The sequence below is a fragment of the Stenotrophomonas pavanii genome, from assembly GCF_900101175.1.
Lineage (GTDB): Bacteria > Pseudomonadota > Gammaproteobacteria > Xanthomonadales > Xanthomonadaceae > Stenotrophomonas > Stenotrophomonas pavanii.
This window is the reverse complement of record NZ_FNFQ01000005.1, coordinates 227,884-276,529: the sequence shown is the minus strand read 5'-3', so window position 1 is coordinate 276,529 and position 48,646 is coordinate 227,884. Positions and strand designations below refer to the sequence as shown.

General features: G+C 68.8%; 37 protein-coding genes and 1 pseudogene (1 of these 38 cut by a window edge). 20 read left to right on the top strand and 18 right to left on the bottom strand.

The genetic code is table 11. The annotated features are described in order from the left end of the window. Positions 1–70 precede the first annotated feature (70 nt). From BLS66_RS11175 to folE, 4 genes are all read right to left on the bottom strand, one after another. Positions 71–3,451: an ATP-binding protein gene (locus BLS66_RS11175; protein WP_074725877.1), complete on the bottom strand. Its 3,381-nt coding sequence runs from the start codon at positions 3,449–3,451 to the stop codon at positions 71–73. Positions 3,452–3,467: 16 nt separating this feature from the next. Then, positions 3,468–4,169, bottom strand: a complete 702-nt coding sequence (locus tag BLS66_RS11170; RefSeq protein WP_057495293.1) for a DUF4194 domain-containing protein — start codon at positions 4,167–4,169, stop codon at positions 3,468–3,470. Further along, positions 4,156–5,625 (bottom strand): DUF3375 domain-containing protein, encoded by a 1,470-nt coding sequence (locus BLS66_RS11165; RefSeq protein WP_049466319.1) that lies wholly within the window; start codon positions 5,623–5,625, stop codon positions 4,156–4,158. Before BLS66_RS11165 ends, BLS66_RS11170 begins: the two co-directional genes overlap by 14 nt. A 112-nt stretch (positions 5,626–5,737) precedes the next feature. Beyond that, positions 5,738–6,349: a GTP cyclohydrolase I FolE gene (gene folE / locus BLS66_RS11160; protein ID WP_004141296.1), complete on the bottom strand. Its 612-nt coding sequence runs from the start codon at positions 6,347–6,349 to the stop codon at positions 5,738–5,740. Positions 6,350–7,006: 657 nt separating this feature from the next. Between folE and BLS66_RS11155 the strand changes: the two genes are divergently transcribed. The 6 genes from BLS66_RS11155 to BLS66_RS11130 all read left to right on the top strand — a co-directional run bounded on the left by BLS66_RS11155 (position 7,007) and on the right by BLS66_RS11130 (position 12,686). After that, entirely contained in the window at positions 7,007–7,462 is a 456-nt protein-coding gene (locus BLS66_RS11155; RefSeq protein WP_005421298.1) for a MarR family winged helix-turn-helix transcriptional regulator, read from the top strand. A gap of 107 nt (positions 7,463–7,569) precedes the next feature. Next, positions 7,570–7,779, top strand: a complete 210-nt coding sequence (locus BLS66_RS11150) for a DUF1656 domain-containing protein (RefSeq protein ID WP_010487502.1) — start codon at positions 7,570–7,572, stop codon at positions 7,777–7,779. Beyond that, entirely contained in the window at positions 7,776–8,693 is a 918-nt protein-coding gene (locus tag BLS66_RS11145; protein WP_074725876.1) for an efflux RND transporter periplasmic adaptor subunit, read from the top strand. Before BLS66_RS11150 ends, BLS66_RS11145 begins: the two co-directional genes overlap by 4 nt. Next, complete coding sequence (locus BLS66_RS11140; RefSeq protein WP_074725875.1) at positions 8,690–10,150, top strand: efflux transporter outer membrane subunit; 1,461 nt, start codon at positions 8,690–8,692, stop codon at positions 10,148–10,150. The genes BLS66_RS11145 and BLS66_RS11140 overlap by 4 nt, the downstream gene beginning before the upstream one ends. Before the next feature lie 3 nt (positions 10,151–10,153). Continuing rightward, the gene (locus tag BLS66_RS11135; RefSeq protein WP_074725874.1) at positions 10,154–12,193 is read left to right on the top strand and encodes an FUSC family protein; all 2,040 of its coding nucleotides are present in this window, start codon (positions 10,154–10,156) and stop codon (positions 12,191–12,193) included. Positions 12,194–12,287: 94 nt separating this feature from the next. Then, positions 12,288–12,686, top strand: a complete 399-nt coding sequence (locus BLS66_RS11130) for a hypothetical protein (RefSeq protein ID WP_074725873.1) — start codon at positions 12,288–12,290, stop codon at positions 12,684–12,686. Between the two features lie 105 nt (positions 12,687–12,791). On the opposite strand, the gene recD is transcribed toward BLS66_RS11130, so the two are convergent. The 3 genes from recD to recC are packed head-to-tail and all read right to left on the bottom strand — an operon-like array spanning position 12,792 to position 21,690. Beyond that, positions 12,792–14,672: an exodeoxyribonuclease V subunit alpha gene (gene recD, locus BLS66_RS11125; protein WP_074725872.1), complete on the bottom strand. Its 1,881-nt coding sequence runs from the start codon at positions 14,670–14,672 to the stop codon at positions 12,792–12,794. Beyond that, the gene (gene recB, locus BLS66_RS11120; protein WP_074725871.1) at positions 14,669–18,349 is read right to left on the bottom strand and encodes an exodeoxyribonuclease V subunit beta; all 3,681 of its coding nucleotides are present in this window, start codon (positions 18,347–18,349) and stop codon (positions 14,669–14,671) included. The genes recD and recB overlap by 4 nt, the downstream gene beginning before the upstream one ends. Further along, positions 18,346–21,690 carry an exodeoxyribonuclease V subunit gamma gene (gene recC, locus BLS66_RS11115; RefSeq protein ID WP_074725870.1) on the bottom strand — a complete coding sequence of 1,115 codons (3,345 nt, stop codon included), beginning with the start codon at positions 21,688–21,690 and terminating at the stop codon, positions 18,346–18,348. Before recC ends, recB begins: the two co-directional genes overlap by 4 nt. A 189-nt stretch (positions 21,691–21,879) precedes the next feature. Between recC and BLS66_RS11110 the strand changes: the two genes are divergently transcribed. The 6 genes from BLS66_RS11110 to BLS66_RS11085 are packed head-to-tail and all read left to right on the top strand — an operon-like array spanning position 21,880 to position 25,979. Then, positions 21,880–22,668, top strand: a complete 789-nt coding sequence (locus BLS66_RS11110) for an ABC transporter ATP-binding protein (protein WP_074725869.1) — start codon at positions 21,880–21,882, stop codon at positions 22,666–22,668. Further along, positions 22,668–23,417 (top strand): MlaE family lipid ABC transporter permease subunit, encoded by a 750-nt coding sequence (locus BLS66_RS11105; protein WP_005414955.1) that lies wholly within the window; start codon positions 22,668–22,670, stop codon positions 23,415–23,417. Before BLS66_RS11110 ends, BLS66_RS11105 begins: the two co-directional genes overlap by 1 nt. A gap of 59 nt (positions 23,418–23,476) precedes the next feature. After that, a complete protein-coding gene (mlaD, locus tag BLS66_RS11100) occupies positions 23,477–24,001 on the top strand; it encodes an outer membrane lipid asymmetry maintenance protein MlaD (protein WP_049468358.1) in 525 nt (174 codons plus the stop codon). After that, positions 23,998–24,660, top strand: coding sequence for an MlaC/ttg2D family ABC transporter substrate-binding protein (locus BLS66_RS11095; RefSeq protein WP_049468359.1), 663 nt, complete (start codon positions 23,998–24,000; stop codon positions 24,658–24,660). Before mlaD ends, BLS66_RS11095 begins: the two co-directional genes overlap by 4 nt. Further along, positions 24,650–24,961 carry an STAS domain-containing protein gene (locus BLS66_RS11090; protein WP_049468361.1) on the top strand — a complete coding sequence of 104 codons (312 nt, stop codon included), beginning with the start codon at positions 24,650–24,652 and terminating at the stop codon, positions 24,959–24,961. Before BLS66_RS11095 ends, BLS66_RS11090 begins: the two co-directional genes overlap by 11 nt. A 1-nt stretch (position 24,962) precedes the next feature. Next, complete coding sequence (locus BLS66_RS11085) at positions 24,963–25,979, top strand: MlaA family lipoprotein (protein ID WP_074725868.1); 1,017 nt, start codon at positions 24,963–24,965, stop codon at positions 25,977–25,979. An 84-nt stretch (positions 25,980–26,063) separates the two neighbouring features. On the opposite strand, the gene BLS66_RS11080 is transcribed toward BLS66_RS11085, so the two are convergent. The 3 genes from BLS66_RS11080 to BLS66_RS11070 all read right to left on the bottom strand — a co-directional run bounded on the left by BLS66_RS11080 (position 26,064) and on the right by BLS66_RS11070 (position 28,763). Beyond that, on the bottom strand, positions 26,064–26,609 hold the full coding sequence (locus BLS66_RS11080) for a glutathione peroxidase (protein WP_053461715.1): 546 nt from the start codon (positions 26,607–26,609) through the stop codon (positions 26,064–26,066). Between the two features lie 137 nt (positions 26,610–26,746). Then, positions 26,747–27,142, bottom strand: coding sequence for a hypothetical protein (locus BLS66_RS11075; RefSeq protein WP_074725867.1), 396 nt, complete (start codon positions 27,140–27,142; stop codon positions 26,747–26,749). Between the two features lie 70 nt (positions 27,143–27,212). Beyond that, positions 27,213–28,763 carry a DNA recombination protein RmuC gene (locus BLS66_RS11070; protein WP_074725866.1) on the bottom strand — a complete coding sequence of 517 codons (1,551 nt, stop codon included), beginning with the start codon at positions 28,761–28,763 and terminating at the stop codon, positions 27,213–27,215. Between the two features lie 45 nt (positions 28,764–28,808). Here BLS66_RS11070 and BLS66_RS11065 point away from each other — a divergent pair, with 45 nt between their 5' ends. Continuing rightward, entirely contained in the window at positions 28,809–29,411 is a 603-nt protein-coding gene (locus tag BLS66_RS11065) for a glutathione S-transferase family protein (RefSeq protein ID WP_074725865.1), read from the top strand. A gap of 67 nt (positions 29,412–29,478) precedes the next feature. Here the strand turns inward: BLS66_RS11065 and BLS66_RS11060 are convergent, their stop codons facing one another. Then, positions 29,479–30,486 (bottom strand): zinc-binding alcohol dehydrogenase family protein, encoded by a 1,008-nt coding sequence (locus BLS66_RS11060; protein ID WP_049468374.1) that lies wholly within the window; start codon positions 30,484–30,486, stop codon positions 29,479–29,481. 91 nt (positions 30,487–30,577) lie between these two features. Between BLS66_RS11060 and BLS66_RS11055 the strand changes: the two genes are divergently transcribed. Together BLS66_RS11055 and leuE are read left to right on the top strand one after the other, a co-directional pair. Further along, complete coding sequence (locus tag BLS66_RS11055; RefSeq protein ID WP_057494903.1) at positions 30,578–31,549, top strand: LysR family transcriptional regulator; 972 nt, start codon at positions 30,578–30,580, stop codon at positions 31,547–31,549. Between the two features lie 15 nt (positions 31,550–31,564). Continuing rightward, complete coding sequence (gene leuE / locus BLS66_RS11050) at positions 31,565–32,194, top strand: leucine efflux protein LeuE (protein ID WP_049468378.1); 630 nt, start codon at positions 31,565–31,567, stop codon at positions 32,192–32,194. Between the two features lie 30 nt (positions 32,195–32,224). Here the strand turns inward: leuE and BLS66_RS11045 are convergent, their stop codons facing one another. Beyond that, entirely contained in the window at positions 32,225–33,139 is a 915-nt protein-coding gene (locus BLS66_RS11045; RefSeq protein WP_049417160.1) for a LysR family transcriptional regulator, read from the bottom strand. Between the two features lie 109 nt (positions 33,140–33,248). Here BLS66_RS11045 and BLS66_RS11040 point away from each other — a divergent pair, with 109 nt between their 5' ends. The 3 genes from BLS66_RS11040 to BLS66_RS11030 all read left to right on the top strand — a co-directional run bounded on the left by BLS66_RS11040 (position 33,249) and on the right by BLS66_RS11030 (position 36,382). After that, entirely contained in the window at positions 33,249–34,319 is a 1,071-nt protein-coding gene (locus BLS66_RS11040; RefSeq protein WP_074725864.1) for an aldo/keto reductase, read from the top strand. 57 nt (positions 34,320–34,376) lie between these two features. Continuing rightward, positions 34,377–34,790, top strand: coding sequence for a hypothetical protein (locus BLS66_RS11035; protein ID WP_049468382.1), 414 nt, complete (start codon positions 34,377–34,379; stop codon positions 34,788–34,790). A gap of 164 nt (positions 34,791–34,954) precedes the next feature. Beyond that, the gene (locus BLS66_RS11030; protein ID WP_049417155.1) at positions 34,955–36,382 is read left to right on the top strand and encodes an amino acid permease; all 1,428 of its coding nucleotides are present in this window, start codon (positions 34,955–34,957) and stop codon (positions 36,380–36,382) included. A gap of 20 nt (positions 36,383–36,402) precedes the next feature. Here the strand turns inward: BLS66_RS11030 and BLS66_RS11025 are convergent, their stop codons facing one another. Both BLS66_RS11025 and BLS66_RS11020 read right to left on the bottom strand, forming a co-directional pair. Beyond that, positions 36,403–37,644 (bottom strand): dipeptidase, encoded by a 1,242-nt coding sequence (locus BLS66_RS11025; RefSeq protein WP_049468384.1) that lies wholly within the window; start codon positions 37,642–37,644, stop codon positions 36,403–36,405. 94 nt (positions 37,645–37,738) lie between these two features. Next, complete coding sequence (locus BLS66_RS11020) at positions 37,739–38,908, bottom strand: class I SAM-dependent rRNA methyltransferase (RefSeq protein WP_049468387.1); 1,170 nt, start codon at positions 38,906–38,908, stop codon at positions 37,739–37,741. A gap of 349 nt (positions 38,909–39,257) precedes the next feature. Here BLS66_RS11020 and BLS66_RS11015 point away from each other — a divergent pair, with 349 nt between their 5' ends. Both BLS66_RS11015 and BLS66_RS11010 read left to right on the top strand, forming a co-directional pair. Beyond that, entirely contained in the window at positions 39,258–40,220 is a 963-nt protein-coding gene (locus BLS66_RS11015) for a TerC family protein (RefSeq protein ID WP_049468389.1), read from the top strand. 106 nt (positions 40,221–40,326) lie between these two features. Then, the gene (locus BLS66_RS11010) at positions 40,327–41,097 is read left to right on the top strand and encodes a rhomboid family intramembrane serine protease (RefSeq protein WP_049468391.1); all 771 of its coding nucleotides are present in this window, start codon (positions 40,327–40,329) and stop codon (positions 41,095–41,097) included. 432 nt (positions 41,098–41,529) lie between these two features. Here the strand turns inward: BLS66_RS11010 and BLS66_RS11005 are convergent. The 4 genes and pseudogenes from BLS66_RS11005 to yidC form a co-directional block, all read right to left on the bottom strand. After that, positions 41,530–42,630: pseudogene (locus BLS66_RS11005) on the bottom strand (glycerophosphodiester phosphodiesterase); the annotation flags it as partial. Positions 42,631–42,789: 159 nt separating this feature from the next. Continuing rightward, positions 42,790–44,139 carry a tRNA uridine-5-carboxymethylaminomethyl(34) synthesis GTPase MnmE gene (gene mnmE / locus BLS66_RS11000; protein ID WP_074725863.1) on the bottom strand — a complete coding sequence of 450 codons (1,350 nt, stop codon included), beginning with the start codon at positions 44,137–44,139 and terminating at the stop codon, positions 42,790–42,792. A gap of 3 nt (positions 44,140–44,142) precedes the next feature. Next, a complete protein-coding gene (locus BLS66_RS10995; RefSeq protein WP_074725862.1) occupies positions 44,143–46,815 on the bottom strand; it encodes a polysaccharide deacetylase family protein in 2,673 nt (890 codons plus the stop codon). 177 nt (positions 46,816–46,992) lie between these two features. Next, on the bottom strand, positions 46,993–48,646 hold the 3' portion of the coding sequence (yidC, locus tag BLS66_RS10990; RefSeq protein ID WP_049468400.1) for a membrane protein insertase YidC. 62 nt of this gene lie beyond the right edge of the window; only the last 1,654 of its 1,716 coding nucleotides appear in the window; the start codon falls outside the window, past its right edge; the stop codon is at positions 46,993–46,995.

Genomic DNA, 48,646 nt, shown 5'->3' with positions numbered 1-48,646 from the left:
GATCGGGTCATGAACCCCGCCCATGGGTGGTGCCGGCCGCTGGCCGGCATTCCCCCTTCGATCGGCCGGGTCAGGCCTCGGCTTCTTCCGGTTCGTTGGCCTGCTGGCGGCTGCGTTCGGGCAGCTTCAGGCGCTTGCCTTCTTCGTCGTACTCGATCAACAGCACGCCGGAGTCGTGGCGGCCGCTGATCTCGACAAAGCAGGCGCCGCCGATGAACGGTTCCAGCGTCATCACCGACTTCAGCGGGGTCGCGACCACCATCTGGAAGCCGAAGTTGTCGAAGATGTTCATCGCCAGTGCGGTGAACTCGTTGTCGGCCTTGTCGAAGGCTTCGTCGAGTACCACGGCGGCATAGCTGGGCAGCTGGCTGTCGGCACCGCCGAGCTGGTAGCGCAGCGCCGCGGCCAGGCAGGTGGTGGCCAGCTTCTGGCGCTGGCCACCGGACTTGCCCGCGCCGCTGCGGTAGATCTCGACCTGCTGGCGCGTTTCCGCATCCAGCTCGACGCCAATGAATTCCACGTGCATGCGCACGTCCAGCACCAGTTCGCGCCAGCGCTTGTCCTCGCCTTCCTGCGAGCCCAGGCGGTTGACCAGCTGGCGCAGCACGGTGAACTGCGATTCGGCCAGCTCGCGCTGCTCGGTCTGCTGCTGCGACAGCACCTCGCGCAGCTGCTGATGGAACTCGGCCACTTCCGGCAGGCGGCGGTCGCTCAGTTCGATGGTCAGCAGCGTGCCGCGGTTGAACGGTACCTGTTCCAGGCTGGCGTTCACTTCATCCAGGCGCTGGCCGATCGACTTGCGTGCCTCTGCGCTGTGGCGCTGCAGGGCCAGCAGGTTGTTCTTGCTCTGGTTCTGCAGCAGATCGAAGAAGCGCTCCTCGTGCTGCGGCAGGCCATCGCGCTCCAGCCGCTCGAGGCGGGCGAGGAAGTCGTCGGCCGAGGCCACCGATGCGGTGAAGTCGCCCGATTCCTCCGGCCACTGCTGGATGAAGCGGCGGAAGCAGCCGATCAGCTGGTTCTCGATGCGGTTGAGGTCCTGCTGCGAGGACGACAGCTGCTCGTTCAGCGCGTTGCTGACCTGGCGCATGTGCGCTTCGAGCGTTTCCAGGCTGAGCGGGCCCTGCTCCTGCAGGCGCTCGGCGAGGCCGGCCTCCTGCTCCTGGGCCAGGGTCGGCAGCACCAGCGCACGGCTCTGCTGGCGTGCGCGGTCGAGGCGATCGCGCTCCCTGACCAGCTGGCCACGCTCGACGCGGACGTCTTCGTACGTGCGGCGGGCCTGCTCGATGTCGGCGCGCACGGCGTCGATCTGCTTGGCCAGCCTGGCAAGATCGGCGTTGCCTTCGCGCAGGTCGCGCAGGGTGGCCTCGATATCGGTCAGGCGCTGTTGCGGCGCGGCGACATCGATCTCGTTCCAGCTGATGCTGACCAGCTCGTGGCAGGCCAAGCGGCGTTCGTTGTCGCGGTCACGCTGGCCGCGCAGGCGCGCGATATCGGTCTCGCAGCTGGCGATACGCTTGGCCAGTTCCTGGGCTTCGCGCTCGAAGGCGCCGACCTTGTCGTGGTTGTTGAAGCCGAGGATCCAGCGCCGGCGGTCGCCCACCGCGCTGCGGTCGTCCTTTTCGAAGCGGTCACCCGGATGCTTGACCTGGCCTTCGCGGGTAATGCCGCGGTCGACGTTGCGCAGCTGCTTGGCATCCACGCACTCGTAGTCAAACCGCTTGCCCAGCTCGCGGCGCAGCCAGCTTTCGAACACGTGCTCGCGCAGCTCCAGCTTGTGCAGCAGCGACTTCGCCGACGGCTCGCGCGCGAACGCTTCATCGTTGCGGCGGACACGGTAGTACGTGAAGCGCATGCCGAGGTGGGTCCGGTTCACCCACTCGGCAACCTCGTTGTAGTGCTTGTCATCGACCAGCAACGACAGCGCGAAGCCTCCCAGCACGCGCTCGATCGCACCCTGCCAGCCCTGCTCTTCCGAGCGGACCTGGATCAGCTCGCCGACGAACGGCAGCGCCGCCTCGGCGATGCCGGTTTCCTCGGCCAGGCGCGCGCGCAGCTTCTGCATCGGTGCCGGGATGTTGGAGGGCGTGCGCTGCATCGCTTCGAGTTCCGCACGGACTTCGCCGAAACGGCGCTCGTCATCGCGCTTGCCGCCGAGGCGCTCGCTGATCGCATCGTCCAGCGCCGAAGAGGCACGCTGGCGGTCCTGCAGTTCGTTCTGCGCACGCTCGACAAGCTCGGCGAAGCCGTGTGCGTCGTCCGGCAGTTCAGCCCCCAGCTGCTGCGCGGCCAGGCTTGCCTGTTCGCGCTTGGCCTGGCGGCGATCGCGCTCCGCTTCCGCACGGCCCTGCTCGCGTTCCAGTTCCTCGATGCGTTCGCCGCCCTGCTGGCGGCGCTGCAGTTCAAGTTCGGCCAGCCGTTCGGTGTGGTTGTCGAGCGCCGCGCGGCGCTGGGCTTCTTCGCCAAGCAGGCCGCGATCACGTACATCCATCTCGCGCAGGCGCGCTTCGATCAGCGCCTGGCGGCGGCTTTCGCGGAAGCTGTCGACACCCAGCTTCAGCGCTTCGTCGTCACCGCGACGGCGGTGCATTTCCTTCAGGTCGTTGTAGTAGGCACGCGCCGGCAGCAGGGTTTCCACCTGGCGGCGGGCGGTGACCACCGCCTGGTGCGCGCCATCGAGCTCGGCGAAGTCGCTGACCAGGCGCTCGGCGGCGTCGAAGGTCTTCGGCGTGTCGAGCATGAAGTCGCGCAGGAAGACGTTCAGGTCGCCCAGGTTCTTCGCCGACTGCGTCTTGTGCAGCAGGCGCAGCGCCATCTCGTTGTCGATGCCGAGCAGGTCGCGGAAGCGCTCGGCGTAACCGGAGAAGGTGTCGAAGTGGTGCAGGTCGGGCAGCTTCTGCTTGAGCTTGCGCAGGTCCAGGTCGAAGCCACCGAGATCCTTGGCGATGTCGAACGGACGTTCGGCGATCATGTAGTGCTTGCGCACATCGCCGGCCGAGGTGCCGTTGCCGGAGATCCACAGCAGGCGCACCAGGCTGACCACGCGGCCATCGCCGGCGCGGTATTCCAGCACCAGTGCGGTCCAGGTGGCACCCTTGCGCAGGTACTGGGTGGCGATCTCGCCGGTGCCGCTGTCCTGCTGGTCGGCCCAGGCGCCACGCACGTAGGACACCAGGTTGCGGTCGCGGCCACTGCGCTCGGCTTCACGCGCAGCGGCGTTGAAGTCGACGATGGCCGGCGGCGTCAGCAGCGCGGACATGGCATCGAGCAGGGTCGACTTGCCCGAGCCGGAGCGGCCGACGAACAGGAAGCCGCGCTCGGCGATCGGCACTTCGGTCAGGCCGTTGAAGGTGCCCCAGTTGTGCACCTGCAGGCGGCGCATGCGGAACTGCTGCAGGCGCGGGTCCGGCAGGCCTTCGTTGAACAGGGCGGGAGTGTGCTTGGAGATAGCCATGCGATGGTCGGGTCTCTCAGGCCTCGGCGGCCGGGGTTTCGCGCAGCTGGCGGTAGACCGCCGAAAGCTGGGACACGTCTTCGGCGGAGAACAGCAGCTTCAGCGCCGGCGAGACTTCGTGGCGGTCGTCCTGGCCGCTGAGGCGGGTCAGGATGTGGTTGTCCTTCATCTTCTGCACCGCCGATGCAACGCGGCGGTTGAAACCGGCGCGGTCGGTGGACAGGTTCTTCTCGTAGATGGCCAGCGCTTCGGCCATCTCGGCGTCGGCCACCACCGCGCGGTTGCCGCGCGCATCGGCCTCGGCCAGCTGCTGGCGCAGGTACAGCAGCAGCACCGAGTCGATGAAGGTCAGCGGCGAGGTGCGCAGCAGCACCGGCGCATCAACGTCTTCGGTATCGGCCTGGCGGGTGAACGCCACGCCGCTGTCGCGGTCGAGCACCAGTTCCAGGAACAGGTCCGCCAGCGATGAGCGGATGGCCGCTTCGCTGCGGATCAGCGCGGGCCACAGCTTGGGGTGGCGCAGCTGGTCGATGCTGGGGCCGATCAGCAGCTGGCACAGCGCGCGGCGCGCATCCAGCGGCAGGCGCCCGGTGTCGCCCAGGTAGTACACGTCGTTGCCACGGCGGGGCTGCGCCACGGTCGCCACCGGTTCGGCGTCGTAGGCGTCTTCCGCCCCCTCGGCCTGCGGTGCTTCGATGGGATCTTCATGCCAGCTCATGGCGTCTCTCCTGGGTGAACCAAACCAGCGGGATGCGGGCGCGACGGATCTGGCCGTCGCCGCCTCGCCATTGCGCAAGCTCCTGCTCGCCGGCAACCACGTTGCCAAAACGCGTGCCCAGCGACAGGTAGCCGATGACGCTGCCGAGGCCCTGCGGCGCTTCGCGCTGCGACAGGGCCTGGGCGATGCTGAGCCGCGGCTGTGCGTCGAGCAGGTCGTGCAGGTCGCGGCGCAGGGTACGGAAGTCGATTTCGGACGAAGCGACCAGATCGCCGACGCTTTCCAGGCTGATCGCAGCGGCATCGTTGTACTCGACGTTGCCATCGACCTGGGCGCTGCGCGGATCGTGCAGCTTCCATTGCGACCACGAGCGCAGGCGGCTGGTGGTCAGCTGCAGGTCACGGCCGATGCCGCGTTGTGCGGGGAACTCGTCACGCAGTGCCAGCGCCTCGGACTGCGCCTGCTTCAGCAGCTGGTTGAGGCGGCGCTGTTCCAGATAGCCACGGCTCTGCACGAAACCGCGCAGGCTGCGCGCGAAGTTCTGCAGCACATCGTGTACCTGGCCGCCACGCTCAAGCATGGTGCTGGTGAAGCCGCGCAGGAAGTTGCGTTCGTTGCGGTCCAGGCGGCGGGCGAAGCCACGCGCCAGCACTGCTTCCAGGGCGGCATCGAGCTGGGCGCTCTGCTCGGCATCGTTGAGCAGGCGCCAGAAGGCCTGGAAACTGCGCCCGGCATCGCTTTCGCCGATCACATCCACGCCTTCGAACAGCTGTGACAGCACGTCGCCGCGCTCGCCTTCGTCGTCGATGATGCGTTCGCGGAACTCGCGGTTGAGCTGCTCGAAGTCGTCGCGCACGCGACGGAAATCCTCGGTCAGCTCGTCGGCCAGGCCGATGATCTGGCGCGCACGTTCCAGCGCGCGCTTGCCGTCCAGCGCGGTGACGCGGCCGGCGCCGACGCGGGCGATCTCGGCATCGATGCGGTCGCGCTCGTCGCGCAGCGCCGACAGGCGGGCGTCGGGGTCGGACTCGGTCTGCGCGGCCAGCTGCGAGAGCTGCTCGATGACCAGTGCCAGGCGGCTCTCGGTGGCGGCCACGCGGGCCTGCTCGAGGCCGTCGGCGAAGCGGATCGCCTGCAGCGCTGCGGTCGACAGCTCGTACTGTTCCTGGTCGGCGCCTTCGGGCAGGCGGCGCTCCAGCCAGCCCTGCGCCAGCCAGTGCGCGATGTAGGCCTGCGCGGTACGTGGCAGCTCGCGCGACAGTTCATCGCCATTGAGCTGGTCCAGCGCCCGTTGCAGGCGCTCGTTGAGCACCGAGGAGGGCAGCGTGCGCTCGCCATCCATCAACAGGCCCTGCAGCAGGCCGATGATTTCCGGAGCGTGGTCGGCGGCAAGCAGCTTCCACTGAGGCTGTTCGCGCAGATGGCGGTAACGGGAGATGCGTTCGCGATGCTTCATGCAGCGAAAAGGGTCATGAGGGCTGGCGGGGACGAACAGCCACCCGCGGCGGCCGCGCGGACAGCCGTGGGCATGCCGGCCACACGGGGCCGGCGGGGTGCAGGCAAGCGGCTCAGCGCTTGCCGCCCACTTCGATGAAACGCAGGAACTCGGCGCGGGTACGCGCGTCGTCGCGGAAGCTGCCCAGCATCTTGGAGGTGACCATGCTGACGCCACGCTTGTGGATGCCGCGGGTGGTCATGCATTCGTGGGCGCCTTCGACGACCACGCCGACACCGATCGGCTGCAGCACATCCTGGATGCACTGGGCGATCTGCGCGGTCATCTTCTCCTGCACCTGGAAACGGCGGGCGTAGGCTTCGACGACGCGGGCCAGCTTGCTGATGCCCACCACCTTGCCGGCCGGCAGGTAACCGACGTGCACGCGGCCGATGATCGGCGCCATGTGGTGTTCGCAGTGGCTTTCGTACTCGATGTCGCGCAGGACGATCAGTTCGTCATAGCCAGCCACTTCCTCGAAGGTCCGCTCCATGTAGGCGCGCGGGTCATCGCGATAACCGCTGAACCAGTCGCCATAGGCCTCGGCGACACGGCGGGGGGTATCCAGCAGGCCTTCGCGGGACGGGTCCTCACCGGCCCAGCGCAGCAGGGTGCGCACGGCATCCTCGGCCTGGTCCTGGGTCACGTCGCCCTGCGGGGCGGCCTTCTCGTTGTTCTTGCTCATTGCGTACAGCGTCCCGAACGGGGGGCGAGCATCGTACCCGACCGGGGGGTGGGTCGTCCTGTGGGGACGGTTCATCGGGGGGCGTTGTTGGCGCGTCGTTGCTATCGGTTTGGAGTGGGAGAGGGGGGTGCGCAGGACACGCCGTAAACCCCCCTCCGGGGTCCGGCCCAGCCGCTGGCGGCTGTGCGTTCGGGCGCTTGCGAGGCATGCCTCGCAAGCAAAGCGCCCTCACCCTTGGGGGCTCGATGGCGCCATCCATGGCGCCAACGGTCCTGCGCAGCCCCCTCTCCCACTCTCTGGCGGTGTCCCGCGGGCGCGGCCTGCCCCCCGAAAGCGGGGTCAAAAGCGGGGTTCATGGCTTCGGAAGCGGCGCGCCGCTGCTTTGGCCACTCCCCTGGTGGGTGCGGACCGTTGGTCCGCACTGCTTCTGCTCTTGCTTCTAAGAGCCAACCCACTGCGCTCGCGGGGGATGGGAAGGCAGCGGGGGCCGGGCGGGGCAGGACCCCGGAGGGGGGGTTCACGGCGTGTCCTGCACCCTCCGGCGCCCGCTGCCCCACCGACACCAGGCGGGCGCAACGCTTTCCTCACTACTACACCCCACCCATTCAGAAAAACCTATTGATAGGAATGAAATTAGTAGTATCCTATCTATCTCTTATGGACCGACCCCTCGACGAGCGCACCGTGCTGCAGATGCAGCTCAGCTCCGGCCTGCTTTATGCAGGGCGGCAGTGGCAGCGCTTGGCCGACAGCCGGCTCGGCAGCTACGGCATCTCCACCGCCTGCACCATGCCCCTGCTGATGATCGGCCGCTCCGGCGGTGGCATCCGTCAGGTGGCGCTGGCCCAGCAGCTGGGCATGGAAGGGCCTTCGCTGGTACGCCTGCTGGACAAGCTGTGCGCCAGCGGCCTGGTCCGTCGCGAGAGCGACGCCAGCGACCGCCGCGCCAACCTGTTGTGGCTGACCGACGAGGGCCATGCGCTGGTCAGCGAATTGGAAGACCAGTTGATCGGCCTGCGCCAGGACGTGTTCGGCGAACTTTCCATGGATGAACTGCACGCCGTGCTGAAGGCATGGCGCCTGCTGGCCGAGGCCGCCGACCGCATCACGTAAGACCGCTGCTGCCGGACGCTGCCGCTGCCGTGCACACGCCAGCGGCGTTTGCCCGTTGTCGTTGTTCTGTTGTCCCTCCCCCTCCCTCCTCGCCCCCGCCCCTACCGATGCCCGGTGAATTCAGTCTCCACGGAGTGTTCGTCCCGACCCTGCTCGGGTTGATGCTGTTGGCCTATCTGGTCAACAGCGGCCTGCACGCGCTGCTGCAGCGTGCCGGCGCCTACCGCCATGTCTGGCACCCGGCGCTGTTCAACCTGGCGCTGTACGGGATCGTGCTTGGCCTGCTGTTCCACCTCCTGCGTTGGATGCAATCGTGAACAAGATCGTGAAGAAGACCCTGCCGGTGCTGCTCACCAGCGCAGCCGTGATCGTCGCCCTGCTGGTGCTGCGCCAGCTGTGGGTCTATTACATGGATGAGCCGTGGACCCGCGACGCCCATGTCGGCGCCGACGTGGTGCAGGTGGCGCCGGATGTCTCCGGGCTGGTTGAAACGGTGCAGGTGGCCGACAACCAGGCGGTGAACAAGGGCGACCTGCTGTTCGTGATCGACCGCGCGCGCTATCGCATCGCGCTGGAACAGGCCAAGGCCAGCCTGGCCGAGCGCCAGGCCTCGGTGGCCCAGCTGCGCCGCGAGATCGGCCGTGACCGCAGCCTGCAGGACCTGGTTGCCGCCGAGGACGCCGAAGTGCGCCGCGCCAAGCTACAGGCCGCACAGGCCGCGCTGGCCACGGCACAGGCCGCCGTGGACCTGGCCGAGCTCAACCTGGGCCGCACCGAGGTGCGCGCGCCGGCCGACGGCCGGGTCAACGACCGCACGATGCGCGTGGGCGACTACGTGGTGGCCGGCAAGCCGGTGCTGGCGCTGCTGGACACCGGTTCGTTCCGCATCGATGGCTACTTCGAGGAAACCCGGCTGCGCGGCGTGGCGCCGGGGCAGCGCGTGGACATCCGCCTGATGGGCGAGTCGACCCCGCTGCGTGGCCATGTGGAGAGCATTGCTGCCGGCATCGAGGATCGCTACCGCAGCAATGGCAGCTCCCTGCTGCCGAACGTGACCCCGGCCTTCGACTGGGTGCGCCTGGCCCAGCGCATTCCGGTGCGCATCGCCATCGACGAGGTGCCCAAGGGCGTGGAACTGATTGCCGGCCGCACCGCGACGGTGACCGTGGACACCGGCCGTCACCCGCACAACGACAAGGCCGGCACCGCGCCGGCACAGGCGGGCCTGTGAACGCCGCCCTGCCCCGTCTCGGCCTGATCGTCGCGCTGGCCAGCCTGGCCGCGTGCAAGACCGTTGGCCCCGACTATGCACTGCCGGAAGGCTCGGCCTTCAAGCGCCCGGAGGCCAATGCGGCGTTCATCGATACCCAGAACCCGCAGATTGCCGCCAACCAGGCGCTGCCCGACCGCTGGTGGTCGCTGTACAACGACCCGGTGCTGGATGGCCTGATCACCCAGGCGCTGCGAGACAACGTCGAACTGAAGGCCGCCGATGCGCACCTGCGCCGTGCGGCGGCGGTATACGAACAGGCGCTGGACGCCGGTGGCTTCGAGTACGAAGCCGAGGCCGGGGTCAGCCGCGCGCAGCTGTCGGCCGAATCGTTCCTGCAGGAGCACGAACTGCCGGTGATCAACCTGGCCGATGGCAAGTTCGCGGTCAGCTACCAGTTCGACCTGTTCGGCAAGCTCAAGCGCGGCGCCGAGGCGGCGCGTGCCGACGAGCAGTCCGTTGCTGCGGCGCGCGACCTGGCCCAGGTCAGCGTGGTCGCGCAGGTCGCCGACAGCTACCTGGAAATCTGCCACGCCAACCACGAACTGCACGTGGCCGAGCATTCGCTGCAGCTGCAGCAGCGCAGCCGCAGCGTCACCGAGCGCCTGATCGCGGCCGGCCGCGGCACGCCGCCGGAGCTGGCCCGCGCCAATGCGCAGGTGGCACTGCTGGAAGCCGCGCTGCCGCCGCTGCGCGCGCAGCGTTCGGCGGCCGCCTATTCGCTGGCCGCGCTGCTTGGGAAAACCCCGGGCCAGCTGCCAGCCGGCGTGATCGACTGTGCGCACGCACCCGGCCTGGCGCAGCCGCTGCCGGTCGGTGACGGCCGGGCACTGCTGCAACGCCGCCCGGACGTGCGCCAGGCCGAGCGCAAGCTGGCCTCGGCCACCGCACGGATCGGCGTCGCCACCGCTGAGCTGTATCCGGACATCCGCCTGGGCGCCTCGCTCGGTGCCGCCGGCCTGCTGGAAGACTTCGGCACGCCGATGACCCAGCAGTGGTCGATCGGTCCACTGATCTCGTGGACGTTGCCGTCGTCCGGTACCCACGCGCGCATCCACGCCGCCGAAGCCGGTGCCGACGCGGCACTGGCCGAGTTCGACCACACCGTGCTGCAGGCGCTGCGTGAGACCCAGACCGCGCTGGACCGCTACGCCCAGGACCTCCGTCGGCTGCAGTCGCTGCGCACCGCGCAGGAACAGGCCGCCTTGGCCGCCGAGCAGAACCGCCGGCTGTACCAGGGGGGCCGCACGCCGTACCTGTCCAGCCTGGATGCCGACCGCAGCCTGGCCAGCAGCGATGCCACCCTGGCCGCTGCCGAAGCACAGGTCTCGCGCGACCAGATCCACCTGTTCCTGGTGCTGGGCGGTGGCTGGCAGGCCAGCGCCGCCGCGCCCGATGCCGCAACCGCAGCGAAGTAGGCCATGAACGCGCTGACCGACCGCCAGGCGTGGCTGTTCTCGATCAAGACCTACCTGGCCGCGGTGGCCGCGCTGTACATCGCCATGGCCGGCAACCTGTCGCGCCCGTACTGGGCGATGGGCACCGTGTACATCGTCAGCCAGCCGCTGCTGGGGCCGACCCGCGCCAAGGGCGTGTACCGCATCGTCGGCACGCTGGTGGCCGGCCTGGCCACCCTGCTGGTGCTGCCGGCGCTGGTGGAAACGCCGCTGGTACTGAGCGCGGCGATGTCGATCTGGCTGGCCGGGTGCCTGTTCATGGCCCTGCTCAACCGCGGCCCGCGCGGTTACGCGTTCCTGCTGGCCGGCTACACCACCGCCTTCATCGGCTTCCCGGCAGTGACCTCGCCGGAGACCATCTTCGACACCGTGGTGGCGCGCAGCGAGGAGATCATCCTCGGCACCGTGGTGGCGGTGCTGTTTGCTTCGCTGCTGTTCCCGGCCTCGGTACGCCCGATGCTGCGCGCCCGCATCGGCAACTGGATGGAGGACGCCGCGCAGTGGTGCCGGCAGATCCTCGAGCGCGGCCGCGCGCATGCGCCGCGCAACCGGCTGGCCGCGGACCTGGTGCAGTTCGAGGCGCTGATCGAATTCCTGCGCCGCGATGATCCACGCCATGCCGGTTCGGCAGTGTCGATGGAGCGCCTGCGCGAGCGCATGCTGCTGCTGTTGCCGGTGCTGTCCTCGATTGCCGATCGCCTGAGCGCGCTGCGCAGCGATGGCCAGGCCCTGCCGGACGGGCTGCCGGCGCTGGTCGACGACATCCGCGATTGGCTGGATGGCCCGACCAACGCCAGTGAGTACGCGCGGCTGCGCGCGCGCATCAGCGCGCTGAAGCCGCAGGTGGACCGCGACCTGCAGCACCTGCAGCTGGCCAGCCTGCTGCTGCGCCTGGAGGAGCTGGTGGACCTGTGGCAGGACTGCCGCACCCTGCAGCACGCGATCGACCAGGGCACGGCGCCGCTGGACCGCGCGCACTACCGCATCCGCACCGAACGGGTGGCCGCCGACAGGCACATCGACTACGGCATGGCGCTGTTCTCCGCGCTCAGTGCCGGCGTGGCGCTGATGAGCTACTGCGTGCTGTGGATCGCGCTCGGTTGGGAGGGCGGTGGCAACGGCGCGATGATGGCGGCGGTGACCGCCGCATTCTTCGCCGCACAGGACGATCCGGCCCCCAGCATGGTGCAGTTCCTGGTGTGGGCGATGGTCGCCTCGGTGGTGGCCGGCGTGTACCTGTTCGGCGTGTTCCCGGCCGTGCACGACTTCGGCCTGCTGGCGCTGGTGCTGGCGGTGGCGTTCCTGCCGTTGGGGCTGCTGTTGCATCACCCCAAGAGCGCGCTGTTCGCGCTGCCGCTGACGGTCAACCTGGCCGCACTGCTGAGCCTGCAGAACACCTACAGCGCCAACATCCAGACCTTCCTCAATTCGTCGATCGCGATGTTCATCGGCATCGGCTTTGCGGTGGTGATGACCCGCCTGTTCCGCTCGGTGGGTGCCGAGTGGACCGCGCGCCGCCTGGTGCGGCAGGGCTGGACCACGCTGGCCGAGGCCGCCGAAGGGCGTGGCCAGCAGGACCGGCAGCGCTTCGCCGCGCGCATGCTCGACCTGCTGGGCCTGCTCGCGCCGCGCCTGGCGGCGACGCCGGAGGGCAGCGACATCGCCTCGGTGGACATGCTCAACGAAGCACGCATCGGCCTGAACATCCTGCAGCTGCGCCGCGCCCGGCTGGAACTGCCCGAGCGCAGCCGTGAGGCGGTCGAGCACATTCTGGAAGAGGTGGCCGTGCACTACCGCCGGCAGATCGCCGCGCGCAGGCCGATGGTGGCAGCCGACGCATTGCGCGAGCGGCTGGATACCTCGCTGGCACGGGTCGGCAGCGTGGCCGCCTGCAAGGCGCGCGACGAGGCGCTGATGGGCCTGATCGGCCTGCGCTTCGCGCTGTTCCCGGAGGCGAAGGCGTTGGCGCCGGGCTTGGCCATGAGTGCGGCCGAACAGCCCTAGCGCGATACCCTGTGCGTCCACAGCCCCCGTTGCCGGGGTCGGATCCTTCGCCGCAGGCGAAGGCGCTGACCCCTGCTCTGCACAGGAAGCTCCCATGAGTTACGACATGATGGTGTTCGAGGCCAGCGCCGCGCCACGCGAGGCGGCAGCCTTCATTGCCTGGTTCGAGAAGCAGACGCAGTGGAACGAGCGCCACGAGTATGACGACCCGGCGGTCAGCAGCCCGGCGCTGCAGGCGTGGTTCGCGGAGATGGCGCAGGACTTCCCGCCGCTGGACGGACCACTCAGCAACGACGATGACGATCGTGACGAAGTGACGGAGTACAGCATCGGCCGCCAGGTGATCTACGGCGCGTTCGCCTACTCGGTGGCTGAGCGCGCGCACGGCCGCGTGCAGGACCTGGCCGAGAAGCACGGCGTGGGCTTCTTCGACGTGAGTGCGGATGAAGCGGCGATCGTGTTCCCGGATGGGTTGGTGTTGATCGCTGAATGACGCCGGGTCGGATCCCTCCTGAAGGGAGGGCTCCGACCCGGAGCATGCGTGCCTCGGGGATGGGGTCAGGGCCCGTTCCCGGTGGAAACGGGATCCGACCCCGATTCAGAACAAGGTCCCCTGTACTGTGGGCTGTTCGATGCGCGCGGGTTGTTCGGCCACCGCTTCCGCACCCAGCCGCCAGGCCAGGCCACCCAACCGGCTGGCGTGGCGTTTCAATGCGGCCTGCAGCACCTCTGCGCTGCCCGCCACATGCAGCTCCTGGCGAGCACGGGTCAGGCCGGTGTAGACCAGTTCGCGCGACAGCACGCGGCTGTCCTGGCGTGGCAGCTGCAACCACACTTCATCGAACTCCGAGCCCTGTGCCTTGTGCACGGTCATCGCAAAGGCGCTTTCGTGCGCGGGCAGTGCTGCGGGGTGGAAGGCGCGCGGCTGCTCGACGGTGTCGCCGGGGAACCAGGCGACCATCGCGCCGCTGCTGTCGCGCAGGCAGATGCCGATATCGCCGTTGAACAGGCGGTGCCGGTAGCTGTTCTCGGTCACCAGCAGCAGGCGGCCCTGGAAGTAGCCCGGGGTGTTGCCCGCCAGCAGCTGCTCGATGCGGCTGTTGAGGCCACGCGCGCCCTGCGGGCCTTCGCGCAGCGCGGTCAGCACGCGCAGTCGCCCGGCCTGCTGCAGGGCATGCACCGGATCGGCGGCGTCGGCCAACGCACGCCAATGGCCCAGCAGGTGCTCGCGCTGGCCGCGCAGCGGGTCGGCCTCACCTTCGTGGAAATGCACGCCGGCCAGTTCACCGCCGCGCAGCAGCTGCAAGGCGGCGCCGGCCTCACCCTCGCGCACGGCGTCTGCCAACGGGGCCAGCACCAGTGCATCGCTCTGCCGGTACCCACGTTGCAGCTGCACGCGGCGGCCGGCGAAGGCGCGCGGCTCGGCCTGGGGCTGCAGCGTGGACGGCGCCAGCAATCCACGCAGCGCCTGCGCGTCATCGGCGCGGGTGCCGATGCCATCACCGCTGGCACGCAGGATCGCACTGAGCACGTCGCCGGCTTCCACCGACGGCAGCTGGTCGGGATCGCCGAGCAGGATCAGCCGCGTGCCGCTGGCGACCGCGTCAACCAGCTTGGCCATCATCGGCAGATCGATCATCGACGCTTCGTCCACCACCACCACGTCCACCGGCAGCGGATTGTCGGCGTGGTGGCGGAAGCGCGGCGAATCCGGGATCACGCCAAGCAGGCGATGCAGGGTGGTGCCGGTACTGGGCAGTGCCGCGCACAGCGCCGGGTCCACGCCGTGCTCCTGCAGGCGCTGCACGGCCAGCCGCAGGCTCTCGGCCATGCGTTCGGCGGCGCGCCCGGTCGGCGCGGCCAACGCCACCTCGGGCAGCGGTTGGCCGGCATGCCGGGCCTGCGCCGCCAGCAGCAGCAACAGGCGTGCGATGGTGGTGGTCTTGCCGGTGCCGGGGCCGCCGGTGACCAGCGCCAGCGGATGGCGCAGGGTCACGCCGGCGGCGCGTGCCTGGTGGTCCTCGCCGCCCAATGCCTGCGGGAACAGCTGCGCGAACAGCGGTGCCAGCGCGGCCATGTCCGGCGGCGGCAGCGGATGCCGGCCGATGCGCTGCAGCCCGGCCGCCAGCTGCCGCTCGTACTCGCGGTAGCGGCGCAGGTAGAGCAGGCCGTTCTCCAGCACCAGCGGCGCGTCCTCGGCGATGGCATCGGCCTGCTGCGGCGTCGCTACCCACGGTGATGCTCGCAACTGTGCCAGCCAGTCCTGCGCGGCAGGCCATTCGGGCACGCCGTCCAGCAACCGCTCCGGTTGTGCCGGATCAAACCCGGCATGGCCCTGCGACACCGCCAGCGAGGCCAGCGCGGCCGCCACTGCCACGCTGTCAGGGGTATCCGCCCGCAAGCGTTGCAGGCTGGTCGCCAGTGCGTGATCGAGCGTGCGCAGCTGGCCGTTGCGATACAGCTCGTGCAGCAGGCTCATGCGCTGCCCCCCCGCGCACGTGCGGCCAGTTCGGCCTGGGCCTGCCCGCCACCGGCGAACAGCGCATCCAGCGCATCCACCAGCGCGAACGGGAAGCGATCCACGTGCACGCCGTTGCCGGTGCCGTCCAGGCCACGGCAGAACAGGTAGCGGATGCCGCCCATGTCGCGCTCGTAGTCATAGGCCGCGCCCAGCCGGAAGCGCAGCCAGCGGTGCAGCGCCACGGTATAGATCAGCGCCTGCAGGTCGTACTCGCTGTGGCGCATGGCTATGGCCAGCAGGTCCGGACTGTAGCCGGGCAGGCGATTGGACTTGTAGTCGAGCACATACCAGCGACCATCGCGCACGTAGGTCAGGTCGATCATGCCGGTCATCAGCCCTTCCAGGCGGCGGCGTTGGCCGAAGCCGCGCCGGCCACTGGAAACGCCGTGTGCATGCAGCACCTGCAGCAGTGCCGGCACCGTGGTGGGTTCGATGGCGAAATGGAAGTCGATCTCCGCACGGCGCTCGCCTTCGCCGAGGCTGTGCAGGGCTCCGCCTTCGGGCAGCGGCACGGTGAGCGTGTGGCCGACCAGGGGCACCAGCACGGCCACGCCCTCCTCAAGGTCGGCATCGGCGTAGCCCTCGTCGTGCAGCGCCTTGCGCAGCACCTCGGCCTGGCCTTCCGGCGCCGGCAGGCCGGGTTGCCAGCCGGCCCATGCGGCGAAGTCAACGTTCTCCATGGCCTCATGCAGCACGTTGCCGAAGCGGCTGCCCATGAAGCGCGGGTCCACAGGCGTGCTGTCCTCGGCGGCGACGGCCGGCTCCGGCAGTGCCGGTTCCAGCGGCAGTTCCGCGCCCGCGGGTTCGTCGGCGGCGGGCGCCGGCAGCTCGGTGGCCGCCGCTTCGATATCACCGCCAGCGCCGGCATCGGCATGCGCCAGCTGGGTGAAGCTGTATACCCACCAGTCGTGCGGCACGCGCCGGGTCAGTGCCCGCACTGCCGGAAGGTCGCCTTCCACTTCAGCCGCCAGCTGCGGCAGCGTGGCCGGGACCTCGCTGTCGTCGATGTGCACGTCGGGATGCGAGCGCAGCACCTGCAGGTCGCCCAGCAGCGGTGCCAGCCGGGTCTTTCGCAGCCCGGCCAGATCGCCCACGGCGATCCACAGCGCGTGCTCGGCGCGGGTCAGGCCGACGTACAGCAGGCGCGCATCCTCGGCGCGCTGCTCGCGCTCGCGCTGGCTGCTGGCTGCTTCCCAGGCGTCGTCCTTGCCCAGCTTCCAGTGCAGCTGGCGCTGGCCATCGACGTGCACGGTGCAGTGCGACGCGGTGTTCGGTGCACCGCCGTCGATGCCGACGAAGGGCAGGTACACCAGCGGATACTCCAGGCCCTTGCTCTTGTGCAGGGTGATGATCTGTACGCGGCGTGCATCCGATTCCAGGCGCAGCAGCTGCTGCTCGTCATCCTGGTCGGCGCTGGCCATCTGGCCCTGCAGCCAGTCCAGCAGGCCATGCATGCCCAACGCCTGCGCCGAGGCCTCCTGCAACAGTTCGCCCAACTGCAGGTAGTTGGTCAGGCGGCGCTCACCGTCAATCAGCGCCAGCAGGCGTTCGCCCTGTGCGGCACAGACATCGGCAATCACCGCGAAGGGTCCGCCGCGCTGCCAGCGCTCACGCCAGTGCAGCAGCTGCGCCTGGAACCCGCGTTGCAGGTCGCCCTCGCGCTCCATCGCCGCGATCGCGCTGGCCCGCTGGCCGAGCAGCACGGTGGCCAACGCCGCGCGAAGGCGGCCCTCGTCGGCCGGTTGCAGCAGTGCCAGCAGCAACGCACGCAGATCGCGCGCTTCGCTGGTGGCGAACAGGCTCTGCTTGCCGGCCGCCACCGCAGGAATGCCGACCGCCGCCAGCGCGCGCTGCACCAGGGTGGCCTCACGGTGCGAACGCACCAGCACGGCCATGTCGCCCGGCTGTACCGGCCGCCCGCGCAGCAGCGCCTTGCCAGCCCGCGCATCGACCAGGGTCTGGTGGATCGCGGCCACGCACGCCCGCGTCGCTGCATCGCGCGAGGCGTCGGCACTCATCGCCTTGTCGGACCCGCTGCGCAGCACGCGCAGGGTCAGCGCCACCGCAGCATCGCCGTGGCGCAGGTAGTCCGAATCGGTGCGCACGCCGCCGGGACGCACCGGCTCGAACTGGATGTCGGGTTCGAGGAAGGCGTCGTCGCCACCGTTGTCGTACAGCGCCTGCAGCGCACGCAGCACGGCCGGTCGCGAGCGGAAGTTCTGGTCCAGCACCGGCGCCTGCTGCGCGACCTGCTTGGCCTTCAGGTAAGTGTGGACATCACCGCCGCGGAAGCCGTAGATCGCCTGCTTCGGGTCGCCGATCAGGAACAGCGCCGGCGCCAGGCCGAGTTCGCGCACCTCCGGCGAATCGCCGAACACGCTGTGGAAGATGCCCCACTGGCGATCGTCGGTATCCTGGAACTCGTCGACCAGCGCGATGCGGTACTGCGCGCGCAGCTGCCTGACCAGCGCCAGCCGCTGCTGGCCTTCCAGGGCTGCGGCCACGCCATCGATCAGGTCGTCGTAGGTCTGAACCCGGCGCGTTCGCTTCAGCGCCTGCAGGCGCTGCGCGGCTTCTTCGCGCAGGCGGTGCAGGAAGGCCAGCGCGCTGTCCCGCAGCCAGGCATCGCGTTCGGCCAGCAGCGCGACATAACGCGCCAACGGTGCCTGCAAGGGCGACGACGGTGTCCGATCGGCAAACTTCTTGTTGGTCTTGTCGGCCAGCACGTCCGGCAGCAGTGCCGGCAGGCGATCGCTGGCCAGCAGTTCGCGGGGATCGTCGCGCTCGGCCCAGGCCAGCAGCTGCCGGCCCAGCGGGTGCAACCAGCCCAGCTTGTAGGACACGCCGTTGATCCACTTGTTGTCGACCGCATCGCAGAGGTCGATGAAGAACTGCTCGCCGTGCTCGCGCACGCTTGCGGACAGCACTGCCGCCGCGTGCTGCAGGGCGGCCTGCGGGTCGGCCAGCGTCACTGCCTGTAGCAACGGGTGCAGCGGCGGCGCGCCCAGCAGCGCGCGCAGGTCGGCCGCCAGCGCGTCCGGGTTGGACCAGAGCCAGGTCAGCGGCTCCAGCGTGGCCGGATCGTTGGCATGCACGCGCCACAGGTCGGCCGCAAGCTCTTCCAGCAGCTCGCGGTCGCTGGCCAGCAGCTCCGGTGGATCGAACGTGTGACCGCTTTCCAGCGCGTGCTCACGCAGCACGCGGGTGCAGAAACCGTGGATGGTGAAGATCGCGGCCAGATCGATCTCGTCGGCCGCCACCTGCAGCCGGCGCTTCAGCGCGGCCGGGCTCTCGCTGCCACTCCGCAGGTGGCGCTGCAGCACCTCGCGGGTCAGCCGCACGTCCGGCGCTTCGCCCTCGGCCGGTTCCAGATCGACCAGGCGCGCAGCCAGCGCCAGGCGCTCGCGGATGCGCTTGCGCAGCTCCTGGGTGGCGGCATCGGTGAAGGTGACCGCCAGGATCTGGCCGATGCGCAGACCCTGCTCCACCACGAGGCGGGTGAACAACGTCGCCAGGGTGAAGGTCTTGCCGGTGCCGGCGCTGGCTTCGATCAGGCGGATGCCGTCCAGCGGCAGGGCCAGGTAGGGATCGCCAGCCATGCGCTGAAGTCCTTCGTCTGCCATGGAGGTATTCATCCGCTGCCCTCCTGGCTGGCGGCGGCAAGCGCGCGGCCTTCGCGCACGGCGCTGAAGACCACCTGGCTGTTGCGCAGCAGGTCGGCGTAGCCCGCGTCGGTGGCGAAGGGGTCGGCACCGCGCAGCAGCAGCTGCCAGGCGTCGCTGCGCGATTCGCCCCACGTGCGGTCACTGCCGTGCCACTGCTTCCAGCCTTCGCTGCGCTGCTTCTCACCTGCCGTGGTGTACAGCACCCAGCCGGTATACGGGGCAAAGCGCAGCGGTTCGCGCAGGCCGCGCCGGCGCAGCTGCAGCAGCGCGCGCAAGGCCGCACGTGCTGCGGGAACATTCAGTGCCGGCAGCACGTGCGGGCCCGGGCCGTTGTCGCCGCCATCGTAGAACTGCACCAGCGGCAGGGCGTCGCCAGCCGCGTTGGCCAGCAGCCAGTCCAGGCCCTGGCGGATCACCGCATTGCCATTGAGCGGGCCGGCGCGCAGACGCACCAGTCCTGCGGGATGCCGATCGGCCACGCGGCCATGCAGGCGCACGCCGTCGATCTCGACCTCGTAGCGGCGGCTTTCCAGCGGTTCGCCCTGCATCCAGCCCAGCAGCGCGCTGGCATACGGGCGGGTCTTCAGCTGTTCGGTGTCGAACTGGCGCTCGCCCAATGGACCCGACGGCAACAGGCCACGCGCGCGCAGCCGCGGGTACAACGGCTCGGTATCGCCGCTGAGCGTGGCACGCACCACCGCCGCCTGCACGCTGCGCTTCTCCGGGCCGCGCGAAGACAGCACCAGCGGTTCCAGGTCATCGACTTCCTCGACGTCGTCGGCCAGGCGCAGGCCCAGCGACTGTGCGAGGAACTGCCCGGCGGGATCGCACAGGAAACGACGCAGGGTATCCAGCGCGACGTCGTCTTCCACCGCATCGTCGAGCGGCGGCGGCAACGGTGCATCGAACCACGGCTGCAGGTCGCCCCGCTGGCCGCTGAGGCGCCCGGCCGCCGGGTGCCACTGCCGCCGATAGCTGAAGCGACGCGGATCGCCATCGCCGAAAGCGGCCGGTGAGAACGGCTGCAGGGCATGGCGCACGGTGAAGTCGCGGGCGGCCGCTGGCGGGTCGAGGTGATACGCCGCGGCGGCATCGATCAGTTCACTGACCAGCACCGACGGCTCACGCACGCTGCCATCGCGCGGATCGGCGCCCAGGTAGCTGAGGTAGAACACCTCCTGCGCGGCCGCGAACAGCTGCAGGAATAGGAAGCGGTCGTCTTCGCGGGTGGAGCGGTCGCCGGGTCGGCGGCGCGGCGTCTCCAGCTCGGCGGTGAGCTGGTTGAGACCGGCGGCGGGGTCACGCCGGGGGAAGTCACCGTCATTGAGGCCCAGCACGCAGATCACCCGGAACGGCAGCAGCCGCATCGGCACCATGCGGCCAAAGCTGATGCCACCGGTCAACAACGGCGCGCGCGTATCGGCCTCGCCCAGCACGGCGGCGAAGTGCGCGCGCACCACCTCCGGCGGCACGCCTTCGTCGAAGCCGGCCTTGGCCGCATCGTCGGCGAACTGGTTCAGCAGCTTGCGCAGGCGTTCCAGGGCGCGCTGGCTGTTGGGCGAGCTGGGCGCAGTCGGCAGCAGCGCATCCAGCAACGACAGCAGCCGTTGCCGCCATTGCGCCGGCGTCAGCAGCTCACCCAAGCGGCGCTGATAGATCGCCAGCACGCGCAACAGGCGCAGCAGCCGGTCAAGCGCTTCCAGCGCACCGCCTTCCAGTTCGATCCACGGCGCCACGCCAGCCACATCGGCCTCGCTGCCGGTGGCATGGCCCAGCACCAGCCGGTCCAGCGCGAACTGCCAGGTGTAGGCATCGTCGGCCGGCGCCTGGTGCTGGTTGCGGTGCTTCGCATCCAGGCCCCAACGTGCGCCGGCCTGCTGCAGCCAGCCATGCAGGCGGTCGAAGTCCACCGCTTCCAGGCCCGCCGCCTCGGCCAGCGGGGCGCTGGCCAGCAGGTCCAGCACTTCGTTCAGGCCGAAGCGCGAGACCGGCAGGCCCAGCAGGTGCACGAACACGTCGGCCAGCGGCTCGCCGGCGAGCGGGCTGCTGTCGGCCAGTGCATAGGGAATGTGCTCGTCCTCGCCGCCACGGCCGCCGAACACCGCTTCCAGATACGGCACATAGGGGTCGATGTCCGGTGCAAGCACGGCGATCTCCCGCGCCTGCAGCGGCGGGTCGAAGCGCGGGTCCTGCAGCAGGCTGCGCAGCTGGTCGTGCAGCACCTGCAGTTCGCGCAGGCGGGTATGGCAGGCATGCACCTGCAGGCTGGGATCGTCGCTGCGCAGCCCGTCGCGCAGCTCGCCCGAGGGCAGCGCACGGCGGTGGAACAGATCGCGCTGCAGGCGATGCAGCAGGCTGTCGGACAGGCCGCCTTCGGCCAGCGTCGGCCGGGTGTCGTCCTCCGGATCCGAATACGCGGCAATCTCGCCGGCCGGGTGCACCACCTCGTAGCTGCCCAGCACCGCCATGAAATCGCGCCCGGCCGCTCCCCAGGCTTCCAGCAGCCGGTTCTCGCCCGCAGCTTCGCCGAAGGGATCCGGCGCGCCACTGCGCAGGCGCTCGGCCAGGGTCTGCAGGTCGCCCCAGTACGACTGCACGGGCGTGGGCATGTAGAAATGCAGTTCGCCCACCCGCGCCTGGGTGGCCATCACCCGCAGCACGTCGGGCGAAATGTTGAGCGTCGCGAATGCCGACATGCGCCGCGGCAGGCCTTCCGGCAGCGGCTGGCCAGCGCCCTCGAAACGATCGAGATAGGCCTGGATGCGCCGCGCACGATAGTCGTGGCCACCGGCAATGGTGCGCCAGAGGATGGCCTGCGGATCGGCCGGGTCGGCGCCGGCCTCCCAGCGCAGCAGCCAGTCACGCCGCCAGGCCTGGTACTTCTCGAACACCGAGGCCAGTTCGCCGGCCAGTGCCCAGGGCTTCAGCGCGTCGCCACCGGCAAGATAGGACTGCAGCGCGCGCAGTGCTGGCCGCGCCAGCAATGCCGGGTCGCGCAGTGCCTGGTACAGCTTCCAGTGCAGGCCGGCCGCGTCGAGGTCGTCGCGTTCCCCCGGCACATTGGCGTTCAGTGCACGGGCCACGAACTCGCCCGGGGTCAGGAACTCAAGGTTGGCGGCAACGCCATATTCGGCAGCAAGTGTCGCTTGCAGCCAACGCCGCATCGCCACCTGTGGGATCAGCACCACGTCCGGCGTCAGCAACGGCTGGCCCGGAACCGGCGCACGCACGTTGCGCGCCAGCAGCGCGGCCAGCACGTCCAGGGAATTGGAATGGTAGAGGCGGAAATCGCTGCCCGGGTCACTCATCATGCACAGTGTGCAGCAGAGCAGGCCGTATTCAATGGCTGGCTCATCGCCGGTACGGATTGTTCCGCGCTGCCGGCCGATTGTCCCGGCCTGGCAGGGGCCTTGCCGTGCCACAATACTGGACCGTCCAGTCTGCTTATGTTCAGCCGACGGGCCCGATCCTTCGATGTCTAAAAAACGTTAATGGTGCCCATGTCGGCTTCCACGTCCAGTCTGGTGCAGTTATCCAACGTCCGCATCGACCGGAGCGGGCGCACGATCCTGCGTGACGTGTCGCTGCAGGTGCCCAAGGGCAGCATCACTGCGGTGCTGGGCCCATCCGGCAGCGGCAAGTCGACCCTGCTGGCGGCACTGACCGGTGAACTGCGCCCGGTCGCCGGCGAGGTCACCCTGTTCGGCAAGCCGATCCCGCAGGACAGCGGCGCACTGCTGGAAATGCGCAAGAGCGTGGGGGTGCTGCTGCAGGGCAATGGCCTGCTGACCGACCTGACCGTGGCCGAGAACGTCGCGCTGCCGCTGCGTACCCATACCCGCCTGCCGGCCGCCGTGCTGCGCCGGCTGGTGGAAATGAAGCTGCATGCGGTGGGCCTGCTGGCCGCTGCCGATGCCTGGCCGCGCGAGCTGTCCGGTGGCATGGCACGCCGCGTGGCGCTGGCCCGCGCGCTGGCGCTGGACCCGCCGCTGATGATCTACGACGAGCCGCTGACCGGGCTGGACCCGATCGCTTCCGGCGTGATCATGAGCCTGATCCAGCGCCTCAACCACAGCCTGGGCCTGACCAGCATCATCGTCAGCCACCACGTGCACGAGACCCTGCCGATCTGCGACCAGGTGCTCGCGATCGCCAACGGCGGCATCGTGTTCCAGGGCACGCCCGAGGCGCTGCAGTCCAGCCAGGACCCGCTGCTGCGGCAGTTCCTGCACGGCCAGCCCGATGGCCCCATCCCGTTCGATGCCGCGCCGCGCGCGAGGGTCGCCTGATGCCGTTCGTCCAAGCCACCCGCTCGCTGGGCCGCGCCGGCCTGTTCTCGCTGACCGTGCTGCGTGGTTCGTTGCCGACCCGTGATTTCCTGGCCGAGCTGACCCGCGAGATCTACAAGATCGGCGCGCGCTCGCTGCCGATCATCGCCGTCGGTGGCGCCTTCGTCGGCCTGGTGCTGACCCTGCAGGGCTACCGCACGCTGACCACCTTCGGTGCGGCCGACGCGCTGTCGACCCTGCTCGGCCTGTCGCTGTACCGCGAACTGGCACCGGTGCTGACCGCGCTGCTGTTCATCGGCCGCGCCGGCAGCTCGATCGCCGCCGAACTGGGCCTGATGCGCGCCACCGACCAGATCAAGGCGCTGGAGCTGATGGCCATCGACCCGGTGGCCAAGGCCGTGGCACCGCGCTTCTGGGCGGCGGTGCTGACCGTGCCGCTGCTGACCGGCATCTTCTGCTCGCTGGCGATCAGTGCCAGCTACTTCGAGGCCGTGCACGTGCTGGGCCTGGACAATGGCGTGTTCTGGTCGGCGCTGCGCAACAGCGTCGATTTCTGGGACGACTTCGGCGTGGCGATGCTGAAGTCGGCGATCTTCGGCGGCACCGCCGCGCTGGTGGCCGCCTACGTCGGTTTCCATGCCGAGCCGACCATCGAGGGCACCTCGGTGGCCACCACCCGTGCGGTGGTCAACGCCTCGCTGCTGGTACTGATGTTCAACTTCGTGCTGTCGGCAATGTTGTTCACCTAACCCCTCCACCGGCGGTGCGCAGGCGCGCGCGGCCACCACGACTCGATCAGGTATTCCACATGGCCATCCGCGGTCCCAGACTCGAATTTTCCGTCGGCGCCTTCCTGCTGCTGGCCCTGGCCTCGCTGCTGGTGCTGGCCGTGGCCTCGACCAACCAGCGCTGGAGCTGGGGCAGCCAGGGCTACGAGCTGAAGGCGCGCTTCTCCCAGGTCGGGCAGCTGCGCAAGCAGGCGCCGGTGAAGATCGGCGGTGTCACCGTGGGCCAGGTCGCCGCGATCGACCTGGATCCGGTGAAGTTCGAATCCATCGTGACCCTGCGCATGGACAGCAAGGTCAAGGACCTGCCGGCAGATACCTCGGCCGGCATCTTCACCAGTGGTTTGCTTGGCGAGAGCTATATCGGTCTTCAGCCGGGCGGTGACCCGGACGTGCTGAAGGCTGGCGACGAGATCGTCTTCACCCAGCCGGCGGTGGACCTGATCCAGCTGGTTGGCAAGTACATGTTCAGTGGCGGCGCCGGTGGCGGCGCTGCTCAGAAGCCCAACGATGGCGCGCAGGCGCCTGCAACGGAACCGCAACCATGAAAACGAAACTGATCCCGGCCCTGCTCGCCTCGGCGCTGCTGCTGGCCACGCCGTTCTTCGCCCAGGCCCAGGCCGCCGCCCCCGCTGCCGCTGCGACGCAGGGCCAGGCCGGCAAGGTGGTGATCGATGCCAGCACGCGCATCCTCAACACCCTGCAGCAGCGCCGGAGCGAGTTCGGCAGCAACCCGGCCAGCCTGCGCAGCTACATCGACAGCGAGCTGAACCGCACCTTCGACCGCGACTATGCCGCGCGCCTGGTGCTGGGCCCGCACGCCCGCGGTGCTTCTGACGCGGACATCAAGCTGTTTGCCGATGCCATGGCCGACAGCCTGATGCAGCGCTACGGCTCGACCCTGCTCAACATCCAGGGCAAGCCGAGCTTCCGCCTGAAGGGTGAGAGCCCGCTGCCGGGCAACCGCGGCGTGCGCGTGAGCACCGAACTGGTGCGCGCCGGCAGCGAACCGACCCCGGTCGAGTACTGGATGCGCAACGTCAACGGCCAGTGGAAGATCTTCGACGTCAACATCGAAGGCATCTCCTACGTGCAGACCTTCCGCAACCAGTTCGATACTCCGCTGCGCCAGAAGGGCATCAAGCAGGTGGCCAGCGAACTGCACAGCGGCAGCATGCAGGCCGGGCCCGCGGGCAATGGCAAGTAACGCACTGGCGCTGCTGGAAGGCGACACCCTGCGCCTGCGCGGGGTGCTCGACCGTGCCGCGGTGATCGCGCTGTGGCCGCAGCTGCAGGCCCTGCCGGCCAAGCTGGCACGGCTGGAGCTGGGTGAGGTGGAGCGCGTGGACAGCGCCGGCCTGGCCCTGCTGGCCGAACTGGCGGCCCGTGCGCGCAAGGCGGGCCACCTGCTGGCAATTGCCGGCGCGCCGGCCGGCTACAACGAGCTGAGCGCAGCCTACCGGCTGTCGCCCGACCTGGATTTCAACGCTACTTCTGCTGCGAGCTGACATGAACGTCGTACGCACTTTCCCCCTGATCCTCCTGGCCACCGCCCTGACCGCCTGTGCCGGCAAGCCCGCGCGCAGCGATGCACCGGTCGCCAGCACCGTGGTCGCGGCCAGCACGGTGGCCGAGGCACCGGCGGCAACCGCCGATACCGGCGGCGCCGACGCGACGCCGGTCGCAGCCGAGGCCACTCCACCGGCGCCTTCCGCACCGTCGCCGGCTGCGTCGGCACACGGCGCAGAGACCAGCGCGGCGAAGACCGCAACGGCCACCGCCGCCGGGGGCGACGATGATTTCGACGCCCTGTATGGCGGCACCGGCACCACCAGCAGCGCTGCGGCCTACGATCCGTGGGAACCGTTCAACCGCAAGGTCCACACGTTCAACAATGCGGTCGACCGCGGTGTGGCCCGTCCGCTGGCCACCGCCTATACCCATGTGGTGCCGCGCTTCGCGCGTACCGGCATCAGCAACTTCTTCAGCAACCTGCGTGCGCCGGTGACCATCACCAATCAGCTGCTGCAGGGCCGCGGTGCCGACGCATGGGACAGCCTCGGCCGCTTCCTGATGAACAGCACGCTGGGCATCGGTGGCCTGTTCGATCCGGCCAGCAAGGCGATGGTGCCGCGTCGCAATGAAGACTTCGGCCAGACCCTGGGTGCCTGGGGCTGGCGTCGTTCGCGCTACGTGGAGCTGCCGTTCTTCGGCCCGCGTACCGTGCGCGACGTGTTCGGCCTGGCCGGTGACATCCCGTTGTCGCCGATGCGGCGCGTCGAGGAAGACAAGATCCGCATCGGCCTGCAGGGCCTGCAGCTGGTCGACACCCGCGCACAGCTGCTGGCGATCGACGATCTGCGCGACACCGCGGTGGACGAATACGCCCTGGTCCGCGATGCGTGGATGCAGCGCCGCAACTACCAGATCGAGAACGACCTGCGCAGCAAGCGCGACCGCGGCCATGACGATGCCAATTCGCCGATCCCGGTCGATGCGATGCCGATGCCGCAGTGGACCCACTGAAGCCCTGCATCGGCGCATGAAAAACCCCGCCTCGGCGGGGTTTTTCTTTTCCGCTGGGTGCCAACCGCGGCTGGCACGCCTTGCTCAGGCCGCCAGCGCGGCCTCGATGGCCTCGCGCAGGCGTGCATCGTCGGCGGCCACGTCCGGGGCAAAGCGTGCGACGACCTTGCCATCACGGCCGACCAGGAACTTCTCGAAGTTCCACAGCACCGCCGGTGCCGGATGGATCGGGATCTCCTTGCTGGCCAGGCGCTCACGCAGCGGGCCTTCGCCGATCGACTGCGGCTGCGCGGCGGTCAGCTGCTGGTACAGCGGGTGGGTATCCTCGCCGGCCACGCTGATCTTGGAGAACATCGGGAAGCTGACGTCATAGGTGAGCTGGCAGAACTGCTGGATCTCGGCCTCGCTGCCCGGCTCCTGGCCGAGGAAGTTGTTGGCGGGGAAGCCCAGCACTTCCAGGCCCTGGGCGTGCTTTTCTGAATACAGCGCCTGCAGGCCTTCGTACTGCGGGGTCAGGCCGCACTTGGAGGCGACGTTGACCAGCAGCAGCACCTTGCCCTGGTAGTCGGCAAGCGAGGACGGCTGGCCGTCGATGGTGGTGAGGGGAATGTCCTGGATCGGGGTACTCACGCGGGGGCTCCGGCTACGTCGGGAAATGGCCGACCAGCATAGCGCTGCGCGATGCCGGTCGTGCCGGCTGCTGGCCGGGAATCGTGCGACCGTTCGCACGGGTTCATGAGGCTGCCGGCCAGCGGCCGGCGCGAGGATCAGTCCACGCAGAGCGTGCCCTGCGCCTTGCCGTCGTCGATGCGCTGGCGGCAACCGAAGTTCTGGCTGGCATCACGCTGGCAGGTGCCTGTCGCCACGACGCCGGCCACCCCCTCGCCCGTCGCCAGGCACTGGCCGATGCAGTCGCTCTTGCGGCTGCAGGCCTTGCCGGCATCGGCATAGGGAATCACGCACTGCTCGCGCTGCAACCGGCCGAGCCGCTGCAGGGTGCCACCGGCAGCCTGGCAGTCGACGTCGCGCGCTTCGCGATAGGCCTCGGCGGCTTCAGGGCTGGTGGCCGTGGCCTGCGCGGTCGTGTCCACGCTCGGTGGCGCGCTGCTGCAGGCAGCAAGCAGTGCGGTCAGGACAAGGCTGGTGCAAAGGGGCAGGCGCATCGTGGTACCGGATCAGGCGGGCAGGCCGCCAGCATACGCATCGGCGATGCAGGCGGCGTGTCGGCGCCGGTCAGGTCTCCTCGCCGTCGCTCGCCTCTTCCTCGGCCGTGGCATCTCCCTCGGCCAGGTCGCCCAGCAGCGACTGGGCCTGCTCGGCAGCCAGCGACTCGACACCCCGCAGGCGCCGTTCGATGGTGCGCGTCTTGCGGCTGGCCTCGCCGATGCTGCGCCCGACGGTGGTGATCTGCTTCTCGGCCTTCTCCAGGATGCCGGCGAACTTGCCGAACTCGCTCTTCACTGCGCCCAGCAGGCTCCATACCTCGCTGGAGCGCTGCTCGATGGCCAGCGTGCGGAACCCCATCTGCAGGCTGTTGAGCAGCGCGGTGACCGTGGTCGGCCCGGCCACGACCACGCGGTGCTCGCGCTGCAGCAGATCGACCAGTCCCGGGCGCCGGATCACTTCGGCGTACAGCCCTTCGGTAGGCAGGAACATCACTGCGAAATCAGTGGTATGCGGGGGTGCGATGTACTTGTCGCAGATCGACTTGGCCTGCACGCGCACCGCGCGCTCGAGCTGGATGCCCTGCAGGCGCACGCCCTCGGCGTCGCCCTGCTCCTGCGCGTCCAGCAGGCGCTCGTAGTCCTCGCGCGGGAACTTGGAGTCGATCGGCAGCCACACCGGGGTATCGCCGCTGCTGCGTCCCGGCAGGCGTACCGCGATGTCGACCATCTCGCCGCTGTCCGGCCGCACCTTCACCGCACGTGCGTACTGCTCCTGGGTGAGTGTCTGCTCAAGGATGTTCTCCAGCTGCACTTCGCCCCAGCTGCCGCGGTTCTTGACGTTGGTCAGCACGCGCTTGAGGTCGCCGACGCCGGTGGCCAGCTGCTGCATCTCGCCGAGGCCACGCTGCACCTGTTCCAGGCGCTCGGAGACAAGCTTGAAGGAATTGCCCAGGCGCGTCTCCAGCGTGGACTGCAGCTTCTCGTCCACGGTATGGCGCATCTGCTCCAGCTTCTGCGCGTTGTCGTTCTGCAGCGCGCGCAGCTGCTCTTCCAGCGTGGCGCGCATCTCGGCGATGCGCTGTTCGTTGCGCTGGGTCAGCTCCTGCAGGCGCAGGCCGAGGCTTTCGGTCAGGCGCTGCTGCGACTGCGCGCCTTCCTCGCGGCCCTTGCGTGCGTCATCGACCAGGGTCTGGCGCAACGCACCCAGCTGGGTATCGGTACGTCCGGTGAGTTCCTGCAGCTGCTGGCCAAACGCATGGATGCGCGCCTCCTGCTGCTGGCCGAAGGCCTCCAGCTGGCCCCGCAGCTCCTGCAGGCGCTGTCCCGTCAGCGCGGCGCCGCGCTGCTGGCTGTCGGCAGCCTCGGCACGCGCCTTGCGCGCATCTTCGCCCAGCGCTTCGCGCAGCAGGTCCAGGCGCTGGTCGGTACGGGTGGACAGATCGGTCAGCGCGCGGGCGAAGCCATCGAGCTGTTCGCGCAGCTCGCTGCGCCCGGACCGTGCCTCCTCGCGCACCGCCTGTTCCAGGCGGTCATGCGGGGGGCGGCGCAGCAGGGCGACCAGTTGCAGGATGAGCACGGCCAACAGCAGGCCGGCAATGAGCAGGGATTCGGTTTGCATGCGGCAAGTGTAGGCTTGCCCAGTCTCAACTGCTGCGCCAGGACCATGCTTGCCCTGTACGGAAAGCCCACCTCCATCAACGTGCGCAAGGTGCTCTGGCTGTGTGCCGGCCTCGACCTGCCCCTGCACCACGAGCCTGCGCCACCCGCGGACCTGCTGGCCACCCTGAACCCGAACCGGCAGGTGCCGGTCCTGCGTGATGGCGAGTTCGTGCTGTGGGAGTCCAACAGCATCTGCCGCTACCTGGCGTCCCGCGCGGGCCGTGACGACCTGCTGCCCCGCACGGCACAGGGTCGTGCGCGGGTCGAGCAGTGGATGGACTGGCAGGCCAGCGACCTCAACAGTGCCTGGCGGCACGTGTTCATGGCACGCGTGCGCCAGCATCCGGACTACCCGGACGATGCCCGCGCCGAGGCCAGCCTGGCCCAGTGGAACCGCTTGATGGGCGTGCTTGATGCCCAGCTGGCCGCTGGCGGCTACGCCGCTGGCAGCACCTTCACCCTCGCCGACATCGTGCTTGGGCTGTCGACCCAGCGCTGGCGCAGCACACCGGGCCACACGCCGGCGCTGGCACACGTGGGCGCCTGGTTCGAGCGCCTGCGCCAGCAGCCCGGTTTCGCCGAACACGTCGACAACGGCGTGGCCTGAGGCAGGGGTCAGATCCTTTCCCGGGCGGAAAGAAATCTGACCCCAAGGGCGCGGGAACGACCCGGCCTTACCAGCCTTCCAGCACGATCTTGCCCTTGGCGCGGTGGCTTTCCAGCAGCGCGTGGGCGCGCCGCAGGTTGGCCGCGTCGATGCGCCCGAAATGTTCGCCCAGGGTGGTCTGCAGCACGCCGGTATCGACCAGCTCGGCCACCCGGTTCAACAGGTCGTGCTGGCGCTGCATGTCGGCGGTGCGGTACAGCGGCCGGGTGAACATCGACTCCCAGTGCAGCGACAGTGCCTTGCGCTTGAGCGCCATCACGTCCACCTGGCCCGGGTCATCGATCAGGCCGAACTGTCCCTGCGGCGCCAGCAGTTCCACGATCTGCGCGTAGTGCTGGTCGGAATGGGTCAGGCTGGCCACGTGCTGCACCTCGCTGATGCCCAGCCGCGCCAGGCCCTCGGCCAGCGGCAGGCGGTGGTCGATCACATGATGGGCGCCCATCGCATACACCCAGTCCTGGGTCTCCGGGCGCGACGCGGTGCCGATCACGGTCAGCCGGGTCAGCTTCCGCGCCAGCTGCACCAGGATCGAGCCGACACCGCCGGCAGCACCGATCACCAGCAGGGTCTGGCCTTCGCCACCGCCCTCGGGGATGCGCAGGCGGTCGAACAGCAGCTCCCAGGCGGTGATCGCAGTCAGTGGCAGCGCGGCGGCGGCGGCATCGTCGAGGCTGGCCGGCTTGCGGCCGACGCTGCGCTCATCCACCAGCTGGTACTCGGCGTTGCTGCCCGGGCGATCGATGACGCCGGCGTAGTAGACCGCGTCACCGGGCTGGAACAGGGTCACCTCGCTGCCCACCGCGTCGACGATGCCGACCGCATCCCAGCCCAGCACGCGCGGGCCGTCGGTGGCCACGCCGCGGCGGACCTTGGTGTCGACCGGGTTCACCGCCACCGCGCGCACCGCCACCCGCAGGTCGCGCGGGCCGGGCTGCGGCAGGTCCAGTTCAATATCGATCAGGGCCTGCGGATCATCGATCGGCAGGCCGGCGTGGGTGTAGGCAATGGCGCGCATGGCAACGGTCCAGTGGGGAAGGAGGCGACAGGTTGCGCCGCGCGCGCGCCGGCAGAAAGGCGCAGAATCGGGCAGGACTTTCACTCCAGCAATGAAAATGATCCGCTTCGACGACCTGCAGCTGTTCGTTCGTACCGCCGCGCTGGGCAGCTTCTCGCAGGCCGCCCGCGAGGCCGACCTGCTGCCCGGCCAGGTTGCCGCGGCGGTGGCGCGGCTGGAACGTGAGCTGGACCTGCGCCTGTTCGTGCGCACCACCCGCAGCCTGCGCCTGACCGGCGAGGGCGCGCTGTACCTGCCGTATGCGCAGGAGGTGCTGGCCACCCTGCGCGAGGGCCAGGCCCGCGTACAGGGCGAGGACACCGAGCTGCATGGCACCCTGCAACTGTCGGCGCCGTCGGACTTCGGCCGCAACCTGCTGCTGCCCTGGCTGAGCGCGTTCCGCGCGGCGCACCCGCGGCTGCGCCTGCATCTGCGCCTGTCCGACGAAGTGGCCGATGTGTTCCGCGACCCGGTCGACGTGGCCATCCGCATCGGCCACTTCGACGATGCCAACTACGTGGCCCTGCCCCTGCTGGAAGGCAACCGGCGCGTGCTGGCCGCCTCGCCCGGCTACCTGCAGCGGCGCGGCATGCCCACGCGGCTGGATGAGCTGCGCGAGCACGACTGCCTGGTCTACCAGCTCAGTGGCCGCGCCTACGATCGCTGGTCGTTCGAGGTGGAGGGACGCCGCGCCGTGATCCCCGTGCGCGGCCCGCTGGTCTGCGACGACGCCGACGTGGTGCGGCGCTGGGCCGTGGCCGGTGAAGGCATCACCTACAAGTCCTGGCTGGACCTGCGCGAGGACGTGCTGGCCGGGCGCCTGCAGGTGTTGCTGGACGGCGTTGGCAGCAGCATCCCATTGCAGCTGGTGTGCCCGCACCGCAAGCAGTTCTCGCCCGCGGTAAGGCAGCTGCATGCGCAGCTGCGCCAGCACCTGCAACCGTTGCTGTCTGGGATGCCGGTTGGCCCCACCGGCCCCCTGTCGCCTGCGGGGGCGCTGGCCGACAATGGCGGCCCCCCGTAACAAGAGCGCACCGCCATGCCGTGGATGGGCATCCAGGACCTGTGGACGTTTCTGGTCGCCGTGCTGGTGTTTCTCGCCCTGCCCGGTCCCGGTACCTTCACCCTGCTGACCGCCACCGGCCGTGGCGGCGTGCGCGGCGGCTACACCGCACTGGCCGGCCTGCTGGTCGGTGACCAGATCCTGATGTGGCTGGCGCTGGCCGGCGTGGCTGCGCTGCTCAAGGCCAACCCGCTGGTGTTCCACGCCGTGCAGTACCTGGGTGCGGCCTACCTGGTGTGGGTCGGCATCGGCCTGCTGCGCACGCCGAAGCACGAGGGCAGTGATGCCGGCCCGATCCGCATGCAGCCGGGCCGCTACTTCCAGCAGGCGATCCTGGTCAGCCTGCTCAACCCGAAGGCGATCCTGTTCTACATGGCGTTCCTGCCGTTGTTCATCGATCCGAAGGCGCACCAGGGCATCGCCACCTTCGCCGCGCTGGCCGGCATCATCCTGGTGGTCAGCATCGCCTACTGCTCGATGCTGATCGGCGTGGGCAACCTGGCCCGTCGCCGGCTGATCCAGCACCCGCGGATCAGCGATGCGCTGCGCCGCGTGGCCGGCCTGTTCCTGGTCGGGTTCGGCATCCGTCTGGGGCTGAACGGCTGACAGCGCAGGCTCGACGCTACGCCTGCCGGCCTAGGTGGGCCCCGTCCCGCCGTGCAGTCCTGCGCGCAGATGGTCGATGAACACCCGCAGCTTCGGTGCCATGTGCTCGCGCGCGGGGTAATACAGGTGGAAGCCGGGGAACGGCGGTTGCCAGTCCTGCAGCACCGCCTGCAGGCGCCCGGATGCCAGGTCATCGGCCACCAGTGACGCGAACCCCTGCGCCATGCCGAGCCCGGCCAGCACGGCGCCGTGGGCCAGCTCGGCATCGTTGAACACCAGCCGGCCGTTGACCTCGACCTCCAGGTCATGGTCATCGCGGCTGAACTCCCAGGGCATCAGCCGGCCGTTGGCGCGGCGGTGGACGATGCATGCATGGCCCTGCAGTTCGTGCGGGCTGGCCGGAATGCCGTGCTGCGCGAAGTAGCCGGGCGTGGCCACCACCACCTGCCGCTCCGGCGGTCCGATCGGCACTGCGATCATGCCGCGCGCCAGCGACTCGCCAAGGCGGATACCCGCGTCGAAGCCTTCGGCCACCAGATCGGTCAACGCCGGCTCCACGCACAGCTCCACGTCCACCTGTGGATAGCGCGCCAGGAACGAAGGCAGTGCCGGCAGCACCCGGCGCTCGGCCACGATGCGTGGAAGGGTGATGCGCAGCTTCCCGGCCGGAACCGCACGCGCGCTGTCGAGGTCGGCGAACGCCGAATCGATCTGCTCCAGTCCGCCCCGCACCCGTTCAAGGAAGCGCGCACCGTGTTCGGTCAGGCCGACCCGGCGCGTGGTCCGTTGCAGCAGGCGCACGCCCATCCGCGCCTCCAGCGCGCGCACGCTCTGCGACAGTGCCGAGGTGGAGATGCCCAGCGCATCTGCGGCGCGGGTGAAGCTGGCATGGTCGGCGACGTGAACGAAGGCGACCACCGCCGACAACGGTGCGGAGGGATCCATTGTGAAGCCACTCTTCATGGTGAGTCCGGTGCCATCCAGTTTATCCACAGGAACGGTCGGCCGATGCTGTGCCTCCCGGCGGTACCGCCGCCTTCCTGTGAGACCCCGCATGTCGCTGGACCACTACCGCCTGCTCGGCCGCTCCGGCCTTCGCATCAGCCCGATGGCACTGGGCACGATGACCTTCGGCGCCGACTGGGGCTGGGGCGCGGACGAAACCGAGGCTCGCCGCATCTTCGACACCTACGTCGAACGTGGCGGCAACTTCATCGATACCGCCAACAACTACACCAACGGCAGTGCGGAAACCCTGCTTGGCCGGTTCGCCCAAGGCCAGCGCGACCGGCTGGTGATCGCCAGCAAGTACACCCTCGCCACCGTCCCCGGTGACCCCAACAACGCCGGCAACCACCGCAAGAGCATGCTGCGCTCGGTGGAGGACAGTCTGCGGCGGTTGGGGACCGACTACCTCGACCTGCTGTACCTGCACGCCTGGGACGACACCACCGGCGTTGACGAAGTCATGCGGGGCTTCGACGACCTGGTCCGCAGCGGCAAGGTGCTTTACGCCGGCATCTCGGACACGCCGGCCTGGCAGATCGCGCGCATGCAGACCCTGGCCGACCTGCGTGGCTGGTCGCCGCTGGTGGCGCTGCAGATCGAGTACAGCCTGATCCAGCGCAGCGTCGAGCATGAACTGCTGCCGATGGCCGATGCGCTGGGGCTGGGCGTGGTGGCGTGGTCGCCATTGGGCAGCGGCGTGCTGACCGGCAAGTACAGCACGGCCGACCTCGCCAGCGCCGAGGCGTTGCCAGCCACACCCGGCGGGTCGCGCCGCAGCGTGGCCCTGATCAATGGTGCGTTGACGCCGCGTTCGCTGCAGATTGCCGGGGACGTCGCAACCATCGCTGCCGATCTTTCGCATTCGCCTGCGCAGGTTGCACTCGCCTGGTTGCTGCAGCGTCCCGGCGCCGGCGCGCTGCCGATCATCGGCGCCCGCACCCTGGCGCAGTTCGAGCACAACCTGGACGCGCTGCAGCTGGTGCTGCCGGCCGAGGCCCTGGCCCACCTCGATGCGATCAGTGCGGTGGCACCGTCGTTCCCGCACGATTTCCTGCGGATGCCGTTGCCGCGGATGCTGATGAGCGGCGGCACCCAGCTGCGGTCGCGCGGGCGCTGAGGGCATGGCAGGCAGGGCGGGCTATGCTGGCCCCCCTTCTGCAATGGATGCGCGTGGATGGTCCGCCTGACCGGCTTCGCCCTGACCCTGCTGTTCGCCGGCGCCTCTGGCGCCACCGTACAGGACCATCGCTGCCTGACGGGCGGCCGCAACGACAGCATCCACCTGGAATGGCGCTGGCTGGATGACGGCGTGGCCGACGTGCGCTACGCCGGCCAGCGCGGGCGCCTGCCCCTGCGCCGGGTCTCGATGGAGACCACGGTGCTGGCAGAGGATCGTCCCTACCAGTTCGACAGCGTGTGGGAAGAGCGCATCGACGGCCGCCTCAACGGCCGTTACCTGCTGAGTACCCAGGGCGCGCTGGTGCTGGACCTGAGCTATGAGCGTGCCCGTGACGGGCGCAGGACCTCTTTCCACGATGACGTCGAGGCCTGGCAGGAAGACGGCTGCCACTGGCCCGCCCTGCCCTGACGTCGCTCGGCGCGGGGGTCGGGCCTGCTTTATGCCGATTCCGGCAGCCTGATCGCGGTGCAGCGCGCGGCGCGTCGGGTATGACCCCCGTCAGTGGCAATGCTGCGCTGCGTTCGGTCACACTCGGGAACTTGTCGTTCTCAGTCACCCCTTCCGAGGCCTGCATGTCCCTGTTCCGGCGCAAGTCCCTAGATTCCGTCACCGTCCACGAAGCCGGCAGGCGCCTGATCCCGACGCTCAGCTGGCCGCACCTGATCGCGCTGGGCATCGGTGCCATCGTCGGTACCGGCATCTACACGCTGATCGGCGTCGGCGCCAACCTGGCCGGCCCGGCCGTGCTGATTTCCTTCGCTATCGCCGGTGCGGTCTGCGCCTGTGCGGCGCTGTCCTATGCCGAGCTGTCGACGATGATGCCGGCCGCCGGCAGCGCCTACACCTACAGCTACAGTGCGCTCGGCGAGGTGTTCGCCTGGGTGGTGGGCTGGAGCCTGATCCTGGAGTACTCGCTGGTGGTGAGTACGGTGGCGGTGGGCTGGTCCGGCTACTTCGTCGGCTTCCTCGAATGGGTGCACACCCAGTTCGGCTGGAACGTGCACCTGCCGGCCTGGCTGGCGGCCGGCCCGCACGTGGAAGGCGGCATGATCAATCTGCCGGCGATCATCATCACCTGGCTGGTAGCCGGCATGCTGATGGCCGGCACCAAGGAGAGCGCCACGCTCAATGCGATCCTGGTGGTGTTCAAGCTGATCGCGCTGGCGATCTTCGTGGCCGTGGCCCTGCCTGCGTTCGACAGCGCCAACCTGCAGCCGTTCATGCCGTATGGCTTTGCCAAGTCGATGGGCCCTGACGGGGTCGAGCACGGCGTGATGGCGGCAGCGGCGATCATCTTCTTCGCCTTCTACGGCTTCGATGCGATCTCCACCGCCGCCGAGGAAACCAAGAACCCCGGCCGCGACCTGTCGATCGGCATCATCGGGTCGATGATCGGCTGCACCATCGTCTACGTGCTGGTGGCGCTGGCGGCAGTGGGTGCGATGAGCTACGCGGTGTTCGGCCACAGCGCCGAACCGCTGGCGCTGATCATGCGCCAGCTCGGCCATCCGACTGCCGCAATGGTGATTGGCGTGATCGCGATCATCGCGCTGCCGACCGTGCTGCTGGCCTTCCTGTACGGCCAGAGCCGCATCTTCTTCGTGATGAGCCGCGATGGCCTGCTGCCGCGTGGCCTGTCCAAGGTCAATGCGCGCACCGGCACGCCGGTGGCGACCACGCTGTTCACCGCCGTGGTGGTGTCGGCGCTGGCCGGCGTGGCCCGCCTGGACGAGATCGCCGCGCTGGCCAATGCCGGTACCCTGGCCGCGTTCACTGCGGTGGGTATCTGCCTGGTGGTGCTGCGCCTGCGCGAGCCGAACCGCGAGCGAACCTTCCGCACACCGCTGGCCTTCGTGGTCGGGCCGCTGGCCGCGCTGGGCTGCATCTACCTGTTCATCAGCCTGCCGCACACCACGCAGTTGTACTTCCTGCTGTGGAACGTGGCCGGCCTGGTGCTGTACTTCCTGTACAGCCGCCGCCACGCACTGATCGCGAAGTAACCGGCACGACCGAAGGGCGGTCAACCGCCCTGTTTTGCCGCGTAATCCTGCGCCTGGCGCATCACGCGCAGCAGGTTGCCGCCCCAGATGCCGGCAATCTGCTGCTCGGTATAGCCCTTGCGCAGCAGCCAGGCGGTGATCTTCGGCAGCTGGCTGACATCGGGCAGGTCACTCAGGCCGCCGCCGCCATCCCAGTCCAGGCCGATGCCCACGTGCTCGGGGCCGACCACCTTGAGGATGTGCTCGAAGTGGGCGAAGAAATCATCCAGGCTGGCGTGGCGCACCGGGTGCTCGTGGTCCAGTGCCTGCTCGGCCTTCAGCAGGGCAACACCCTGCTCGATGCCCATGCCTTCCCAGCCACCCAGCTGCTTGCTCAGCGCTTCTTCGGCCTGCTTGCGCTCGGGCGTCTTCGCCGTGTCGATCAGGTAGCCGCCATAGGCGTTCACCTGGATCACGCCGCCGGCCCTGGCCAGCTTGCGCAGGCGCGCGTCGTCGAGATTGCGCGGGTGGTCGTAGACCGCCTTGGCCGAGCTGTGCGACAGCACGAACGGCACCGGCATCATCGCCAGCAGATCGTCGAACACCGCGTCCGAGGCATGCGACTGATCGATCACGATGCCCAGCTTCACGGCCTGTCGCACCAGTTCCTTGCCGGCCGGGCTCAGGCCCTTCCATTCCGCGCCCTTGGGGTCGGTGGCCGAATCGGCGAACTCGTTGTTGGCGAAGTGCACGGTGCTGAGCAGGCGCAGCCCGGCACGGTGGTAGAACGAGAGCAGGCTGGGGTCGTCCACCAGCGGGCTGGCGTTTTCCATGCTGATGTACACCACGCGCTTGCCGGCGGCCTTGATCCGCGCGGCATCATCGGCGGTCAGTGCCAGCGCGAAGCGCTCGGGATTGGCCGCCAGCATTTCGCGGATCTGCATCAACCGCTGCAGGCCATGGTCACGCTCGGCCAGGTGCGCGGCGGCGCTGCGGTCGCCCTGGTCGGTGTAGATCGCCCAGAAGCCGCCATCCAGCGCGCCTTCGACCATGCGCGGGTAATCCACCTGCGAAAGGGCGTTGCGGTCGTGGCGCTGCTCGATGTCAAAACCGGTTCGGCCGAAATTGGCCGGTGTATCCAGATGGCTGTCGAGCGTGACCAGGCGCTGCTGCAGCGCCTTGGCGCGGGCCAGTTCCTCGGCGCTGAACTCGATGGCGTGGGCCGACAGCGGCGCGCACAGCGCCAGGGCGAGCACGACGGACAGGGGGCGCAACGAAGGCATGGGCTCTCACCGGCATTGGGAAGAGCCCGACCATAGCGCTGCGGTCGGCAGATTTGTAGAGCCGAGCGCGGCCCGGCTCTACAGCGTCGCGCGGTCAGTCCACCACGCGGCAGAACACGGCCTTCAGGTAACGCGATTCCTGCACGTGGGCCATGAACGGGTGGTCCGGACCGGCGCCGGCCACCTTGAGGATCTGGATCGTGCGGCCGGAGAAATACGCCGCGCGGCGCAGCATGTCGAGGAACTGGTCCTCGGCCACCAGGCCGGTGCAGGAGAACGTGGCGAACAGGCCGCCCGGCTTGACCACGCCCAGCGCCAGCTTGTTCATGTCCAGGTACTTCTTCAGCGCAGTGATGACCTGGTCGCGGTCGCGGGTCATCTTCGCCGGGTCCAGGATCACCACGTCGTACTGCTCACCGCGGTTGGCGGCGTCGCGCAGCCACGGGAAGATGTCGGACTGGATGAACTTCGGACGCACGTTGTTCAGGCGCGAATTGCCCTTGGCGATCTGGATGACGTCCTCATCGATGTCGATGCCGACCACTTCCGAAGCGCCACGTGCTGCTGCGTACACCGCGAAACCGCCGGTGTTACAGCACAGGTCCAGCACGCTCTTGCCTTCCACCTGCTGGCTCAGCCATTCGCGGTTCTCGCGCTGGTCGGCGAAGAAGCCGGTCTTGTGTGCACCGGCCGGATCGGCGCGGAACTTGATGCCGTACTCGGTGATCACCGCCGCTTCGGTGGTGGTGTTGCCGTGGAAGTCGAAGCTCTCCTGCTTCTGCACATGCTCGTCGGCGAAGCTGTGGAAGCGGCAGCCGGGGAACTGCTCGCGCAGGGCGTCGTAGATCCATTCGCGGTGGCGGAACATGCCGGCGGCGAAGAACTCGACCACCACCAGGTCGCCGTAGCGATCCACCACCAGGCCGGACAGGCCGTCGCCTTCGCTGTGCACCACGCGCCAGGCATCGGAGACCGCATCGAGCTTCAGCACCTCACGGCGCAGCGACACCGCCTGGGCGATCTTGCGCGAGAACCAGCCGGCATCCACCGGCACGTTCTGGTCGGTTTCAAGGATGCGCACGGCAATGCGCGAGTGTCCGTTGTAGAACCCGCGGCCGATGAATTCGCCATCAATGCCGACCACGTCGACGATGGAACCGGGCTTGGGCCGGACGGTCGGCTTCTCGACCAGTTTCTGGAAGATCCACGGGTGGCTGGAGCGCCACGCATTCTTGAGGCGGACAACGGGAAGGGGGGTATTCATCCGCCCATTGTAAACCGGGCGCCGGGGTCAGATCCCCGCAGGGGCTCTGACCCCAGTGTGGTGACGGCCCCGGCGTCGGAGCCCCGTTGGGGTCCGACCCCGGCAAACCGGCATTTGACGGCGGCCCGGCCAGACGGCAGAATCGGCGCCAGAAGGGGAGTAGCTCCCAGACGTTGTCGCCGTCATTTCGAGCCTGCAGGCTCCGGTGCAACGGCAGTTCCAGCCGACTGGAACTGCGAGCGAGACCTTCGCCGTACTGGCGAAGCTCTGTCCCTGGATCCCCTCCCGATCCTCCGTTGCAGATCCTCGCCGTCCGGCCTGGCATTCATCTTTCCAACGGACATTCCCAATGCAGACGATCGGTAACGTGTGGTTGTGGGGCGGCTTCGCGGCGGTGGTGGTCATCGCCCTGCTGGTCGACCTCGTGTTGATGCGCCATGGTGGACCGCACAAGGTCACCTTCAAGGAAGCCCTGTGGTGGTCCATCGGCTGGGTCGTGCTGGCCCTGCTGTTCAATGCGGGCCTCTGGTACTACCTGAATGAGACCGCCGGCCAGGTGGTGGCCAACAAGGTCGGGCTCGAATTCCTGACCGGCTACCTGGTCGAGAAGGCGCTGGCGGTCGACAACATCTTTGTCTTCCTGATGATCATGAGCTACTTCGCGGTGCCGGAGGAGCAGCGCCAGAAGGTGCTGATCATCGGCATCCTGGGCGCGATCGTGCTGCGTACGATCATGATCTTCGCCGGCAGCGTGCTGATCAGCCAGTTCCATTGGCTGCTCTACGTGTTCGGTGCCTTCCTGCTGTTCACCGGCTGGAAGATGTGGTTCGCCGCCGGCCAGGAGCCGGACCTGGAGACCAATCCCGCCCTGCGCTGGATGCGCAAGCACCTGCGCCTGCTGCCGGACTACGCCGGCAACGCGCTGAGCGTGAAGCGCGATGGCGTGCGCTGGTTCACCCCGCTGTTCGCGGTGCTGATCCTGATCGCGGTCACCGACGTGATCTTCGCCGTGGACAGCATCCCGGCGATCTTCGCGATCACCACCGACCCGTTCATCGTGCTCACCTCCAACGTGTTCGCGGTGCTGGGCCTGCGCGCGATGTTCTTCCTGCTGGCCGGCATGGCCGACCGCTTCCACCTGCTGCCGTACGGCCTGGCACTGGTGCTGGGCTTCATCGGCATCAAGATGATGATCATCGACCTGTTCAAGATCCCGACGCCGGTGTCGCTGGGCGTGGTCGCGGTGATCATCGCCGCCACCGTGGTGCTCAGCCTGAAGTACCCGCCGAAGGAAGGCGAAGGCCAGGCCTGAGCCTGACCGGCTGAACAGCGCGGCCGGTGGGATTGTCCCGCCGGCCGCCTCCACTCTCCCGTTGCGGTGGCCTTGGTTTCGCGCCAGCCACCGCCATTGCTGAGGTATGGACAACAACACGCCCCTGCCCGCCGGCGACGTGCCGGCCCCCCGCAATGACCGCTCGCGCATCCTGCGGGCGTTCAATGTCAGCCTGGCGGCCGTGCTGGTGCTGGTGGCCGTGTTCGCCCTGCAGGGCACGTTCGACTGGCGACCGTGGGCGGTCGCGCCGCTGGAAGCCAAGGGCCTGCTCGGCCTGATCGGCGGCCCGATGCTGCATGCCTCGGTCGAGCATATCGCCGCCAACAGCATCGCGATCCTGATCCTCGGCACCCTCGCCGGCAGCGTGTATCCGAAAGCCACCGTGCGTGCCCTGCCCCTGCTGTGGCTGGGTTCGGGCCTCGGCGCGTGGATGCTGGGCAATCCGGGCAGCGTGCACCTGGGCGCCAGTGGCGTCACCCATGGCCTGATGTTCCTGCTGGCCAGCCTCGGCCTGCTGCGCCGCGACCGCGCGGCGATCGCCACCGGCCTGATCGGCATGCTGTTCTATGGCGGCATGCTGATGACCATCCTGCCGCATGCCGATGGCGTGTCCTGGCAGTCGCACATGGGCGGCGCCTTCGCCGGCATCATCGCCGCGCTGCTGTTCCGCAACGCCGACCCGCTGCCGCCGCGGCAGCGTTACAGCTGGGAAGACGAAGAAGAAGACGTCGAGCCTTTGCCCGACGACGAGCTGGAGCCGCCGTCGCCGCAGCGCGTGCCGGTGTTGTGGCAGCCGCGCGAGGGCCAGGACTACGTGGTGATCCCGTTCCGCCGCCCGGACGAACCGCGCGGTTGAAGCGGCGGTAGTGCCGGCCGCTGGCCGGCAACCTCATGAACCTTCGTTGGCAGTGCGCGCGTTGCCGGCCAGCGGCCGGTACTACCGGGAAATTCAGTTCCCCGCTGCGCCCATCCCATGACGAGGCAGAGCCGCTGGCCGACGACGCCGCGCGAGGGCCAGGACCACGTGGTGATTCCATTCCGCCGCCCGGATGAACCGCGCGGTTGAAGCGGCGGTAGTGCCGGCCGCTGGCCGGCAACCTCATGAACCTTCGTTGGCAATCCTCGCGTTGCCGGCCAGCGGCCGGCACTACCGGGAAATTCAGTTCCCCGCCGCGCCCATCCCATGACGAGGCAGAGCCGCTGGCCGACGACGCCGCGCGAGGGCCAGGACCACGTGGTGATTCCATTCCGCCGCCCGGATGAACCGCGCGGTTGAAGCGGCGGTAGTGCCGGCCGCGCCCATTCCATCCACCGCCTGCCGGCCGAGCGCCGGGTCATCGGTGAAGAACGCATCGATGCCCGTCGCCAGGTAAACGCGCATCTCGGCGATCGATCCCTCGGCATTGCGCGCGCTGTCGGCGCCCTTGCGCAGGTTGCTGGGCTGGAAGTGGTTTTCCGGGCGGAAGGTGTACGGAATCACCATCAACCCGGCGGCGTGCGCATCACGTACCAGCGAGGTCGGCGTGCCCAGCGCTCCCTTGCCATCCAGCGGAATGATCGAACGCAGCTCGGGGCCGATGCCATCGGCGTAGCCGGCAATGTCCTTCAGCCCGGCCGGGGTCATCATCTGCGCGTAGGTCAGCGTGCCACCGGCCTTGGCGATGTCGGCCGGCTGGGTATCGCCCTTCCACAGCAGCTGCAGCAGGCGGATGTTGCTGCCGCGGCCGATCTTGCCATGCAGGTAGCGCAGGTTGGCGGTCTCGAACGACTGGATCGTGACCGGGCCGACGTTGGTGTACGCATTGCCGCGCAGCGCAGCCAGCAGTTTGTCTTCCATCGGCAGGCCGATGGACTGGAAGTAAGTCGGGTGCTTGATCTCCGGGACCAGGCCGATGCCGCGGTTGGCACGCCCGGCCTGCTGCACCAGGAAGGCCAGGATCTCGTCCAGGCTGGCGATGCGGAACTGGCCGTCGTAGGCGGTGCTGCGCAGTTCCGGCAGGCGCTCACGGGCGTACAGGGTCTTCAGCTCGGCCAGGGTGAAGTCTTCGGTGAACCAGCCCTCGACCTGCTGCCCATCGATCACCTTGCGGGTGCGGCGGCTGGCGAACTCCGGATGCGAGGCGACGTCGGTGGTGCCACCGATCTCGTTCTCGTGCCGGGCCACCATCACCCCGTCCTTGGTCATCACCAGGTCCGGCTCGATGTAGTCGGCGCCATCGGCGATGGCCTGCGCGTACGACGCCAGGGTGTGCTCGGGCAGCAGCGCGCTTGCCCCGCGATGGCCGTAGACCGACACCTTGGGTGCGGCCGGGGTTGAGGATTCAGCACTCATGGCCACCGATGGTGCCATGGCCAGCGACAACAGCAATGCACAACCCCACGACTTCACTGCGACTTCCCCAAGCGGTATGTGATGGCCGTCAGTATGCGGCGGCAATGTGACAGGTGGGGGAACCGGGGTCGGATCCCCGCAGGGGCTCCGACCCCGTAGCGATCCCGAGGAGCTCGTTCGGCTGGTTTGCCGGCCAGCGGCCGGCACTACCAAGGCTTACTTGCCGATGCAGAAACTGGAGAAGATCCTTCCCAGCAGATCATCGGCACTCATCTGCCCGGTGATCTCACCCAGCGCATCATGCGCCAGCCGCAGTTCCTCGGCGGCCAGTTCCAGGTGCTCGTGCGCCAGCTCGCCATCGGCGCGTTGCGCGTGTTCCTGCGCGCGCTCGATTGCATCCACGTGCCGCGTGCGCGCCGAGAACTCGCCGTCCACCTGCTCCCCTGCACCGGCCGAAGCAATCGAACGCAGGCGCGCGTGCAGATCCTCGAGCCCGGCACCGGTGGCGGCCGAGACGAACACGCGGTCCGGATCGTCCAGCGACGGCAACGCCGCCAGCAGGTCCGACTTGTTGTGGATGTAGACCTTGTGCGGCACCGTCGCCACTGCATCGCCCAGCGCCACTTCACCGGCCGCCGGATCGCGCGCATCCAGCACGATCAGTGCCAGGTCGGTGCGCTCGATTTCCACGTGCGCGCGGCGCATGCCTTCGCGTTCGATGGCATCGCCGCCGTCGCGCAGGCCAGCGGTGTCGACCAGGGTCAGCTCCAGGCCATCCAGGCGGATGGTTTCGCGCAGGGTGTCGCGGGTGGTGCCGGCGATGTCGGTGACGATGGCACGCTCGCTGCCGGCCAGCGCATTGAGCAATGAACTCTTTCCGGCATTGGGCGGACCGACCAGCACCGCATGCAGGCCATCGCGCAGGCGACGACCGCGTTCGGCATCGCGGCGCAGCAGGGCCAGATCACTGCGGGCCTGTTCCAGCCCACGCCGCACCTGTGCGCCACCGAGCGTATCCAGCGGTTCGTCGGCAAAGTCGATGGCCGCTTCGACGTGGATGCGCAGCAGCACCAGCTGCTCGACCACGGCCTCGATGCGGCGCGAGAACACGCCGTCCAGCGAGCGTCGTGCAGCGCGCGCGGCACGGTTGTCGCCGGCGGCGATCAGGTCGGCGATGGCCTCGGCCTGGGCCAGGTCCAGCTTGCCGTTGAGGAACGCCCGTTCACTGAACTCTCCCGGCCGCGCCTGGCGCGCGCCGAGCGCGATGCAGCGCGCGACCAGTTGCTGCAGCAGCACCGGGCTGCCATGGCCCTGCAGTTCCACCACCTCTTCGCCGGTGAAACTGTTCGGCGCCGGGAACCACAGCACGATGCCGTCGTCGATGACTTCGCCCTCGGCATCGCGCAGGCGCGCGTAGTGCGCGTGGCGCGGGCGCAGCGCAGGTGCACCCAGCGCGTGGGCAATGGCCGCGGCACGCGGACCGGACAGGCGCAGCAGGCCGACGCCGCCAGCGCCGGGCGCGCTGGCGATGGCGACGATGGTGTCGGTGTGGATCGCCTCGTTCATCGCTCAGAGTTTCTCCAGCTGCGCGCGCGCCTGGGCCGCACCGCTGCCCTGCGGCTGCAGTGCCAGGTAGGTGGTGTAGGCCTGCCTGGCCTTGGCCTTGTCGCCGGCGTTGAAGTAGGCATCGCCCAGGTTCAGGTGGGCCACGGCGCGCGACGGGTCGATCTTCAGCGTGTTCTCCAGCCAGCGCGCAGCTTCTGCATAGCGCTGCTGGCGGTAGTAGACGAAGCCGAGGTTGTTGGCCGCCTGGGCAAAATCAGGACGCAGCTTCAGCGCTTCGGTGAACTGCGCGGCCGCCTCGTCGTACTGCTTCTCGCGATACAGCTGCAGGCCACGGTCGTTGGCCTGCTGCGCGCGCTGGCGGTCGGAGGCCGGACCGGCGGTGGGCACCACCAGCTTGGCCTTGCCGCCCTGCAGGTCAGCCACGGTCACCGGTGCCTGGCTGTCCTTGGCCTCGCTGGCAGCATCCACCTTGTTGTTCAACGCGATCGCATCGGCGGTCAGCTGGCGTGTGCCGGCGTTGAGGAATTCCTGGCTGTCCGGCACCTGGAACACGAACTCGCCGCCCTGCGAACCGGGCAGGCTGCCGAAGGCCGGGGTCTGGTGCGAGACCGCCGACACGGCCGGCGCCACATAGGCGGCCAGCTCGGTACCGGTGATCAGGCCGTCGCCGTTGAGGTCCCCCTTGCCGGCCAGTGCCTGCAGCAGCACCCAGGTGAACACCGAGTGGCCGTTCGGGCCGGCGTCGGCCACCTGCTGGTCGGCACCACCGGCGGTCAGCATCTGCCGCGCGCTGCGACGCGCGTTCTCGCGCAGGAACGATGAGGACGAGGGGCCACCGCGGGTCAGGCCCAGGCCGCTGTAGCAGGCGTCCATCACGAACATCACGTGCTTGGCCTGCATGCTCTCGGCGATGTTCTGGATGTCGGTCATCGCGATGGCGTCGGTGGCGAATTCCTTCGGATCCGAATCGACCGGGATGATGTAGCCGAGATCGCGCCCGGAGGCCAGCTGGCGGGTCGCGCCATGGCCGGCGAAGAACACGAACACGCGGTCGTTCTTGCCGGTGCGGTCATCGGCCAGGCGGTCGTGGAACGCGGCCAGGATGTTGTTGCGGGTGGCCTGCTCGTTCTTCAGCACGATCACCTGCGAGGACGGGAAGCCGAACTGCCCGGTGAGGGTATCGGCCACCGCCTGCGCATCGTGGCTGGCGTATTCCAGCTTCGGCCATTTGGCGTAGTTGTCGATGCCGACCACGATCGCCCACGACTTCTCGTAGCCGGTGGTGACGGTGGCGGCACCGGTATCGCCCTTGCGCGCACGGGCGACAGTGAAGTCGCGGCCGTTCCAGCCGGCGAACTGGTAGCCATCGGCGATCAGCCGGTCGAGGATCTGCGGCAGTGCCTTCACTGCACGATCGTGGATGTCATGGAACAGGATGATGCCGCGCTGTTCCTTGTTCACCTGGTCCAGCACGCGCTGCACGATCGACTCCGGCACCGGGTCGGCCCAGTCCATCGAGTCGATGTTCCACATGATCGACTTCAGCCCGGCCTCGTTGAGCAGCTGCAGGCCTTCAGCATTGCGCGCGCCATACGGGAAGCGGAACAGCGGCGCGCGCTTGCTGTCGACGTCCTTCAGCAGCGTGTCGGTGTCGAGCACCTGCTGGCGCAGCGCGTCGCCGGTGGTGCGCGACAGCTGGGCGTGGGTCAGGCTGTGGTTGCCCACCGCATAGCCTTCTTCCATCAGGTTGCGGCTGATCTTCGCCATCGGCCCGAGGCTGACCTTGCCATCGGCCTCGACCTTGCCCAGGTTGCGGCCCACCTCGAAGAACACGCCCGGCACGTCGTAGCGCTTGAGGATGGCCACTACTTCGTCGGTGTAGGCCTTGTGCGGGCCATCGTCGAAGGTCAGCACCACCGTCTTGGCCGGCAGGTCGCGGCCGAAGATCTCACGGTCGCTGTCCTTCATCGACATCGGGTAGGGCTCGATCACCCCGTAGTCGCGCAGGATCGCTTCGCGGCTGTAGTCCCTGTGCAGGTGGGCGATGTAATCGTCCCACTTCTCGCGCTTGAGCTCGATGGCGCGGGTGCGCTCGAAGCGGCTGAAGATGCGGGTCAGTTCCTGGTTGTAGTTGCGCTCGATCTCATCGAGCGCTTCCAGGTCCTCGCCGATGCGCTGGTGCAGCTTCACCGCCGGCAGCGAGGAATCGGTACCGACACGCTCATGCAGATCACGCAGCACTTCGCGGAAGGCCAGGCGGTCGGCGTCGAACAGCTCCGGCGCGGACTCGATGTAGTCCAGCACCGTGCCGAGCGTGGCGAAGCGTTGCGGGCTGCCGCCGCGCAGCAGCGTGTCGAACTGCGCGGCGATGGCCGTGCGCTGTTCCAGGCCATCGTGGAACAGCTGCTGGCCCACGCGCGTGGAAGTGCCGCGGTCGGCGGCCGACTGCTGCGCCTCGTCGGCCAGCAGCACGATGATCCGGCGGTAGCCGTCGAGCTGTTTCTGCAGGGCCGCCAGCAACGGTGCGGCCGCGGGATCGGCGGCGGCCGCGGCCCGCGCGCTCGCCTGGGTGACGGTGGTCGCCGGCGCCTTCGCGTCCTGGTCGCCACAGCCGGCAACAACCAGGGTCAACAACAGCGAGGGCAGGAACAGGCGGAACGACGACGCACGCGGCATGGCGGACTCGAAGGTGGGAGGAACGGTGTGCAGGCGATTCTACCGCCGCATGCGAAAAGCCCGCCTTGCGGCGGGCTTCTCGCGTCGATCGGGGCGGTAGAGTCGACTGTTAGTCGACTGCTCGTCCGCCAGTCGACTAACAGTCGACTCTACAAAGCAGGTGACCTGCGGTCGGGATTACTTCTTCTTGACCGGGGCCGGCGCGGTCGTGGCCGCCACCGGCTCGCCGCCATGGCGCTTGGTCATCCACCACTGCTGCAGCAGGCCCAGGCCGCCGTTGACCACCCAGTACAGGACCAGGCCGGACGGCATGAAGGCCATCATGACGCCGAACACCAGCGGCATGAACTGCATCATCTTCTGCTGCATCGGGTCCATGCCCGGCGCCGGGGTCAGCTTCTGGGTGAACCACATCACCGCCACGTTGATCACCGGCAGGATGAAGTACGGGTCGCGTGCAGTCAGGTCCTGGATCCAGCCGAACCAGGGCGCCTGGCGCAGTTCGACCGATTCCACCAGCACCCAGTACAGGGCGAAGAAGATCGGCATCTGGATGAGGATCGGCAGGCAGCCGCCCATCGGATTGATCTTTTCCTTCTTGTACAGCTCCATCATCGCGGTCTGGAACTTCTGGCGGTCATCGCCATAGCGTTCCTTCAACTGCGCGATGCGCGGCTGGAAACGACGCATCTTCGCGCCGCTCTTGTACTGGGTCGCCGACAGCGGGTACAGCACCAGCTTCAGCAGCACCACCAGGCCGACAATCGCCCAGCCCCAGTTGCCGACCAGCTTGTGCACCTGGTTCAGCACCCAGAACAGGCCCTGGCCGATCACCGCCATCATCGAGAAGCGGCTGTAGTCGACCACGCGGTCCAGGCCCGGCACGTCTTCCTTGGCGATCAGGTTGACCAGCTTCGGGCCGACCCACAGGCGGGCCTCGGTGCTGGTGGACTGGCCCGGGGCCAGGGTGAAGGCCGGGCCACGCGCTTCGATCAGGTCACGACCGGCCACCTGCGACAGCACGTAGTGCGCGGTCTGGTCCTTCTGCGGAATCCAGGCGGTGAAGAAGTGGTGCTGCAGCATCGCCAGCCAGCCGCCGGTGATGTTCTGGTTCAGCGTGCCGTCTTCCAGGTAGTCCTTGAACGCACGACGCTGGTACTTCTTGTCGTTGTCGTACCAGGTGGCGCCGTTGAAGCTGAAGGAATCCGGGTTGGTCATGCTCCGCGACAGGATGGTCGGGGTACGGTCCAGGGTGCGGTAGACGTAACCGTTCCACGGTGCGGTGCCGGCGTTGCTGACTTCATCCTTGAAGCGCACGGCGTACTCGTTGCGCGAGACGGTCAGGGTGCGCTTGATGGTCACGCCGTTGTCAGCGGTCCACACGAACGGGATCTGCAGCTCGTTCTGGCCCTTGGCCAGCACGAAGTCCTTGGTGTCGCCCACCAGCTTGAAGCCGTCAGCGCCGGGAACGGGGGTGTTCTTGTCCTCGCTGGCCCAACCACTGATCGCGCTGTACGGATGCGCGGGGTCCTCGGTCAGCAGGCGTACCGGCGGGCTGCCTTCGTCCTTGGTCTGCGGGAACTGCAGCAGCTCGGCGTCGAGCACGCGGCCGCCATCGAGCACCAGGCGCAGCACGTCGGTGGTGACGGTCACGCGCTGGCTGGCCGGGGTCGCACTGGCCTGCGCCTGCACCGCCGCCTGGCCGGGGGCACCCGGGACCTGGGCGCTGGGGATGCTGCCCGGGGTCGCGCCCGGAACGCTCTGTGCGGCGGCCGGGGCCGACGTGGTCGTCGGTGCCGGGGTGGGGGCAGCCTTTTCACGGCTCCACTCC

Bases quoted from the DNA above. Each gene is read 5' to 3' on its own strand.
- BLS66_RS11175 (WP_074725877.1), bottom strand. From the start codon at position 3,451: ATGGCTATCTCCAAGCACACTCCCGCCCTGTTCAACGAAGGCCTGCCG.
- BLS66_RS11170 (WP_057495293.1), bottom strand. From the start codon at position 4,169: ATGAGCTGGCATGAAGATCCCATCGAAGCACCGCAGGCCGAGGGGGCG.
- BLS66_RS11165 (WP_049466319.1), bottom strand. From the start codon at position 5,625: ATGAAGCATCGCGAACGCATCTCCCGTTACCGCCATCTGCGCGAACAG.
- folE (WP_004141296.1), bottom strand. From the start codon at position 6,349: ATGAGCAAGAACAACGAGAAGGCCGCCCCGCAGGGCGACGTGACCCAG.
- BLS66_RS11155 (WP_005421298.1), top strand. From the start codon at position 7,007: ATGGACCGACCCCTCGACGAGCGCACCGTGCTGCAGATGCAGCTCAGC.
- BLS66_RS11150 (WP_010487502.1), top strand. From the start codon at position 7,570: ATGCCCGGTGAATTCAGTCTCCACGGAGTGTTCGTCCCGACCCTGCTC.
- BLS66_RS11135 (WP_074725874.1), top strand. From the start codon at position 10,154: ATGAACGCGCTGACCGACCGCCAGGCGTGGCTGTTCTCGATCAAGACC.
- BLS66_RS11130 (WP_074725873.1), top strand. From the start codon at position 12,288: ATGAGTTACGACATGATGGTGTTCGAGGCCAGCGCCGCGCCACGCGAG.
- recD (WP_074725872.1), bottom strand. From the start codon at position 14,672: ATGAGCCTGCTGCACGAGCTGTATCGCAACGGCCAGCTGCGCACGCTC.
- recB (WP_074725871.1), bottom strand. From the start codon at position 18,349: ATGAATACCTCCATGGCAGACGAAGGACTTCAGCGCATGGCTGGCGAT.
- recC (WP_074725870.1), bottom strand. From the start codon at position 21,690: ATGATGAGTGACCCGGGCAGCGATTTCCGCCTCTACCATTCCAATTCC.
- BLS66_RS11110 (WP_074725869.1), top strand. From the start codon at position 21,880: ATGTCGGCTTCCACGTCCAGTCTGGTGCAGTTATCCAACGTCCGCATC.
- BLS66_RS11105 (WP_005414955.1), top strand. From the start codon at position 22,668: ATGCCGTTCGTCCAAGCCACCCGCTCGCTGGGCCGCGCCGGCCTGTTC.
- mlaD (WP_049468358.1), top strand. From the start codon at position 23,477: ATGGCCATCCGCGGTCCCAGACTCGAATTTTCCGTCGGCGCCTTCCTG.
- BLS66_RS11095 (WP_049468359.1), top strand. From the start codon at position 23,998: ATGAAAACGAAACTGATCCCGGCCCTGCTCGCCTCGGCGCTGCTGCTG.
- BLS66_RS11090 (WP_049468361.1), top strand. From the start codon at position 24,650: ATGGCAAGTAACGCACTGGCGCTGCTGGAAGGCGACACCCTGCGCCTG.
- BLS66_RS11085 (WP_074725868.1), top strand. From the start codon at position 24,963: ATGAACGTCGTACGCACTTTCCCCCTGATCCTCCTGGCCACCGCCCTG.
- BLS66_RS11075 (WP_074725867.1), bottom strand. From the start codon at position 27,142: ATGCGCCTGCCCCTTTGCACCAGCCTTGTCCTGACCGCACTGCTTGCT.
- BLS66_RS11070 (WP_074725866.1), bottom strand. From the start codon at position 28,763: ATGCAAACCGAATCCCTGCTCATTGCCGGCCTGCTGTTGGCCGTGCTC.
- BLS66_RS11065 (WP_074725865.1), top strand. From the start codon at position 28,809: ATGCTTGCCCTGTACGGAAAGCCCACCTCCATCAACGTGCGCAAGGTG.
- BLS66_RS11060 (WP_049468374.1), bottom strand. From the start codon at position 30,486: ATGCGCGCCATTGCCTACACCCACGCCGGCCTGCCGATCGATGATCCG.
- BLS66_RS11055 (WP_057494903.1), top strand. From the start codon at position 30,578: ATGAAAATGATCCGCTTCGACGACCTGCAGCTGTTCGTTCGTACCGCC.
- leuE (WP_049468378.1), top strand. From the start codon at position 31,565: ATGCCGTGGATGGGCATCCAGGACCTGTGGACGTTTCTGGTCGCCGTG.
- BLS66_RS11045 (WP_049417160.1), bottom strand. From the start codon at position 33,139: ATGGATCCCTCCGCACCGTTGTCGGCGGTGGTCGCCTTCGTTCACGTC.
- BLS66_RS11040 (WP_074725864.1), top strand. From the start codon at position 33,249: ATGTCGCTGGACCACTACCGCCTGCTCGGCCGCTCCGGCCTTCGCATC.
- BLS66_RS11035 (WP_049468382.1), top strand. From the start codon at position 34,377: ATGGTCCGCCTGACCGGCTTCGCCCTGACCCTGCTGTTCGCCGGCGCC.
- BLS66_RS11030 (WP_049417155.1), top strand. From the start codon at position 34,955: ATGTCCCTGTTCCGGCGCAAGTCCCTAGATTCCGTCACCGTCCACGAA.
- BLS66_RS11025 (WP_049468384.1), bottom strand. From the start codon at position 37,644: ATGCCTTCGTTGCGCCCCCTGTCCGTCGTGCTCGCCCTGGCGCTGTGC.
- BLS66_RS11020 (WP_049468387.1), bottom strand. From the start codon at position 38,908: ATGAATACCCCCCTTCCCGTTGTCCGCCTCAAGAATGCGTGGCGCTCC.
- BLS66_RS11015 (WP_049468389.1), top strand. From the start codon at position 39,258: ATGCAGACGATCGGTAACGTGTGGTTGTGGGGCGGCTTCGCGGCGGTG.
- BLS66_RS11010 (WP_049468391.1), top strand. From the start codon at position 40,327: ATGGACAACAACACGCCCCTGCCCGCCGGCGACGTGCCGGCCCCCCGC.
- mnmE (WP_074725863.1), bottom strand. From the start codon at position 44,139: ATGAACGAGGCGATCCACACCGACACCATCGTCGCCATCGCCAGCGCG.
- BLS66_RS10995 (WP_074725862.1), bottom strand. From the start codon at position 46,815: ATGCCGCGTGCGTCGTCGTTCCGCCTGTTCCTGCCCTCGCTGTTGTTG.